Below are 57,671 nucleotides of genomic sequence, written 5' to 3'. Positions count from 1 at the left end.
TGCAGGACATGTTTTTGGAATCGTTATGTACGGTCGCAATCTATTTCTTCTAAACAATCAAATATGATACAACTAACTCAGAAATACCCTAAAATCACAATTTTAATAGTGGCATTATTTGTTTTTATGTTACATCTTGATGTGTTGTATGCAAATATTATGGAAGCCCGTAACTTTGTCACAGCGAGAGAAATGCTTTCTGATGGTAATTGGTTGCTTACAACAATGGATGGTTTACCTCGTTATGAAAAGCCACCTTTACCTACTTGGTTTGCAGCAATTTTCGGGAGTGTTTTTGGAATAGAAAACATAGCTGCACTTCGTTTTCCTTCTGCTTTAATTACTGTTGTACTACTTTTCTTTATGTATACGCTTTCGCGAAAGCTGACAAATCATAAATTACAATCACTTATAACAGCCTTAATCCTCGCAACATCTTTTTATATCATATTTGCAGGTCGAAATGGTACTTGGGATATTTTTGCTCATAGCTTTATGTTAGGAGGTATTTATTATCTATATCAGTTTTTCGAAACTGAGAAACAAATTTATAAAAACGCCATTTTTGCAGGTGTTTTTGTAGGATTATCCTTTATGAGTAAAGGACCCGTTTCTCATTTTGCATTACTACTACCGTTTCTTATTGCGTATGGTGTTATCTATAGATTTAAAGGTTTTAAATCTCGATGGCTACCTTTAGTGCTACTTCTTTTTATTACCATAGTACTTTCTGGTTGGTGGGCGTATTATATTTATCTTTTAGATTCGGATGACGCTACACGTATTGCTCTAAAAGAAACAGATTCTTGGAAGCATCGAAATGTAAAACCCTTCTATTATTATTGGAGTTTCTTTACACAATCAGGTTTGTGGACAATACCTGCATTTATAAGCTTATTATATCCATATTTAAAATCCAAAGTATCAAACCTTAAAGCATATCAATTTGCTATTATATGGACTTTTGCAAGTGTAATATTATTATCGTTTATACCTGAGAAAAAATCTCGTTATTTATTACCTGTTTTAATTCCTCTTGCATTTACTATTTCTTTTTACATTAATTATCTTTTTAATCATTTTAAATCGTTAAAAAGTAGGTGGGAAACAGTCCCAGTATATTTTAATTTTGGTCTTATTGGTGTGATTGGAATAAGCTTTCCAATAGTAGGATATATTTTTCTTAAAGAACGATTAGATGGGTATTATCTTTATTTTATTTGTACCTCTATAAGTTTAGTTTTAATAGGAGGATATATAATTAAGTCTCTTATCAAAAAAGAAATATCAAGAGTGTTTTTTAGTAGTATCTTTTTTATAATGGCGATCATCACTTTTGGATTTCCTCTTGCAAATACTTTTTTAGATAACCCTACTCGTAAATCTCTTACTCTAATTGAAGAAGAGGAGCAAATAACAGGGAGGAAGGTGTACAATTTAAATGGGCTTGCTCCAGAACTCATTTGGGACTATGGAAAAACAACAACGCATATAAAATTACCTGGGGGAAAAACAAAGCTACCTACAGAAAAATCATTTGGAGTTCTTACCCGTTTTAATGACTTAGGTCATTTGAAATCGACATTCCCAAATCATGAGATTATTTTCAAGGATCGCTATGATTACAATGTTGCTGATAGTACCAAAAGAGGTAATAAATCTAGATTAAAAGCAGATTATTATTGGCTTGATAAAAAGGAATAATAGCTCTTTAAAATCATTTTAGCTTTCTAAGAGTTATGTGTAAATTCTTTTAAAGAAAACTCTTAAAGATTTATTCTTAGGCATTAATAGTTGTTGTCAAGTATTGATAATTAAAGCGCTAGCTTTCTCTACGATATATCAATATTTACAACTAAACTTTCTGTTGTTTTCAATAAAAATGCTTTCTTAATCAGAGCATTATAAAATAAGGAATAATACTAAGGTTAATAAGTGCTAGAATGATTGATACTTTAGATTTTCTTTAGATTTTCTTCAAATTCTATTAAGAATTGCCTCACATATTTGTAGTGTCTAATTTAAAAAGCACTGCATACGTAACACATTTACTTTAACCCTAAATATTGTTTAAAATGAATGTCCTATGTAACAAAAAGGCTATTATAACCATAGCCCTTTCATTTCTCTTTTGTGTGCAATTTGTAAAAGCCCAAAATCAAACTATAGAAACTACTGGTGATATAATATTATATTCATTACCCGCAATCGCGCTAGGTTCAACATTAGTTCTAAAAGATTATCAAGGTACTGGACAATTTGCTAAAGGTTTTGCACTGAATCAGGCTGTTACTTTTGGTTTGAAATTAGCTATTAATAAGCCCCGTCCTGATTTAAGCAACAACAACGCTTTCCCTTCTGGTCATACATCTACTACATTTCAAAGTGCTGCTTTTATACAACGTCGTTATGGATGGGAGTACGGCATCCCAGCATATGTACTTGCAGGATTCACAGGCTATAGCCGTATTGAAGCAGATAAGCATGATATACTCGATATTTTGGCAGGTGCTGTTATAGGAATAGGTAGTACATACCTTTTTACTAAACCCTATGAAAAACAAAATATGCAACTTACTCTAACAAGTGGAGACGATGGATTTCTTGTAGGGTTTAATTATCAATTTTAACCCTAAATCGTATTATGAAAAAGCAATTTATTTTCTTTCTATTAATACTTTTTTGCGTATTAACAGTAAAAGCTCAAGACACAGACATAGATTCTCCCGAAGAAATAAGAAGAGAACTTACTATTGAAAAAATGGGAGATATTGGTCAATTTATTCCTGCAGCAGTATCTGCTGCATTAATATTAACTCACAAGGATGGTGAAGGCGGGTGGCAATACCTGAAAGGTTTTGGAGTAAATCTTACAGCTACATATGTACTCAAATATGCTATCGATAAAGATAGGCCTGATGGAGCTACTGACGGACATGCATTCCCTTCAGGTCATACTTCTTTTGCTTTCCAAGGGGCATCTTTCATACAACGTCGTTATGGTTGGGAATATGGGATTCCTGCATATGCAATAGCAGGTTTTGTAGCATATAGCAGAATAGAAGGACTTAATGAACGCCATGATGCATATGATGTTCTGGGAGGGATATTAGTTGGTGTTGGAAGCACTTATTTATTTACTACACCTTATCAAAGAGAACACTATCAACTTTCATTTTCATCAGCCAATCAAGAATACATGATTGGTTTAACTATCAAATTTTAATCTATGGCACTTATAACAGAAATGCAGTCACAAGGAAATTTCTTATTTAAAAACAGAAGTTATTTACCTCTTATTTTTTTATTTACAGGTTTAGCAGTACACCTCTATGGTGAATATTATGAAGTAGATAAACCTGAAAATTTCATTTCAAAATATTTTGAATTCATTTGTTTAGGAATCTGTTTAATTGGGTTTTTTATTCGAGTCCATATTGTAGGTCATACGCCACCAAAGACATCAGGAAGAAATACAAAAGTAGGTCAAGTTGCAGAAGAATTAAATACAACAGGACTATATTCATATGTAAGGCATCCATTATACGTGGGAAACTTTTTTATGTGGTTAGGTATTGCTATGCTCACAGAAAACTTATGGTTTACAATAGCTTTTATTCTTCTATATACAGTATATTATGAACGTATCATGTATGCCGAAGAACAGTTTTTAATTGCCAAGTTTGGTTCTGATTACACAGATTGGTCTAAAACAACCCCGGCATTTATTCCAAACTTTAAGAATTATAAAAAGCCTAAATATCCTTTTAATTTGAAAAAAGTAATTAAAAAAGAAAAAAATGGCTTAGTAGCTATTTTTGTTTTGTTCTGGTTATTTGAATGGGCAAGTGATGTTTTAGAACATGGTATCACACATCTTGAATTAAGTGGTTGGTTTTATGCAGCAATCTTCACAACAATATTGTATTTAATTTTAAAAATAATGAAGAAGCGTAAGATGCTGGATTAATAAAACTCATCATAGCGATTAGATGGTTTAAAATTGTGTGTGCTGATATGACTTTAGAATTCCTTTAGATTTTATTAGTATTATGGATATTTAAAAACCATTTGTTTATAATATCTATATGCCTGTCTAAAATATGATATCAATAAAAAGTATGCGACAGTATTTATTAACTGGGTTAATTTTTATAAGTAGTTTTCTTAATGCTCAAAATGATTCATTGAGTAAGATTAATCATAAAAATCAAAATAAACTACTAAAAAAAGCTGTCGTTCCTACATTGCTTATTGGATCTGCTCTTTTAATAAATCGAAGTGATTTTGAAATTAACTTACAAAGAGATCTTAGAAAAAATATTGATGATGATTTTGAAACAAGTATCGATGATTACACTCGCTTTGTTCCATTAGCACAACTATATGCAGCAGATATTGTAGGAATAGAATCTCGTAGTCATTGGTTTGACCAAACTAAAAATGCAGCAATCGCACTAGTGTTAACAGACCTAGTCACTACACGATTAAAAAGAAGTATATCTAAGACCAGACCGAGTGGAGAAAACGATAATGCTTTCCCATCAGCACATACATCATATGCATTTACTTCAGCTACTATTCTCTATGAAGAATTTAAGGATACAAGTCCTTTTTTAGCATACAGTGGTTACGTTTTTGCAGCCACTACAGCCTATTTGCGTATGGCAAAAAATGCACATTGGTTTTCTGATGTCATTTTAGGGGCAGGCATTGGAATTGCCATTACAAAATTAGTATATCATTTTGATTACTTATATGCCTGGAACCCGTTTAAAAGGTCAGAAAGTACAATAATAGCGCCTAGTATCAGTTCTAATGGAGCAGGAATATATATTGCATACAAGTTCTAGTTTATGAATACACATATAATATTATCAGTAAAAAAACACTGTAAGAAACTCATTAAAGAGAGTCGTTGCAATGAACTTGCTTTTCATAATTGGAAACACACTAAAAATGTTGTTTTAGAAGCATCAAGAATAGGTGCTAAAGAAGGACTTAAATCTGCCGATATCGAGATGCTTGTTATTGCAGCATATTTTCATGATACAGGTAATGCAAAAGCGAACAAAGATCATGAAATGATAAGTTGTTACTACGCAAAAACATTTTTAGATAAAAATAAATATCATGAAAATCGCATTAATACGATTATAAACTTGATTAAGGCTACTCAAATGCCTCAAACCCCAACTACTCTTCTTCAAAAAATTCTTTGTGATGCAGATTTAAGTCACTTAGGTAAGAAAGAGTATATAAAAGCTAACCTTGATTTACGTAATGAATGGTCTACACATTGTAATATGTCATTTACCGATGAACAATGGTTAGACTTAAATATCGCTTTTTTAGAAAATCATAAGTGGCATAGTCAAGCAGCTTTAATGTTTTTTGAAAAACAAAAAGTAGAAAACATTAGAAATATGAAATCTGTATTTGTTTAATTAATTCCTTCCTTTCAACATTAAAATTAATAACAAATGAAAACCTCAAATTTTCAAGCTATTTATCATTTTTTCATTATTAGTATTATTTATTTGGTCATTAACATCTTGTTCTAGTGATGATGGACCAACAGTAGCCATTACAGTTAATGAAGGTCCCTTAGGTAACATCGAAGGAGGTCTTACTGACAATGGAGGAAAATGGATCTCGAACAATTAATTGGTCGATTAACTTAACAACAGCTGATTACAATGCTGATTTCACCTCTGCAACAAATGGAACTTTTCAAATTGTAGTTGCAGATGCTAACGGAACAGTTGTACTTGATAGAAACTTAATAGGAGGAACTGAACCAGATACTATTGATTGTGTTACAAGTGCTGAAGAGCTTGGAATTTGGACCGTTACTATTACATTAACATCATTTAATGCAGATGGGAGTTACTCTTTAAGTGAAGGAGATTAAATAATAGTAATAAGTATTTTGCAACTATGATTTCTAGTAATGTTTTCTGAATTATAGATGAGAAACATTAAGAAAATTTGATGTTTGTAAGAAAAAAAACTACGTTATTGTTCGTGATCTTGGTCTCTATTTCCTTGTGAATGTTGCTGGTTAAGTTGTTGTAATCTACCCTGAGTTCTATTTTGCTTCAGTTCTTGTTCATAGGTGTACTTGCCATCCCGCATGCCTTTTAGGTATTCATTCTCGGTTGTAGTAGTGAGGAAGCAATCCAAAAGTTTAGGTTTATGTTGGGCTAAGAGGTAGGCGTTATTAAAGCCCCTAAGGTAATGTGGATCTACAGTATCTTTCATATTTAGAATGCTTGTTTACTATTTTTCTCCAAATATTCAAGAACTGACTCGTATTTGTAGAGAATAATTTTTCGTTGAGGTTGAGTGTAAGTGATTGCTCCAGTATCTCGTAGGTTTTGAAGTGTTGATTTACTCTTGATATTGAGGAGTTTCATAGCACGTTCGGGTGTGATCCAAATTTCATCATGAGTATTGTTTTTTTCTTTGATACGATCAATAACTTCGTCAATTAAGGTATAAAAAGCTTCGTCGTGTAAACAGATGACTTCCATAGCTTAAAGATATTCTTTTTATTATGAATTCAAAACTTGCTCCAATGCATCGTCCGCTTCCTTGTGAATAAAGTTAGCTTGATACCCGATGGTGGTCTTTAAGTTTGAATGACGATAGAGTTTTTGAAGCATTTGCGGACCAATTTTATCTCCTGCAATATTTCCAAAACTATGACGAGATATATGATTGGATAGATTTTTTTCAATATCACACTGTTGAGCAATTCTTTTTAAGTGCTTATTAAAAAGATCGGTAGCATTTCTCGTCTTCCTGAAAATATCTTCTTTGTTATTAGAGTCAGCCTTTTTTAAAAATGGAAAGATATAATCAGTAATGGAAGACTTGTCTTTTTTATATAAGTTAAGGATTTTGCTTGCTTGCTCTGGGATTTTAAGGCTCACAGGTTTTTCATTCTTATTCATTTCGTAATAAAGACGACCATCAACAAAATCTGACCATTTAAGTTCCATAACATCAGAAATTCGGACTCCTGCGAAGTAATAAGAAAATAAGAATACATTTTTAGTATGCCATATAGAAGTGTTGCTCTCTAGTTTAAGATGTTCAATTTTGGTGATTTCCTCTTTGGTTAATCCAATTTTATTGCCTGAAGTGATGCGTATCTTTTCTTTATCATCAGCAAAAGGATAGTTTTTGTTACTAATAATATTTTCCTTGATAGCAAGATTATAGAGAGTGCGAATAAAAATGAGTTGGTTGGTAATAGTACGTGTTTTGTGATTAAGATATGATGCACAAAAGCTTTTATATTTATTAATAAAAGCAGTGTCTATTTCCTCAAAAGGTAGTTTTTTGATTTTTGAAAAGTAGGTGGCAGCTCCAAGAGTGTCTCGTCCGTTCTTACGATTTTTTGATATGCGTTCCTTACGCCGTTGTTGAATCTCTTTAGTAATAACTTCACGGCTTTTTGATGTGCTGAGATTTATAAACTCTTCAATATTATAAAGAATAGAAAGTTCAGAATGGGCAACCGAAAAAGTGCCAGCGAGATATTTGTTTTTTACACGTTCTGCACCAAGCTTAAAGAATGAGATACTGCTACCACTACGTTTAACTTTCTTTTTAATCTGTTTTGTAGAAAGGTTATTATTACTTGTTTCTGCCTCTAGAACTGTAGCATGTGCTTCACTCAATTTTTTCTGAATAAGATTATTGAGTCGAGTAGAGTTGGGGTGGGATTTTCTTACTGACTTCTCATCCTCATTCCAATGTTTTTGTAGAATATATTCTCCTGTAAAAATATAGCTGGGTTTACGATTTTTTATAATGCGAATGGCAATAGGAAAGGTGCCATCTTTTTTTTGTTTATGCTTTACAAGTACTATCTTTACTGATGCCATTGGGTTTTAGCCTTTTTTCAAAGGTACAAAATAGTGTGCTAAAATAGGTAAAACATAGGTAAAACATTTTACCGTTTTATATGGCTTTATATGGTTTAATATGAAACAATTAAATGTATAAAATATTGATAATTAGATATTTTAATAAATTTGTGAATGAGTAAGATAAGGCTCATAACCCGAAGGTCACAGGTTCGAGTCCTGTTCCCGCTACTAGCCTAAAAGCCTTCACATTTTTGTGAAGGCTTTTTTATGTAAACTATTACCCACAAGCCTCCTCAAATTTCTTCCTTATTTCCTCCAAACACAAATTTCCGATACTTCCTATATGTGTATGCGCTTTTGCAGATGCAGGACTGTAGGTGCCTGCTTGTACATGAGTGCCAATCTCTTGATACGCCTCTCTAAAGGAAAGCCCATCCATGACCAAGGTGTTAATACTATCTACGGTAAATAAATAGTGATACTTCTCATCCTGTAGATCAATATCTTTGATGATAATTTGTTGGATCGCATAGTTGAAAATATCCAAAATCTCCTCCACTTCATAAAAAGCAGTAATACTATGCTCTTTTAATACCTGAAAATCTCTGTGATAACCGCTTGGGAGATTATTGGTAATGAGTAGCATTTCGGTGTGTAACGACTGAATTTTATTACACTTCCCACGGATCAATTCAAATACATCAGGATTCTTTTTATGAGGCATGATACTACTTCCTGTAGTGAGTTGGTCTGGAAAAGAAATGAAACCAAAATTCTGACTCATATACAGGCAGATGTCCATAGCAAATCTACTTAAGGTATTGCATAAGCCTCCTAATGCACTTGCAATGGTTCGTTCATTTTTTCCTCTCCCTAATTGTGCTGCGACAACATTATATTTAAGTGTTTGGAATCCCAATGCTGTAGTTGTAAAATCTCTGTCAATAGGAAACGAACTCCCATAACCCGCTGCCGACCCTAACGGGTTCTGGTCTACTGTTTTTAATGCCGCCTGAAGCATATAGACATCATCTATCAACACCTCTGCATAGGCAGAAAACCAAAGCCCAAAAGAAGACGGCATGGCCACCTGTAAATGTGTGTAACCAGGCATAGTAGTATTTTTGTGAGTTTCTGCTAGTGATAAAAGCGTGTCAAATAAGGTCTTCGTTTTTTTGTGTGCCAGTTGTAAATGATCCTTATAAAACAAGTGTAATGCAACCAAAACTTGATCATTTCTAGAACGAGCCGTATGAATCTTTTTACCCACATCTCCATAGGTTGAAGTAAGTTCATATTCAATTTTAGAATGCACATCTTCAAATTGTGGTTCTATGATAAATGTACCTTTCTCGATACTCGTTGCAATTTCATGCAGTCCCTTTTCAAGAAGTTCTAATTCTTCTGAAGTAATGATCCCGATGGCAGCAAGCATTTTTGCATGTGCTAGAGAAGCCTGTACATCATAACTGGCAATATGAAGGTCAATTTCTCTATCATTTCCTACTGTAAATTTCTCTATTTGTTGATCTATTGTAAATCCTTTGTCCCAAAGTTTCATAATGTTATTTTAGTGTATTGTTCCTACCTATATCGGGTAGATTCTTTCTCGTTTTGATAATTGTTGTATACGCTTTCGCGAAAGCGTACTCCGTACTATTCCTATTTTATGTAATGGCCTTTTCTAATAAAGCACTATATAGTTGAATTGCCTCTTCGACCTCGGCGATGTATATAAACTCATCTGCCGTATGAGAACGCTTGCTCTCTCCTGGACCTAATTTTAAAGAAGGGCACGACAATACCGCCTGATCAGATAATGTAGGAGAACCATAGGTTTTTCTTCCTAATGATATTCCTGCTTTTACAAGCGCGTGTTCTGACGAAATAGACGACGAATTTAATCGTATGCCTCGAGGTGTGATCTGCGTACAAGGACTTTCTTTTTCTAAAATGTTACAGATTTCCTGATTGGAATAAGCATCATTTACACGTACATCAATAACCAAATTTACTTCTGCTGGAACCGCATTATGTTGCACGCCAGCATTGATTTGAGTGACGGTCATTTTTACATCTCCCAATGCTTTTGATGTTTTTTGAAACGTATATTTTTGAAACCAATCTAATACCTCAATAGTATTATAAATCGCATTGTCAGTATTAGGATGCGCTGCGTGACTTGCCGTTCCTTTAACAATAGCATCAAATACAACCAACCCTTTTTCGGCAATGGCGAGTTGCATTCCTGTAGGTTCTCCCACAATAGCGACATCTATTTTAGGAATTTTGTTGAGGATACTATGCAATCCAAGAGGTCCACTGTTTTCTTCTTCAGCCGAAGCAACAAATACAAGATTGTACTGTAGGTCTTTTCGATGATAGAAATACGTAAATGTAGCAAGTAATGAAACAAGTGCACCACCTGCATCATTACTACCTAATCCGTATAGTTTCCCGTCTTCAACAGTAGGTTGAAAAGGATCTCTAGTATATCCTTTGTTGGGTTGTACTGTATCATGGTGTGAATTGAGTAATAAGGTGGGTTTGCTTTCGCGAAAGCTTTCATTAGTAGCCACAATATTATGATCGATTCTTTGGTATGGAATAGCATGAGTCGTAAACCATATTTCAATAAGATGTGCCGTTACATCCTCTTCTCCTGAAAAGGAAGGTGTCTTAATTAAGTCTTTAAGTAAAGCAATTGCTTTTGTGGTGATAGATTCTAATGTCATCATTTTTGTATAGTAGTGTGAATACTTGTTGGGTTGAATATCATATGAGGTAAACCAATACATACTTTGTGTACGTTATGGTTAATGGCATAAAAACAGTTGTCAATTTTTGGAATCATACCTTCTGTGATAATCCCCTCCTGTATAAGAGATGGATACTTGTTTTGATGTATCGTTTGAATCACAGAATCTTCATCTTGGAGAGATTGTAAAACACCTTTCTTCTCAAAACAGTAGTATAATTCGACGGTATAATTTTCTGAAAAAGCAATAGCGAGTTCAGAAGCGATGGTATCTGCATTTGTATTTAATAATTGTCCTTGCTCATCATGAGAGATGGCGCAAAAAACGGGAGTGATATGGTTATGTATAAGAACGTCTAGAATGGATGTATTTACCTGTGTGATATCGCCTACAAAACCAAAATCGATTGCTTCAATAGGCCTCTTTTTAGCAATGATGGTATTTCCGTCGGCTCCTGAAAATCCAATTGCATTACATTGATATGCTTGTAAAGTGGCTACTATATTTTTGTTGATTTTGCCAGCATAGGTCATGGTAATGATATCTAAGGTGTCTGCATCAGTGATACGTCTTCCTTGATGCATTTTTACTTCTATGCCCATCTGTTGTGCCATGGAAGTAGCTAGTTTTCCCCCTCCGTGTACAAGTAATTTAGGTCCTTTTAGCGAAGCAAATTTTTCTAAAAAAGATGGTAGTTTTTTAGTGTCATCAATGATATTGCCTCCTATTTTTATAATCTTAAGTGTTTTCATGACTACAGATGTTCTAACAAGGTTTTTAATACAATTTGCGCCGCAAAGGTTCTGTTGTTTGCTTGCTGTATTACGATAGAATTCTCACTGTCAAGAACAGCGTCTTCGATCACTACATTTCTACGTACAGGAAGGCAATGCATACAGGAAGCACTTCCTATTTTTTCTTGTGTAATCATCCAATTAGGATCTTGATGGAGTACTTGTCCGTATTGGTTATAACTACTCCAGTTTTTTACATATACAATGTCTGCGTTTTTCAAAGCCTCTTCCTGATCGTGAGAAATAGGCGTGTTTTTTGTGATGTCTAGTGATAAGTCATATCCTTCGGGATTTGTAATTGAAAAATCAACATCTAGGGCTTGCATTGTTTTTACAAAAGAGTTTGCGACAGCATGGGGGAGTGCTTTAGGATGTGGCGCCCATGTTAATACTACTTTAGGCCTTTTTTTGGTTGCCGTTTCTGTAATTGTAATGGCATCTGTAAGTGCTTGTAATGGATGTGCGGTAGCACTTTCCATATTTACAATAGGAACTGTGGCATATTTCATAAAACTTTTAAGTACATATTCTGAAGCATCTTCTTCTTTGTTTTTTAAGTTAGGAAATGCTCTTACGGCAATAATATCTGCATATTGAGAAATTACTTGTGCCGCCTCTTTTACATGCTCGGCGGTTTGTAAATTCATGATAGTGCCATCTTTAAACTCCAGATTCCAAGTGTTATTTATATTTAAAATCATCACGTCCATTCCTAATTTTTTCGCTGCTTTTTCTGTGCTTAATCGGGTACGTAAACTGGAATTAAAAAATAATAGAACTAAGGTCTTGTGTTTTCCTAGTGTGTCATATTGAAACGGATTTGCTTTTAATGCAATAGCTTCCTGTATCGTTTTAGACAGGTTTTCTATATCGTGTATGGTTGTGAATTTTTTCATGTCTTTAAATGGTCTTGTTACCCTATTGATTAATGATTTATTAGATAGGTGGGTATTAAAATGAAGATTCTAAATGGCCCATTATGGGCTTTCATAATTCTTTCTGTAAAGCGGCTATCAATTGATCTATATGTTCTTTCTGGATTGTTAATGGAGGAAGAATCCGTAAGAGGTTTGGGTTTTTAGAATTCCCCGTAAATATGTGATGTTTGTAAATAAGTGTTTTGCGTAATTCAGCAACTGGGAAATCAAATTCCAAACCTAACATAAGTCCTCGTCCTTTAACTGTGACAAGTTTTGGGAGTGATTGTGTTTTCTCTATAAAGTAGGTAGCAATATCTTTTGCGTGTGATAGTAATTGTTGTTGCGCTATAACCTCTAATACGGCTATAGCGGCAGCACATGCTAAGTGATTTCCGCCAAATGTGGTTCCTAGCATTCCAAAGGAAGGCTGTATTTCGGGTTGTATAAAAATACCACCTATAGGAAAACCATTTCCCATTCCTTTCGCTATAGAAATGATATCTGGTGTAATACCGTGTTTTTGAAAAGCAAAGAAGTCACCTGTTCTTCCAAAACCAGACTGTACCTCGTCGGCAATTAGGAGTGTATTATACTCTTTACAAAGTTTCGCGACAGCGGTATAAAACGCCGTAGGCATTTCATCAAGTCCTCCAACTCCCTGAATACACTCAATGATCACAGCACAGGTATCTCCTTGTTTTAAAACCGCTTCAACGGCTTGAATATCTCCTAAAGTCACAAAATCTACTTCTTGTTGGGCATTGATCGGAGCAATGATTTTTTTGTTGTCTGTGGCAGCAACAGCAGCAGATGTTCTTCCGTGAAAAGAATTTTTAAACGCTAAAATCTTCTTTTTGCCTGTGTGAAAAGAAGCTAGTTTTAATGCATTCTCATTGGCTTCTGCTCCAGAATTACAAAGGAATAACTGATAATCTTTACAGTCAGACATCGCTTCTAGTTTGTTGGCTAGTGTATGCTGTAGCGGATTTTGTATGGAATTACTATAAAATCCTATGCTATTTAATTGCTTTTGGATAGCTTGTATGTAATGCGGATGTGAATGGCCAATGGAAATAACAGCGTGTCCTCCATACAAATCAAGATATTTTGTGCCATCGGTATCATAAACGAAGACATCTTTCGCGAAAGCGGGTGTGATATCAAATAATGGGTATACATTAAATAAACTCATAATTGCTCCTTTTTTATCGTGTTGATTTTATTAAACGAAGCCACCATCCCTTGAATTAGAGAGGAGCTAAGCCCTTTGTGTTCCATTTCATTTAAGCCTTCGATGGTACATCCTTTAGGAGTGGTTACCTGATCTATTTCTTGTTCTGGATGCTGTTTGTTTGTGATTAATAAACTGGCAGCTCCTTCGCTTGTATACATGGCAAGTTGTTGGGCTTCTTTAGCATCAAATCCTAGTTGGATAGCAGCCTGTGTTGTAGCTCTAATCAAACGCATCCAAAATGCAATCCCACTTGCGCAGACTACGGTTGCTGCTTGCATTTGAGACTCAGGAATTTGTAAGGAATGCCCTAGTTGATTAAAGATAGTTTCTGCGATATGGATATGGGCTGCTGCTTGTTTATTACCGCAAATACATGTCATTGATTTTCCTACGGCAATAGCCGTATTAGGCATGGCCCGGATAATAGATTGTTGTGCTCCAACACAATGTTCTATTTGAGCGATGGAAAATCCTGTGATGGTAGATATAATAAGATGTTTGTCTGTTAATAATGGTTTTGCTTCTGTTAATAATTGTTCGACTTGAGCAGGTTGAACCGCAATGATGAGAATGTCTGAATTTTGAATAGCCACCGCATTATCTTGGGTGACCACTACATTTTTATACTCCTTAAATTCTTTGATTTGATGAGTATTTCTTTTTGTTAAGTAAAGGCTTGTGATTTCTTGATTTGTGAGTAATCCTTTTGCAATAGATTTCCCTAAGTTTCCTGTTCCTATAATGGCTATTTTCATAGTGTATATGTTTTAAAAATGCGATCCTTTTAAGAGCAAACCCTCTGTTTCATGTAGTCCGAAAGCCAAATTCATGTTCTGAATTGCTTGTCCTGAGGCTCCTTTTAGGAGATTGTCAATGACACTTGTGATTAATAATTTATGCTGATGTTTTTCTATATGAAGGATACATTTATTAGTGTTTACGACTTGTTTTAAATGAATGCTTTTATCAGATACGATCGTAAACGGTGCTTCTTGATAGTAGTTTTTATATAATATGATGGCTTCTTCTAATGTTCCTTTGAAATGGGTGTACGCTGTCGCGAAAATGCCTCTTGAGAAATTCCCTCTGTTTGGAATAAAATGAATTTCTGAAGCGAAGTCATCTTGCAACTGATGTACGGTTTGATGAATCTCCCCTAAATGTTGATGATTAAAAGCTTTGTAATGTGAGAAATTATTATCTCTCCATGTAAAATGCGTTGTTTTTGAAAGAGAAACTCCTGCCCCTGTTGCTCCCGTCACGGCATTGATATGGATATCTTTTGTCAAGAGTTTCTTATTTGCTAATGGGGCAATTGCTAGTTGAATAGCCGTGGCAAAACAACCTGGGTTTGCAATGTATTGAGCTTGTTGTATTGCTTTTTTGTTTACTTCTGGTAAGCCATATATAAACTTTTTTTCTTTATATGTTGCTTCCTCAGAAAGCCTAAAATCATTACTTAAATCAATGATCTTCGTGTCTTTTGAAAAGGAATGCTTTTCTAAGAACTCTTTAGATTTTCCATGTCCTAAACACAGAAATACAACAGCTACATTTGGGTTGATGGTATCTGTAAATGACATATCTATAGTGCCTATTACATCCTGATGGATATGGTGTATAGGGTTGCCAGCATTTGAGGTGCTAAAAACAAAATCAATCTGTACTTTAGGATGATGTACTAAGGTTCTTATCAATTCTCCAGCGGTATATCCAGCGCCGCCTATGATTCCTGCTTTTATCATGAGAGTGAATGTATTTGTTGGTATATCTTATTTTGATTTCCATTGATTTTTATAAAGCCTTTGGCCTCTTCTGCAGTCCATTGCGTATTCATTTCGCCATAGCTACCAAATTTTGAACGCATCAAGTCATTCTTTGAAATAATACCTTCTAAGAAAAAATGATAGGGTTGTAAGGTTACGATGACTTCTCCTGAGACTTTCTCTTGGCTATTGGTAAGAAAAGCTTCCATATCTCTCATAACGGGATCTAAATATTGCCCTTCGTGTAAATGCATTCCATAAAAATTAGAGAGGTATTCTTTATGTTGTAATTGCCATTTGGTAAGCGTATGTTTTTCTAATAAATGATGTGCCTTGATAGTAATCAGTGCAGCAGCGGCTTCAAATCCAACACGTCCTTTAATCCCTACAATAGTATCACCTACGTGAATGTCTCTACCGATGGCATAAGGAGCAGCTAGATTTTGTAATAGTTCAATGTTTTTTTCTGGGGCTTGTTGATGTCCATTAATAGCAATGAGTTCTCCTTTTTCAAAAGTTAAAATAACATTCTCTTTGCCTTCTTTTGTGAGTTGAGAAGGGAAAGCTATTTCTGGTAATCCTTTTTCTGAAGTCAGCGTTTCTTCTCCTCCCACACTTGTTCCCCAGAGTCCTTTGTTAATAGAATATTTTGCTTTCTCCCAAGAGATAGCTACATCATGTTGTTGCAAATAGGCAATCTCTTCTTGTCTTGAAAGTTGCTGGTCTCTAATAGGTGTTATAATTTCAATTTCAGGAGCAAGTGTTTGAAAAATCATATCAAATCGTACCTGATCATTACCAGCTCCTGTACTTCCATGCGCTATGTACCTAGCATCGATACTTTTTGCATATTCAATAATTTCAATAGCTTGTATGATACGCTCTGCGCTTACAGATAATGGATAGGTATTATTTTTCAATACATTTCCAAAAATCAAATACTTCACTACTTTTTCATAGAAAGAGGAGATAGCTTCTATATTTTTATAGGTTGTTACTCCTAAACTATATGCCGTTTCCTCTATCGTTTTAATCTCTTTTGAAGTAAAGCCACCGGTATTTACACTAACTGCATGTACTTCAAATCCTTTTTCTTTTGATAGATGTACTGCGCAATATGAGGTGTCTAGTCCTCCGCTATAGGCAAGTACTATTTTTTTTGATGTATTCATTTCTTTTTGTTTTTTAAAAACAATGTTTGTTTGATGCTTTTTAATCTAGTGAAGGCCTTTTTGGTTATCTTCTTTTGGTTCTTTTCAGATTTGGTAGATGGATCGTATAACATTCCAGTGCAAAGGCACATGGTTTGTTGGGTTCGTTTTAGTACATCAAAGTTCTTACACGTTTGACAACCATCCCAAAAAGTTTGGTCTTTTGTGAGTTCAGAAAAAGTAACAGGTGTGTATCCTAGATTGCTATTTAGTTTCATCACTGCAAGCCCTGTAGTGATACTAAATATTTTAGCATTTGGAAATTTTGTTCTTGAATGCTCAAAAACACATTGTTTGATTTTTGTAGCAAGACCTTGTCCTCTATAATCAGGATGAACAATCAAACCAGAGTTTGCAACAAATTTGCCATGACTCCAGGTTTCTATATAACAGAATCCTGCAAATTTATCTTTGTCAAGAGCGATAACAGCATTTCCTTTTTCCATTTTTGAAATGATATATGTTGGCTTTCGTCTAGCGATGCCAGTGCCTCGTGTTTGAGCTGCTTTTTCTATAGTGTCGCATATGATTTGCGCATATGCTATATGTGTATGATCAGCAATAATGATTTCCATCGTTGATGATTTAAAAAAGTTAAAATGTATTGTATTGAATTCTGGAAAGAAGAACCGGACTCACCTAAGTTCCATAAATAGAAGTACACCCTTACGGGCGGCGAAAGAAAAAGGGGCGTACCGATAGTGTGCTATTGTTTAAAATAGCTACTAGGATAAAATATAATTTGAAATTTAAATGGTACACAATAAAAAAATAAAAACATAATAGATATAACTCGTCAGACTAAAAAGAATTAGCGTCGGCGTCGCACGGGGGGTGCAATAGTTATAATACGTGTTTTATTTTTTGAAGTATTCATACTGCAAATGTAGAACTTTTTTGAAATAAACGAGCGTTTGTGATTTTTTTTTAATGAAATAACTGCAATTTTAAATATAGATAACTGTATAGGGTATTTAAATTTTAGAAGACAAGGACTAACTTTTTAAAATAAAAATAGCGATCTGTTCGGGATCGCTATTTTTGGGTAATAAAACATACATTAAGAATGAAGTACCAGTTTTTTCTTATGTATTATTTTAAACTAAACTATATGAAATGTGGCTTGATTCAACAAGAAATTAATCTTCAAGTGTTATCTGAATAACACTTTGCATTCTTACTTTCTTTCCTTCAATTTTTGCTTGTAAGAAGATATCTTCAGCTTTGATCTTGGCAGCTTCTAATTCTACAATTCTATCTCTGTCAGATGCACAAGCATCACTGTGATTATTTTCATACAGAGACATGCGTTTCACTTGGTGAAAGTTTATTTTTTTTGCGATCATTGGCGTAAGAATATCTTGCGCTTCTGATGCTGTAAAATAACCATCTATTAAATTGATCTGTTGTTTGTCTTTTGCTACTTCTGGAGATGATACTAAAGTATTCATAGGTGTTTTTTTAAAACTGAGTTATTATTTTATGGTACAAATGTCTAATTAAATATTTATATATTTTTATTTATATATTTAATGAATAGTATTAATAAAATTTATAATTACTGAATGATATATAAATATAGCGGCATTCCTAAAGTGATATTAAATGGAAAGGTAATCGCTAATGCCATAGGAATATATAAACTAGGATTTGCTTTAGGGGCTGCAAGTTTCATAGCGGCAGGAACAGCAATATAAGATGCGCTGGCTGCAAGTATGGCAAATAAAAGTCTGTTGCCTTCACTTTCTATAAACCAGCCACTTATTACAGCTACAGCACATCCATTAATGATAGGGATGATTATGGCAAATAATAGTGCAAACCATCCTTTTTTGATAAGATCAGATAGTTTTCGACCACTAGTAATTCCCATATCTAATAAGAATACAGCTAAGAATCCTTTAAATATATCTGTAGTGAATGGTTTGATCCCTTCTGCTTGTGCATCACTAGTTAAAAACCCTATGATAAGACTTCCAATGATGAGTAATACACTTCCGTTTGTTAATGCATGGTGTAGTACTTTTTTCATGGGAACGCTGTCTTCTTTTTTGTTTTTTGCAAATAGTGTTATGAGTAATAACCCTACCATAATAGAAGGTGCTTCCATAAGTGCCATCACTGCTACCATATGACCATTAAATGCAATTTGTTCCATTTCTAAGAAGGAAATGGTAGTGACAAATGTAACAGCACTTACAGATCCGTATGCTGCAGCAATTGCTCCAGAATTTTCTAATGAGAATTTCTTTCTTAAAATAAAAAAGGTATAGCATGGAATAACAATTGCGAGGAGCATTCCAAAAAGGAGTGACCATAAGATTTCATTATTAAATGTGCTGTGTGCTAACTCTTGTCCTCCCTTAAATCCAATACATAAGAGTAAATAGAGTGATATGAATTTTGAAGAATTTCCAGGGATGCTTAGATCACTTTTTAATTGTACGGCTATAATACCTAAAAAGAAAAAGAGTAAAGCTGGGTTGGTTAAATTATCAAACAATAAATGTAAATCCATTTTAAATAAGTGTCCTGATATATATATATTATTTATTGTTTTTTTTAAATAGTAATAGCATGCAAATAATGCCAGAAGCTATTAGTATTTCTTTTATAAAAAGCTGATTATTTGTTAGAGATAGCCCTATAAAAAAACCAAATAGCAGTAGTAATGCTATTCTATTTAGGATTGTAAAAGAATGCCTTTTTTTAGAAGTTTTTAAAGCGATCGTTTTTGTTTTGTGTTGGGTGTGATTTTGAAGTTGCATAACTGTTTTTATTTTCATTGGGGCAAAGGTTATTTCTTTATTTCATTTATTTTTATTTATATTTATTATAAAATGCATAATCAATAGTTATGAATTATACACTTCATCAATTAGAAATTTTCCATAAAATAGCTGTACTTAAAAGTGTTACGAAGGCTTCAGAAGAGCTATTTTTAACACAACCAGCAGTATCAATCCAGTTAAAAAAATTTCAAGATCAATTTCAGAGCCCTTTGTTTGAAGTGGTAGGCAGAAAAATTTATATCACTGAATTTGGAGAGGAAATCGCAAAAGCAGCAGCAAATATTTTAGAAGAAGTTCATGCGCTTAATTATAAGGCACTTTCGTTTCAAGGAGAGCTTGCAGGTAAGTTGAAAATTGCTATTGTTTCTACGGCAAAATATGCGATGCCTTATTTCTTGGGTGACTTTATGAAAGAGCATACCGGTGTAGATTTAATAATGGATGTAACGAATAAGGCTGAGGTTGTACGCTCTTTAGAAAATAATGATGTAGATTTTGCGATGGTATCTACGATTCCTAAAAATCTTAAGATAGATCGTGTCCAGCTTATGGAAAATAAACTTCATTTGGTAGGAGGCAAACAATACACACACACTGGAAAAAATTTAAGCCCAAAAATATTTGAACAACTACCTCTTATTTATAGAGAACAAGGTTCTGCTACTCGTAATGCGATGGAACGGTTTATAGCTTCAAATAAAATATCGACTTATAAGAAAATGGAGCTTACATCAAATGAAGCAGTCAAACAAGCAGTAGTTGCAGGCTTAGGGTTTTCTATTATGCCTCTTATTGGTATTAAAAATGAATTAAATAATGGAGATCTTCAGATCATTCCTGTAAAAGACTTACCTATAGTAACTAATTGGAATCTTATATGGTTAAGTTCAAAAAACCTTTCATCTATAGCAAAACATTTTGTAGAACATATTAATGAAAGTAAATCTAAGATCATGCAGACGCACTTTAACTGGTTTAATGACTATTAACTTAATAGACCTTTGTTATTATGTTTTTTCGCTTTAAGCGAAAGAATATACCGTATTAATTCTTAAATGTGAATACTAGTTTTTGCTAGCTATTTAGGAAGTTAGTAATGTTAATGTTTTGGTAAACATAATCAAATTGTTTAATATTTTTTTAATTTAGTTGAACAAAATGAAACTATAACTACCAATCATGAAATTACTTTTACTTAAAATCAGCACGTTAACTCTTTTGTTATTGTTTTCAGTCACATTTAATGAGGCACCCAATGATGTTCAAGAGTTTCAAGGTCAGGCTTATTATTCTTCTAAATCTACCATGGAACTTGGTAATTGGGGAGCAAGGCTTAGTGAAGCTCAGAAAAAACAAGTGCAAGCACGACTTAAGAATAGATTAGAGAAAACGTATGTGCTCAATTTTAATAAAGAAGAATCTTTATTTATTGAAGAAGATAAACTAGATGCTATGTCTGGAGCTACAGATTCTTGGGGGCAAAATTTCACACAGGGGAGACAGTATAAAAACGTTAAGGAAAATGCTTTGGTACAAAGTCAAGAATTTTATGGTAAGCAATTTTTAGTGAAAGATAAATTGCAAGCTATAGATTGGAAGATGGGTACAGAATCTAAACAAATAGGGCAGTATATGTGCTTTAAAGCAACTGCTTCTATTCCAACTGCAGAATTGACTTGGTATGATTTTTCGTGGGGAGAATTAAGGAAATCGCAACCAAAAGAGTCAGATTTAGCCGATGGTGATGCAGAAGAGCTAGAAGTGAATACAACAGAGGTAGAAGCATGGTATACGCCTCAGGTTCCTGTAGGACATGGACCTAGTGAATATTGGGGACTTCCTGGTCTTATTTTAGAAGTAAGCGCAGGGAATACAACTTTACTATGTTCAAAAATTGTAATGAATCCTAAAGAGACCATTAAGATTGAAGCTCCAAGCAAAGGCAAAGTCATTACAAAAAGCGCTTACAAAGAAACTATTACAGAAAAAATGCAAGAAATGCGTAACAATAGAGGCCGAAGAAGAGGTTAATATTGATCTATTTGAAACGACCATAAACTAGCAAGCAACTCATCCATGAAATATATACATAGCATGCTACTACTTTTTGTAGTCAGTATTTCGTATGCTCAAATTGAAGTAAAAGGTGTCGTTACAGATAGCTTGAATGCTCCATTAGAATTAGCTAATGTCATAGCCATAAACCAAGAAACGACAGGCCTAGAGGCTTATGGCATTACAAATGTAAAAGGGGAGTATACATTAGAGTTAAGTGCCAATAATACGTATAAAATTCAAGTAAGTTATATCGGGATGAAGACCTTTGAAGAAGTACTTACGATTGAAGAAAGTAATCTTACCAAAAATTATACATTAGTATTTGATAATTCTTTAGATGAAGTAGAGCTTACCTATGAAATGCCGGTAACCGTAAAAGGAGATACCTTGATATATAATGCAGACTCTTTTAAAAATGGATCAGAGCGAAAATTAGAAGATGTATTAGAAAAACTTCCTGGTGTAGAAATCAATGAAGATGGACAGATAGAAGTAGAGGGGAAGGTAGTAAGCAAGCTAATGGTGAATGGAAAAGATTTTTTTGATGGAGATACCAAATTAGCTACACAAAACATTCCATCAAAAGCTGTAGATAAAGTACAAGTCTTGCGTAATTATTCGGAAGTTAATCAACTAAGAGGTGTTACTAATAATCAAGATAATGTGGCTTTAAACATAAAACTTAAGGAAGGGAAAGAAAATTTCTGGTTTGGTAATGTTACAGCTGGAGCAGGAGTATCTCCAGATAATGAACTCTATCTCCTACAGCCAAAACTATTTTATTACAACCCGAAGTATAGCCTTAATTTTATAGGAGATATCAATAATATAGGTGAAGCTGCATTGACGCGACGGGATATTCGGAATTTTGGAGGCGGCTTTCGATCTCCTAGTAGAAGTAGTGGAACCAATATAAATCTAGGAGATAACAGCCTTAATTTTTTAACGACGCAAGGAAATGCCTTAGAAATTGAAAATAAATTGGCTACAGGAAACTTTAGTTACTCTCCCAATAAAGCGTTAGACTTAAGTGGATTTCTCATATATAACAGCAGCCGTATTCTTTCTAGAGAGACCAGCCTAATACAATATACAGACCCTAGTTTAGGTATTCCAGATGAAGCCACTGAGCAATCAAGTAGAGAACGTTCTAACCAAGGATTATTAAAGCTAAGTGCATCTTACCAACCTAACATTAATAATCAATTAGATTATGATGTATTAGCTCGGGTATCTAACGATACTCAGAATCAAAATGCTTTTTCTTCAGTGATTGGAACTACAAATCAATTAGATGAGGTAACGCCATATAGCATCAATCAAAATCTAAATTATTACTATACGCTTAATGAAACCAATATATTTTCATTTGAAGCACAGCATTTAATTAAAAATGAAGATCCATTTTATAATGCTATTCTAACAAATGATCCTAATGGGGAGGATGCGTTTGATACTACAGCAGAGGCTTTAGGATTAGATACATCTCTTGCTACTTATGACTTAGGACAAAATAGACGTATTAAATCGAATCAAGTAGATGCCAAACTAGATTATTTTAATATCCTTAATGCTAAGAGTAATTTGAATGTGACTTTAGGTACGATCTTAAGTCGTCAACAGTTTGATTCTTCAATTTTTCAATTTTTAGGAGACGGATCTCAACTTAACCCAACGCCAACATTCAATGACGGCCGTATAGTAAACGATACGGAATATAATTTTAGTGATATATACGTAGGATTGCATTACAGACTAAAAACAGGCAAGTTTACCATTACACCTGGATTTTCTGTACATGCCTATGGAAATAAGAATACGCAGTTTGGAGAAACTTTTGAAGATAACTTTTTTAGACTATTACCAGATTTTGAAACCCGAATTCAATTTAAGAAAAGTGAAGCATTAACATTGCGATATGATATGCGTAATCAATTTACGGATGTCACACGACTGGCAGAAGGGTTGGTGCTAAATAATTTTAATAGCATTCAATTTGGAGAATCCGACTTACAAAATGCTTTATCTCATAATGTGAGTTTATTTTATAGTAGTTTCAATCTCTTTAATTATACCAATGTTTTTGCAAGAGCCTCCTATTCAAATAATATAGATCAGATACGTAGCTTAACCAATTTTGAAAATGTAATTAGAACGAGTACTTTTTTTAATTCAAATTTTGCAGATGAAACTGCCAATGTTTTTGGTAGAGTACAGCGTACATTTGGAAAGATCAGAGCGACTTTAAATGCAAGTTTTAATTACAGTAAAATCAATCAGTTTATTCAAGGACAGCAATCACTTAATGAAGGCTACACACAAACCTATACACCCGGTATTCGAACCAATTATAAAGTAGCGCCTAATGTAAGTTTGAGATATCGTTATAGCGTAACAGATAATATTCAAGGAGGACGTAAAACAACATTTACAACAAACTCTCCATCTATTGAGGTAGATGCCTATATCTGGAAGTCAGTCACCTTTCGTACCAATTATAGCTATACCAATCAAGATCTAGGTAATGGAGATTCTCAGTCATTCCAAAATTGGGATGCTACACTTTCATATAGAAAAAATAGAGATGCCAAATGGGAATACGAAATCAAGGCAACCAATATACTAGATATAGATTCCCAAGTACGAAATAGTGCGAATAACCTGTCTGTATTTTCGTCAGAAACATTTATACAGCCGCGATTTATAACTTTTAGGTTTGTGTATACGTTATAAAGTATAGCTTTAGAAAAATACCTTATTTAAGGTTTTTCCATGCCGTTTTTCCATTTTGTTTTATTTGTAATACTGCATACAGAATTACTACTCCCATAAATCCAATAATTGACGGTCCTACCCCAAGTCCAATAGATATATTAATTAAGAAGGTTATCAAACCAGTTCCTACATATGCCCAGAAAGTCCATTTTCTCATTTGTACTAGCATTAGTATAAAAATAATAAGGTTTAGAATTCCAAGAAGAACTAAAGCATATCGCATTGAATCTTGGATTGGTTCAGATAAAAACTGAGATAACATGTCATCTATAAATAAATACGATAGCGTAGAATAAGAGTTGCCTATTATCATAAAAATGAGCCAGGCTGTTACGCACCCATGTCTTTGTTTTGATTCCATGTAATCAGTTTTGATAATTTTACAGTCATAAATCTAATTGATTTTTAATAGTGTACAAACATTTACAACAAACTTCATATACTTTAGTAGAAGTATTTTTTGAAAGATGACTTTTGTCATCTTTTCTGCGCCTATCATATCATAGTTTTGAGGTGTAATTAAAAAACACTTACAACTATGAGCACACTATATGCAAAAATCAGTACAGATTGGCAAGAGAATTTTTTACTATACGCAGCTTCTGCAATTATTCTTTGTACTTGTTTAGGAGGAATTACCGTATTATCCATTTTTCAAAACGGTAGCGGATTATTACAAATGATTCAACTATTTGTAGTTGTGGTATTATGTAATGCTGTTTTAGCGTCGATACTCACAGTTCAAAAGCCAGAAATTGTTTTTAAAGCATCTATAGCTAGTCTTTCTATATGTTCTTTAATAGCTACTATTAATTTTATTCTCTAAATATTGTGTGTACACTTATTTCCAAATATAATGTAGCAGGACCAAGATACACAAGCTATCCTACAGTGCCATATTGGGATACATACCACTTTTCTTTAAAAGCATGGAGGGGGACGCTGCAGGATAGCTTTCGCGAAAGCAATACAAACGAGGGAATTAGTGTGTATATACACTTACCTTTTTGTGAAAGTATGTGTACGTTTTGCGGTTGTAATAAACGCATTACAAAAAATCATGATGTTGAAGTACCTTATATCAAGTCGGTTATTAAAGAATTCTCGATGTATCGAGAGCTATTTAATGAAAAACCTATTATTAAACAGCTTCATCTAGGAGGTGGTACGCCTACTTTTTTTTCTCCAGAGCATCTGGACAGGTTACTATCAGGTATTTTTAGTATTGGAAGAAAAGCAGAAAACTGCGAATTGAGTTTTGAAGGACATCCTAACAATACCACAAAACAACACTTAGCAACACTTGCTAGTCATAATTTTACACGTGTTTGTTACGGAGTACAAGATTATAATGAAGGAGTGCAAAAAGCCATTAATAGGGTGCAGCCATTTGAAAAGGTATACAGTGCTACTTTTCAAGCAAGAAAAGAAGGGTATACATCGGTAGGACATGATATTATTTATGGACTTCCATTTCAAACCCAAGATGATGTGATAAATACGATTACTAAAACTATCGAATTGCTACCCGATCGTATAGCATTTTATAGCTATGCCCATGTGCCTTGGATGAAAGGAAATGGACAACGAGGTTTCAAAGAACAAGATTTACCTTCTCCAAAGCAAAAGCGTAAGCAATATGAAATAGGTAAACGTATGCTTACCAAGGCTGGTTATGTAGAGATAGGAATGGATCATTTTGCCTTAAAAACAGATCCATTATATGAAGCACAGCAAAAAGGAACGATTCATAGAAATTTTATGGGATATAATGCTAGTAAAACCCAAGTAATGATAGGGCTAGGCGTATCTGCTATAAGTGATAGTTGGTATAGCTTTGCTCAAAATGTAAAAAACATAGAAGAGTATCAAAAGCTTGTGGATGATGGGATTTTACCTGTTTTCAGAGGGCATATTTTAACAGGAGAAGATCTCATTGTACGCAAGCATATTCTTAATTTAATGTGTGATTTTGAAACTTCCTGGGAGGATCCTTCCCTATATTTTCCAGAACTTCCAGATGTACTTATTAAATTAAAAGAACTTAGCAATGATGGATTATTAGAAATCCATTCTAAAAAAATAAAGGTAACTAGAAAAGGACGTCCTTTTGTACGCAACATTTGTTTGCCCTTTGATATGCGCCTTCAACGTAAAAAACCAGAGACTCAATTGTTTTCCATGACAGTGTAGTACGTACGGTTTGATGTTTATAGTGGAAAGAAAGGAAAGCAACACGCTTTCCTTTCTTATGGGTATTCTTTTCTATGGTATGCTTTCGCGAAAGCGTACAAAGGCAGTATATTATTTTTTAAGAGAATTGTAATTTTTACATCAATTTTCACGTTGATTTTTTTCTGTTTTTTTATCACCAGTAGCTAGATTGTATACAACCAAAGCCATTACAATACAAACAATAGCAAAGATGCCTATAACGATAGCACCCATGACCCAATTAACTAAGGGGAAGATTAGATATTTCATATAATTTAGATATTAGATAAACCCGTTGTGCATTTGATTATATTTCTACCATTTTTTCCTTTCTCTAAAGGGCGAATAGTAGAAATCTTCATTTCATCCTTTAGGATTTGAGGAAAAGAATGAAGATGTAGTCTCACAATACTATCTATTTTGTCTAAATGCATAACGGAGTTAGATTATTTATTAGTGACATTGATGATGTGCGGTAACCTCTTGAACAGTTACCATTTCAGAAGGAGAGATGTAAGGAATTCCTAATCCTAATCCTCTTAGTATAAAAAGCATTCCTATAATCACCACTACAATAGGAATTGCTTTTACAATACGTTGTTTTGCGCTCCCTTTTAAAAAATTTCCTAGGTATATAGCAGTGGTCATTAAGGGAATGGTACCTAATCCAAAAACAGTCATATAAAGACTTCCTTGTAATGCATTTCCAGTGGCTAATGCACCAAAAATGGCCATATATACAAGGCCACATGGTAATAGCCCGTTTAGATATCCTAAGGTGAAAAAAGTATGAGGGTTTTTCTTTTTGAGTTCTGCTCCCATAGCACTCTTGATCTTGCTTACTCCCTTGTATATAGGTCTAGAAAAATTATAGCGATTAAAAATAGTGACAGGGAGAAGAATACTTACAATCATAAGAACACCTACGCCTATAGATAGGTACTGTTGTATTCCAAATACGTTGAGCCCTTTCCCTACAATTCCAAATGCCATTCCTAAGATTGCATACATAAAAATACGTCCTCCGTGATAGCTTATTAACTGTAAGATTCTTCTAGAACGATTTGTCCGGTCTAAAGGCAATAAAAAAGCAATAGGACCGCACATTCCGACACAGTGAAAACTTCCTAATAAACCCAATATGAGAGCAGCGTAGATCATTAGTAAACAATTGGTTTTTTATACAAATACGAGGTGTTGTCGTACTCAAATTCGATGGTAATGTTCCAGCGACCGCCTATCAAATGTTTGTCAGGTATGAGCAAATTTGATCCGGAAAGGACTAAAGGAAAGTCAAAATCCAGTTGTTGATTAGACGGTCTATATAGGAACACGTTTCCTGTTATTTTAGCAGGGTCTAACTCTGAAGGAAATGATAGCAGCCATCCCGCTGTTGTCTTTTTACCTCGTATCTTTTCTTTGAGTGTATTTGTGTTGGTTTCGGCATCAATCTCGGTTTGATATGCCATTTCTTTGGCATAATATTCTTCCGTTACGAGATCATGACTATATTTCTTATCTGTGCTCATTGTAATGACCATATAGAGTATAAAACTCATGAATGCGATCATACCTACTACAAGGCTTTTTCCCCAGTTCCATTTCATAATACATGTGCCCGCGTAGGCGGGTATCTTTTTAATTAGACTTTTGTTTTCATTTCTTTAGTGCTCTCTAGTTGCACTAACATCTGTTTTGCTTTGCAGATTGCATTCTGACCTGGCTGGCCTTTTTTGCAACCTTGACAACATGTTTTCTTTTTAGCTAGCTCATTCATTTTTTTTATGATTTTGGGCGTGACCTTCTTCCTTCACTACGTTCAGGATTCAGGTCGGGCTTTTCGTTTTTACTCCTCGCACTTCCTTCGTCAGGCTGAGGGGTAACCACTACAATCCCTCACGCATGATACAAGTGTTTTTATAGTGTTTATCTACTTTTCAAACGTTGATAATTTTTGTATGCCATTTTATACTTCGACTTCGCTCAGTATAAACTCCAGCAAATAATTATTTATAACTTCTCGGTCCTAAAAAAGCCGTAGTGGTGGTTTCTATTAAAATATCATCACTATAAATTCCTATCTCAAGCCGATCTTTATCACCACTTAATGCACTCGCATTGATCTCTATAAACAAAGTACCTTCTGCTAAGCCTTGTCCGTCAATATCAAGCATGTTGTTTGAGACAAGCTTGATGGTTCCTTTATGTGACAATAACTTAAACTGTACATGGTGAATATCATCTATAGTTTTATTAACTAACTTAAATGTGTATACATTACTTATGATATTATCTGCTTTACGTTCATAGAGTTGTCCAGGTAAACGGAGTATACGAGCCTCTATATCATTACGTAAAAAAAGCATTCCTATAAGTAAAGCGATTAAGATTCCTAATACGGCAGTATATCCTTTTAAACGTGGTGAATATGTAAATTTTTTCTTTTTTTCAATGTTTTCTTCACTTGCATAGCGTATCAATCCTTTGGGAAGGTTTACACTTTCCATCATATGGTCACAAGCATCAATACAGGCTGTACAATTCACACATTCTAGCTGTGTGCCATTACGAATATCAATACCCGTAGGGCATACGTGTACACATTGAAAACAATCTATACAATCTCCTTTTCCAGTAGTAGGTCTATCTTCATTTTTCTTATACTTAGCACGCCCTGCTTCTTTTTCTCCTCGTTTATGGTCATATGCCACTACAATAGATTTATTATCTAGTAAAACGCCTTGTAGTCTTCCATAGGGACAAGCGATAATACATACTTGCTCTCTAAACCATGCATAAATAAAATAGAAGACACCTGTAAATATTAAAAGGGATATAAGTGTGCTTGTATGTTTAAATGGACCATCTATGATATAGCGTAGTAATTGATCACTTCCTATGAGATAGGCTAGAAATACATTGGCAATGAGGAAGGAAATGATAAAGAAAATAAACCATTTCAAGATTCTCTTTTTGATCTTTTCAGCATTCCAAGGCATTTTAGATAATCGTATTTGTTTACCTCGATCACCATCTATCCAATATTCAATACGCCGAAATACCATTTCCATAAATATGGTTTGAGGACAAATCCAACCACAGAATAATCGTCCAAAGGCAACAGTAAAAAGAATCACAAAAACTACTCCTATAAGCATCATAATGACAAACAGATGAAAGTCTTGTGGCCAAAAAGGAAATCCAAAAATATTAAAACGACGTTCTAATACATTGAACATCAAAAACTGATTGCCTTGTATTTTTATAAATGGCGCAGAAAATAGAAAAGCTAATAATCCATAGCTTACATACTTGCGGTAGTCATACCACTTGCCATCTGGCTTTTTAGGAAATACCCAAGCACGCTTCCCTTCTTCGTTTAGCGTGCCTATGGTGTCTCTAAAATTATCTTGCCCTTGTTCTGCCATTGTATGTGTTTTATACGCTTTCGTACTTCGATAAATTCAGTATAAATTTTTGCTTCATTTCATTTCGCGAAAGCATATACTTATTGATTATTCATCGTAATTTTTTGTGCTGTAGAATCTGTGATCACTTCTTGAACTTCAGGAGTAATTTCTGCAGGCGCATCTGGATCTATCCAAATATCACCTTCTGGCGCTTTGGGCTCAGCGGGTATCGTCCCTTGAAGGCTTAATACATAGCTAGCTACTTGCGCCATTTCGGCAGGTTTTAATTCTGACTTCCAAGAAATCATTCCTTTGCCATCACGCCCACCTTCAGAGATGGTTTTAAATACATTTTTAATCCCTCCTCCCAGAATCCAGTTCTGATCAGTTAAGTTAGGGCCTATCCCGCCGCCACCATCTGATTTGTGACAAGCCACACAGTTATTATTAAAAATAGCTTGACCAGCTTTCAGATCAGATGCATCTGTAAGTAGGGTTACGGTATTTATATCTACGAGATCTTTGGCAGTTTTTTTCCATTCCTCAATTTCTAATTTGGCTTCCGCCACAGCAACTTCATATTCTTCTGCTTGGTTGTAATCATTAAAGATTTCAAATCGCACTAAATAAATTACAGCAAATAAGATGGTACCATAGAACATATATACCCACCATGGTGGTAAGTTATTATCCAGTTCTTTGATGCCGTCATAATTGTGATCTAGTATAATCTCATGTTCTTCTTCAATAGCCTTGCTACCCAATGATTGTTTGTACTTTTCTTTAAACCATTTAAATTGCTTTTCTTTTGCTTCTAGTTCTCTTTGATCGTAACTAGCTTTTGCTTCAGGAGATAAGGTTTTATAAAGAATCCCTTTAAGCGCAGCAGCACAAATTTCTCCTGCGATATAAAAAAGCATGATGGTTCCAAAAAGAATCCACATCCATGGTTTCTCTATGAAAATAGAGGTCTCTCCAGTGGTTCCAACATAATCTAGAAAGAAGTAGCCAAAAATTGAAAACCCGAGTATTCTTAAAAATGATGCTGTTGTTCTCATAGTTGTATTTCTTTTTGAGTGATGGTACTATCTTCTAATGGGATATTACTTACAGCTTTAATATGTGCTTTTTTTGCAGTAAATACCCACCAAAACAGCGCTGTAAAGAAGATGAAGAATATTAATAATGAAATGATAGGGTATACCTCTACACCTTCTATGTTTTCTAAGTTTCCTTTTATAAATTTTAGCATGATATTATTCGTTTATATGAAGGGTGGTGTCATCACCATTTTTTACTTTGATATCTGTTCCTAATCTTTGTAAGTAAGCTATTAAAGCTACTACCTCTCGATCTCTCATTTCTATAAATTCCTCTCCATTTTCTAAAGCATATTTTTTATCTGCTTCATAGGTTTTTGCAAAGTCAGGATCGTTATACAGGTTTTTTTCTATTTGTGTAGCCTGTTCATCCATCCATGTATAAGCACGTTCTATGTCTTCTTTGGTATAAGGAACTCCTAGAGAAAGCATGGCTTCCATTTTGTCTTGTGTACTCCCTCTGTCAAGTTTGTTTTTGATAATCCATTTGTAAGATGGCATTATAGAACCTGATGAGGTACTTTGTGGATCATAAAAATGATTCAAGTGCCAGTTGTCACTGTACTTTCCACCTATACGCATAAGGTCAGGGCCGGTACGTTTACTTCCCCATAAGAAGGGATGGTCATACACATACTCTCCAGCTTTGGAGTATTCTCCATACCGTTCTACTTCACTTCTAAAAGGCCGTATCATTTGAGAGTGACAAGAGACACAACTCTCTCGTATATATATATCACGGCCTTCTAATTCTAAGGGAGTGTATGGTTTTACACTTGTGATTACAGGCACATAATCATCTACCATTAATGAAGGGATGATTTGAACCATACCTCCTATAAGAATAGCAATGGTAGCAAAAATGGTAAGCTTTACGGGACGTCTTTCTAACCAAGTATGATATCCTTCTTTTGCGGTACGTTTTTTTGTGACTCTTTGTAATGGAGCAGCTTCAGCAAGCTCATCTGTTACTTTTTGTCCAGCGCGCGCTGTCATAATAATATTATAGACGCCAATTAATGCTCCTATGATAAACATTGTTCCTCCTATAGCACGCATCCAGTACATTGGAATGATTTCACTTACTGTTTCTAAGAAATTACCGTAGGTTAATGTTCCATCTGGATTAAATTGTTTCCACATAGATGCTTGTACAAAGCCAGCAACATACATAGGTAATGCATATAAGATGATACCTAGTGTTCCTACCCAGAAATGTGCGTTTGCAAGTTTGGTAGACCAAAGCTTAGTTTTAAATAGTTTAGGAATTAACCAGTAAATCATTCCGAAGGTTAAAAATCCATTCCATGCTAAAGCTCCTACATGTACGTGTGCAATCACCCAATCGCTAAAGTGTGCGATCGCATTTACATTTTTAAGAGATAACATTGGACCTTCAAAAGTGGCCATCCCATATCCTGTAATCGCCACTACCATAAATTTTAGCACTGGGTCTGTACGCACTTTATCCCAAGCACCACGCAGGGTGAGTAAGCCATTAATCATCCCACCCCATGAGGGTGCTATAAGCATTATAGAAAAGGCAACACCTAAGTTTTGTGCCCAATCTGGTAATGCAGAGTATAATAAGTGATGGGGTCCTGCCCAGATATAAATAAATATTAATGACCAGAAGTGCACAATAGAAAGCCTATAAGAATACACAGGTCTATTTGCTGCTTTAGGAACGAAGTAATACATCAAACCTAAAAAGGGAGTAGTCAAGAAAAATGCGACTGCATTATGCCCATACCACCATTGTACAAGTGCATCTTGCACTCCTGCATACATAGAATAACTCTTTAATGCACTTACGGGCACTTCCATACTATTTACAATATGTAATACAGCAACGGTTACAAAGGTTCCTAAGTAAAACCATATAGCAACATATAAGTGACGCTGGCGACGTTTTAAAATAGTCCCAATTAAGTTGGCGCCAAAAGCAACCCATATCAATGCAATGGCAATATCAAATGGCCATTCTAATTCTGCATATTCTTTTGAAGTAGTAAATCCTAATGGAAGCGTGATAGCAGCACCTACAATAATAGCTTGCCATCCCCAGAAATTAAGATTACTTAACCAGTCTTTCCACATACGAGCTTTGAGCAATCGTTGTGTAGAGTAGTATACTCCAGCAAAGATGGCATTCCCTACAAAGGCAAAAATAACAGCATTGGTGTGTAAAGGGCGTAAACGTCCAAAACTCAACCAAGAGATTCCGTCTGTTAGGTTTGGGAATAAAAACATAAAGGCAAGGAGTAGTCCTACACTCATCCCTATGACTCCCCAAAAGAGTGTTGCGACAATGAATTTGCGTACGATCTTATTATCGTAATAAAATTGTTGTACTTCCATAGTTACTTAAGTTGATCTTTTAATGTGATTGGTTTTTTTGTTGTTTTTGTCTTTGAGGATTTTGATGTGTCTTTAATGATTTCATCTTCAAAAAGCATCCTCACCGAAGGCGTATAGGTGTCATCGTATTGCCCTTTTTTTACAGAAAAAATAAATGCTGCAAAAAAAATAAGAGCGACCACGACACTAATTGCCAAAAGCATATAAATAATACTCATACCTACCTGAATTATGATGTAAAACTAGGGTTGATAGACTTCAAAAAAGATGACATTTGTCAGCTTTCGGAAATATATTTTGAGTACGCTTTCGCGAAAGCGTACCTCGCCTAATTTTTAGTGAGCTTCTTTCCTAATACATGAGTGGCGATAGTTGTAAAAATGACAATACTAATAGAACTTAAGGGCATTAAAATAGCCGCTACTACTGGTGCTAAGTTTCCAGTAACAGCAAAACCTAAGCCTATTAAATTGTAGAATAATGAAAAAACAAAAGCATATTTAATTACCTGGATTCCTTTTTTAGAAATGGATAGGAAACGAGGAATATTCCTAAACTTTGAGGCATCCAAAATTCCATCGCAAGCAGGTGAAAATATATTTACATTTTCCGAAATAGAAATCCCTACATCACTTTGTGCTAATGCTCCTGCATCATTAAGACCATCTCCAACCATCAGTACATTCCTGCCTGCATTTTGATAGTGTTTGATAAAGTTGAGTTTATCCTCTGGTTTTTGATTAAAAAGTATGGTGGTGTTCTTAGGGAGAAGCGATGTTAGATATTCTTTTTCTCCATCATTATCTCCAGAGAGAATCACAATTTTTGTTGTTTTCTTTAATTGATCAAATACTTCTTTTACTCCGTTTCTATATTCATTGTAAAAGATATAACAGCCTTTGTATTGATTATCCGTACTGATATGTACCGCTGTTTGATGATGTGCTTTTTCTTCTTTTTTATGAGATGTATTTACAAAACCAAAGGCTCCTATTTTAATATTGTGATTATTAATCTCACCTATAATTCCTTGGCCAGTTTCTTCTTTGAAGTCATCTAAGGTCTGTATGTTGTTTTTATCTAAAATACTATATAAAGAGCGACTTAAAGGGTGATTGGAAGCTCTTAGGGTACTGGTGAGTAATGAAGTTTCTTCTGTAGTTAAAGCAATACCTTCATAGGTGATTGTATCTCTTGTACTCGTAGTTAAGGTGCCAGTTTTATCAAAGACAACGGTATCAATATGCGCCATTCTTTCAATAACTGAGCTATCTTTTATATATAATTGATGACGTCCAAAAATGCGCACTAAATTCCCTAGAGTAAAGGGAGCAGCAAGGGCAATAGCACAAGGACAGGCGACAATAAGTACCGCTGTAAATACATGTAAGGCTATAGCCGGATTTATATATAACCATACGATTGTTGCAATAATAGCAATGATAAGAAGACTTACCGTAAATCGTTTGCTAATCTGGTCTGTAAGTGACTCAAATAGGTGCTGTTTATTTTTAGAGAATATTTCATTAGACCATAATTGAGTTAAGTAGCTCTGTTCTATAGGTTTTAAAACTTCTACTTCTATAGGTGCTGCTTGCTGACGTCCTCCTGCATACAAATAATCTCCCGATTGTTTAGATACAGGAGCAGCTTCACCCGTTACAAAACTATAATCTATTAAGGCTTGTCCTTTTATAAGTATAGCGTCTACAGGTAATAATTCGTTATTTCTGATAAGGATGCGATCTCCTTTTTTAAGATCATATACCTGTGTTTGTTCTTCTGTTTTTGCTTTTGTACTTCGACTGTGCTCAGTATAAACTCCAGCGTACTCAGAACCAACTTTAGTAGTATCTGCATTTTCAATTAATCGAGTAACGGCAATCGGGAAGTAGGATTTATAATCTCTTTCAAAAGAGAGAAAGGCATAGGTTTTTTGTTGGAAAAATTTTCCCAAGAGTAAAAAGAAAATTAATCCAGCCATACTATCAAAAAAACCTGTGCCCGAATCTGTAGCAATTTCTATAGTAGAACGTATAAAAAGTACAGCGATTCCTATAGCAATAGGGACATCTATATTTAATATTCTAGATCGAAGGCCTTTGTAAGCAGCTATAAAGTAATCTGCGCCAGCATAAAATGCGGCAGGTATTGCAAATACAAACATGAGCCATCGGAATACATATTTATATTTTTCTAACCAAAACTCACTTACTTCAAAGTATTCTGGAAAAGAAAGAAACATAATATTTCCAAAGGCAAAACCAGCAACTCCTAGTTTGTAAAGTAAACTTCTATCTGTATATGATTTTTTTTCTGAGGTATCTTCTAGCGATATATAGGGTTCATATCCTATTTTAGATAACAATATCACAAGATTTTTAAGGGTAATATGCTCAGGAGAAAATGTAATATTTACTGTTTTTTTTGAAAAATTTACCTGCGCTGTTTGTATACCTATATTGATTTTGTTTAGATTTTCAAGAATCCAAATACAAGAACTACAATGAATAGATGGGATGAGTAATCTCACAATCTGAATACCTTGCTCATTAAATTCTAGAAGCTGTGATACAATTTGTTCATTATCTAAAAAGTCATACTTTCCTTCTAAAATATTTGGGGTTGTACCAGGAGTTTGTTCTAAGTCATAGTAATAGGAGAGATCATTATCATTCAGAATATCAAAAACTGTTTTACAGCCCTGACAACAAAACGATTTGTCTTTATATACAATGTGAGTAGTATTACAAAGATCACCACAATGGAAACATGTAGACATACGTTACTAAATTTGCTCAGACTCTTTTACAGAATCTATTATACCTATCGCAAATTTGATAAAAAGGCGTTTCTTAAAAGATGACATTTATCATCTTATGCTAGATACATTTATTTTGTTTTAAAGAAAGATATAGAGCGTATACTATATAAAAATCTTGCCTTTGATTTTTACTTCCAGTATCTTTATAATATTATACTAAAGGGATGAGTGAACATCAAGATGGGAGGTGCGAAAACTGTATTATACGGCAGTTAAATGCATTAAAAACATTAAGCAAAGAAGAACTCAAGAAGATATCGGATAGTAAAATCACTAAGTCTGTAAAGAAAGGAGATGCTCTTTTTGAAGAAGGAGAAAAATTGAATGGAGTTTTTTGTGTGCGTAATGGTGTTTCTAAGCTTTCTAAGATGAGTGATAATGGGAAGGACCAGATTGTAAAGATTGCTACAAAAGGAGAGGTATTAGGACAACGTTCTGTAATTACAGAAGAGAAAACTAATTTAAGTGCTATTGCTCTTAATGATATGGAAGTGTGTTATATTCCTAAAAATCATCTTACCGATTCTATTAGTAACAATATTGCTTTTACTAAAGCCATCTTAGTACACATGGCAAATGACTTAAAGTTTGCAGATGATGTGATTGTTAATATGGCTCAGAAAACAGTACGTCAGCGTATTGCAGAAACGCTGCGATATTTGGATAAAAACTTTGGTGTTGATCAAGATGGATATATTGCGATGACACTTACCCGAGAAGATATTGCCAATGTAGTGGGTACTGCTAAAGAAGCGTGCATACGGACCCTTACTTCCTTTAAAAAAGAAGGATGGATTACCACAGATGGTAAGCGTATTAAGATAGAAGATGATAAAGCCCTCTACCGATTGATAGAAGGCTTATAATGCTGAGTATGCTTTCGCGAAAGCGTATGCCTACATTTTAAAAGTAATAACGGGTAGTTCTGAATGATTGACAATGTCTTCACTAATACTTCCTGAGAAGAAATGAGCTAATCCTCTGCGACCATGAGTAGGAATTCCTATGACACCTGCATTTACTTTTTTAGCATAATTGAAAATTCCTTGTTCTACAGAATAATCTGCATAAATCGTTACGTCTTCTGGTAAGATGGTATCTTCTTTATCAAGGTGTACCAAGAAATCTACGATTTGTTGTTCTATCTGTTTTGTACTCTTATAATTCTCTCCTGGAAGATTTATATAGACCAGTTTTGTATGAATGTCTAACAAGTTAAAAAGTAACATTGCTTTTTTGAATACTTCAAGACTTTCTAATTTGTAGTCACACGCAAATACAGCGGTTGAGCCTGTAGATTCATAATCATTTTTGATAACTAGCACGGGAACACTTGCTGTTCTAACTACTTTTTCTGTATTAGAACCTACAAATACTTCTTGCAAACCACTACTGCCATGAGATCCCATTACAATAAGATCTGCTTCATGTTCTTTTGCAACATCATCTAACTCACTGAATATTTTATAATTTTTGACGGTTTGTTGAACTGTGATCCCTTCCAAGTAGTCTTTGTCTAAAAATTCTGAAAATCGTTTTTGCGTAAGCTTTAGATAAAACATGCCCTCCATACTATTATCTTCTTTGATGAGGTTTGCATCGCTTAATCCCATCATATGTACAGCGATAATAGTTGCATGTTGTTTTTTAGCAATTTGTGCAGCTACTTTTAATGCATTTTCAGAATATATTGAAAAATCTACAGGAACTATAATTGTTTTCATACAATGTGTTTTAAGATGTTTATATGCCAAAAGTACTGGTAACATCTTTTTTAAAAGATGATAAAAATCATCTATTCGCTCATTCACATAATATAAGTTTACGACTTAAAATGTATCTATCATGAGAACAACAGTGACCATAAAGAATTTGCGATGTGATCGTTGTAAAAATGCGGTTGCCATACAACTAAATAAGGTTTCAGGGATTTCTAATATATGTATTGATATAACAAAAGGTCTTGTGAGTTTTGATTATAAAACGCACAATACATTGGAAGGATTACGTATGAACCTCAAAGAGATAGGTTTTCCAATTACAAATGACCCTAATAGGATAACGTAGTGGATGTAGTTATTTTTATTGTTATACGCTTTCGCGAAAGCGTACTTAGTCTGTCTTAAATTGATATTCAGGATGTCCTGTTTGTTGAAAGGCAAAGGCAATAATATTTGCGTATCGTTCAAATGTTTTAATTTTAGTATTGTCTATTCCATGTCCAGAATCTGAATCTACAAGTAATAATTTTGGATTATTAGAAACATCATATGCTTGTAGTTTAGCCATAAACTTTGCAGAGAACCATGCGGGAACTCTAGGATCGTTTAGACCAGCAGTGAGCAAAACAGCTGGATATTTTTCATTTTTTTTCAAGTGGTGATAGGCATCCATTTCCAGTAATGCTTTAAACTCTTCAGGATCTTTTACGGTGCCAAATTCTTTAGTGTTATTGGCGCCATTATTATGGGTTTCAAAGCGTAACATATTTATAGTGCCAAATTCAATAATTGCGGATGCAAATAGATCTGGTCGTTCTGTAAGAGCACGACCTATTAATATACCGCCAGCACTTCCACTCAAAATGGATAGTTTTTTTGGGGATGTGTATTGATTTGAAATAAGGTGTTCTGCACAAGAAATAAAATCTTTCCAAGTATTAGGTTTTGTTTTTTTATAGCCTCCTTTATGCCATGCTTCTCCTTTTTCTCCACCACCACGCACATGAGCAACTGCATAAACTCCTCCTTCTAGAATCCATAGAGTTCTATGAATAAGCATAGCAGGTTTCATAGCGATTCCATAGGAACCATATCCGTCCATGAGTACTGGATTTTTTCCATTTTTTACCATATCCTTATGATAAAAGATAGATAAAGGTATTTTTTGACCATCGTGTCCTGTAACTTCTATTTCTTCAATAATAATATTGTCTAGTATATTTGAATTTGATGTATTGTCTATATTTTTAGGAGTAAGTACATTATTTACATACTCATGTCGTTCACTATTAGTGGTCCAACCTTTTGATGTAATCCAAAGTTTTGGGTATGACTGCCCATGTGATGAAATTTCTATAGTTCCATATATTTTAGGAAGTTTGATTTCTTCATCTTGTTGAGATGTGTGTCTGAATAGCTTTGCTTGGACACTATTTTTACTGGTTACATAATACAATCCTTCTGAGGTTACTGCAAAATCTGTAAGTATATGATCTTTGTTTTCTGGCACAAGAATTCTAGCTGTTTTGAAGTTTGGATTTTGTATTGATGTGATACCAATTTTAAAGTTTGGGGCGTTATAAGATGTTTTGAATATGATAGAGTCTCCTATAATTGTGTAATCCTTGATTAATTCTTTTTTTGAAAATAATGGTTCCCAATCAGTAGCACCTATTTTGTTTATTGGTAAATAATAAGCATTATAATATGCGTTTGCCCCAGTAGTTTTTCCTATTAGATATTTGTTAGATCGACTTTCTATGTTTGTAGTAGGAAAATCTTCTTCTTTAATATCTAAGTTTTTACAAAATTCTTTTGAAAATATCGTTGTGTCTTTTTCTTGGAGCTCTCCAATTTTATGTAAAGCAGAATTTGTATTAAGAAGAAAGTTTTGAGAATTTGTTGTTGCATTTGGGAAGTGTACATAAATAAATCCTGAATTATCAGGTAGCCACTGAAGGCCTCCTACATCTGATGGCCAAGTGTTTTGTAAAACTTCTGGAAAAATTTGATTTGTATGTATATCTAGAATTATTATTTGAGAAATCTCTTTTCCTTTTTCTGTGAGTCCAATAGCGATTTTTGAATTTACCCAATCAGGTTGAAAATAGTTAATGATATAGTTTTTATTTTCTAAAGGTTTAAATGAAATAGGATCATATAATAGATGTTCTTCCCCTTCAAAAGATGTTCTGTAATATAGTTTTGCTACATTTTCGGTAGGAAGTCTTTTTAAGTAATAGTGATATTCGTCATGAGTCACTTTAAGTTTTGATATGACAAATTCATTTTTTGTATCAAGTTCTATTTGCTTATCAATTAGAAATTGTTTTTTTTCAATGCTATTTAAAAAGGATTGCGCTATCTCACTCTGAGATTCAATCCATTCCTTTACTTCTGGATTAGATAAGTTCTCTAAATGCCTATATGGGTCTTCAATATTTTGATTGTGGTATTGATCAATTGCAATTTCAGGAGTTAATATAGTACTGTTTTGGGCATTGATAGATATAACGATACTATTTAAAATCATTGTAAGTAGGTAGAAATTCCGCATGATATTTTCTTTTTTTTAAAAGGGAGAATTCTAACTTATTCTCCCTTTAATTAGTTATGACTTAAAATTCATTGTTTTGAAAATTACCCGCCTATGGTGTTAGTTGTTGTCCATATAGTTGTTGTGTTTTCTTCTTTTTCTTCTTCTTCTTCCTCTACATTTGGATTATTAGCTCTTCCGCCTATAATACTATGTAAGTTGTTCAGTTTAGAAATTTGAAATTTTTCAAGAGTAAGTTTGTTTGTTTTTCGAATAGTTTTCATTGTTATAATTTTTACGATTAATGACAGTGCTAAACTACTGGAGATCATCTGTATAGAAGGTATGTTTTTGTGAGTGTCAACTTGTTTTCAGGAATACAGGTGTCTGTTTTCAGGAAAACAGACATTTAAAATGCTGAATATCAATTAATTATGTGTTGTTGTAAAAATGAAGTTTAAAAGCTTTAGAAAATATGAATTCAAGGGTTTATACATTTTTTAAAGAAAATAAACGTATATGAATTCTTTATTTAGAGTATAATTTTAGTGTATATAAGCTTTTTGATAGTAGCTTATTCATTTATTTTTAATGGGTAAGTCCTAAAGATATATAGATGTGATTACTTATATACTTTTATAATAAACCCATTTTAAAATTTAGATAGAATTGCTTGTGCCTATTTATAAATGTTTTCTTCTTAATGACATGAAAAGATGTTTACATTAGAGAGAAGTCATATTATTTATATAGTGACTAATGGAGTGAGGTATTAATTTGAAGTTTCTTGTTTTTCAAGTTGTTTCATGAAGAAAGAAGGATATATACCTGTTGTTTTGTAAAAAGATTTAGAAAAGGCTTCTGTAGTATTAAAACCTATTTCATTTGCAATAGCTCTTATGGTATACCTTCTAAACTTAGTATTGACCTTAAGCTCTTCTACTACATAATTTATTCGTAATTCATTTACATAATTACTAAAGCTTTTATTCTTATGTATATTAATAACCTTAGATAGATATTTTGAATTGGTTTTAAATCGTTTTGATAAACTTGCCACAGAGATATTTGATTGAAGGAAATCGTTGTTTTCTTCAAATTTTTCTAAATTCTTGAGAATATCATTTACAATCATTTCCGAAATACCGATATCCTTAGGTTGCTTTTCTGAACTATTTTTGACTTCTTGTTCTTTAGCAAATGATGTTGTTTTTGCATTTTTGCTATCTAGTAATTCTTGGAAACGCTTCTTATAGATATTTTGCTTTTTATTATTTCTAATGATAATAAGTATGATTAGTATAGAAAATATAGCAACTACTATTATTATTTTATAAATATTCTTTTTCTCAAGAGATTCTATAATTTGTTGTCTCTCTAAAATGAGATTGGGTTTAGAATATTCCTCATTTATTTGTCTTGATAGATATTTAACATCTTTATCTAGGATACTATCTACTACTAATAATCTATTGATGTAAAATAATTGTTGTTCAGTATCCTTTTTGTTTTTATAATATTGAATTAATAATTCATAATTTTCTCTTATTGAGGGGAAAAAGAAGTCATTTTCAAATGCTAAAGAATCTACTTTTAAAAGATAATTTAATGAAGAGTCTATTTTTTTCTGTTTATATAATATTCTTCCTAAGAAAAAGTTTATCCTAGTTTTTGCTCTAGGATCGATTTTTTTATCGGCATTAAGTTTCTGTGATTTCTTAATACTGTCAAGACTAGACTGATATTCTTCTTTATTATAATGAACAGCAGCAGAGGAAAGAAGTAATCTATCATAGTAACTACTATCTTTAGTTTTTAGGCTTAAACGAATTGCTTTATCATTAATTCTTTGCACAGAGTCATAAATCTCTAAAGTATTAAAAGCAAGACCATAAGCATATAAAGACTTTATATATTCATTTTCATATTTTTTATCTTCTTTATATTTCGTTTCATAATAGTTGACAACACTTTTGAAAATTTTCAGACTTTCTTGATTTTCCCCTAGATTATTTTTTAAACTAGCGATGAAATATTTTATTTGATATTGTTGATCTACATTTTCATTAGCGTTAGCATATTTATTAGCTTCTGCTAATTCATTCATGGACTCCTGAAAGTTACTTTGAGATCCTAAAATACTTGCTTTTAGTAAATGTGCTTTTGCAGGATAATTATAATCGTTTTCATCTTTTGTAATTGCGATAATAGAATCTGAATAAACAATTGCTCTTTCGTACCTAGAAGTTTTAGTAAATAAACTGGCAAGCATATAATATCCTTCTGCTTTCTTAATAGTATTATTTTCATTTTTACCTTTTAGTAAAAATGCATTTGCATAGGTGAGAGATAATGAAGTGTTATTTTTAGATTGGTATGAAAGAAAAGCTTCAGATAGATCTTCATAGCTTTTTTCTACAAGAAGTTGAAGGTTATCATTACCGTTACTTTGGGCATACATTGATTTGAAACCAATTGTGATTAGTAAGAAAGTTATAATGATTTTAAATCTTATCATTCTATAGTATGAATATTTTGGAGTACACTCTTTGTTATATAACATTATTTAACCTTTGCTAGTAATAATGTGTACATAAGAAAAAGTGATAAGGCATTTTTAAAATATATTAATGTTAATTTCTATGCGTAATATGCATTATAAAAACTTTCTAAAGTTATAGTTTTTATATAAATGTGCACCATGTTTATACTCTTTTTATATAAATTTTACAATAAAAATCAGATAGTTACATTTTTTCAAAGATATAATATAGATTATTTAATGTTTTAATATTCTCATTATATTTTATTATGTATTCTCGATAATAGGATCAAAATAGTTGTCTTTTGTTACCCATTAATTTTCTTACAATTCCAGTATTTAAAAAAGACTTTTTTTATGCGTGTTTTTATAGCCTATTTTTTTATTCAAATCCAACTCATATAGATCGTTTTCCTTGTATGCATTTTGTATGAAATATGGTAAAAGTTGTCGGAATCACGATCTTTTCCATCTACAGGTTTTTTTGAAGACGATTACAAGTTTTTTTATTAGTTTATTTTTTAAATAATTGATAATAAGTGAGTTGATGTTATTTTGAAATGTCTGTTTTCCGCGAAATACGGGTGAATTTTCCTGAAAACGGACAGTGTTCTCTTTTATGAGATACTGTTTTGATATATGTTTGTATCAAATAATAAATGATGCAAATTGTTGCACACTTATTATAAACTGTTGAAATTTTGAACCTGGATTGAATGATTATTAATAAATAATCGGAAATCAACTCTCAACATATTTACAAAGAGAGTTTCTGTATCAAACTATACGATACAATAAAGATCAGTTTCTTTTAAACATATTTTCCTTTTAAGAATGAACGTGATGTGAGTCAAGGAAGCGAAGCTATGGTTTTTTTTAAGATTCTTTTTCTAAGCTATTATTTTAAATATCAAATATATACTCACTAATACATAGTAATTGTATATCTAAAACTAACAATTATGGGAAATCTTTTAAAAACAGGATGGTATATTCTTTATGTAAAGTCACGCCATGAACGAAAAGTAGATAATTTATTAAGAGAAGTCGGTTTAGAATCATTTTTGCCATTAGTAAAAACCATTCGTGTTTGGAGTGATCGTAAAAAGATGATTGAAATGCCACTTTTCCCATCATATGTATTTGTAAAGATAGAGACAGCCAAAGATTTTCATAAAGCTTTCTCTATAAATGGTGCTTGCACTTTTGTGAAATGTGGTCAATCATATTCAACGATAAGAGAAAGCGAGATCCAGAAGATTAAATTTTTATTGAATACAGAAGATATTGTAGATGTCGAGAAAACTACAGATTCCTTAGAACAAGGTGAGATCGCTTTAATTCAATATGGAGCATTTTCTGGTTTAGAATGTGAGGTTCTAAAAGTGAATAACAGCAGTAAGGTTGTTGTTCGCATGGATTCTATAAATCAAAATATAACAGCGACTCTTCCTAGTCACTACTTGTCTAAATTATCAAAAGCAGTCTGATGAAAAATAATGTCACAAACGTACAGAAGTATATCTGGCTAGATCAGATGCTTGAAAGTGAATCTCCAAGATATAATATTGGAGGTTACGCATCTATAAATGGGAGTATTGATGTTGAACGCTTCAAACTTGCACTAACTATATTGGCTAAGGAGAATGATATTTTTTCTTTTGTTTTTGAAGAAAAAAGCGGATTTCCATCTTATACCATTCAAGAAGCAGTCCCAGGCTTAGGGTTGGTTTATATAGAAGAATCAGATGAATCGAAAGCAATACACGCTATTAAAGAAGATTTTATCATTCCATTTGATTTTAAAAATGATCAAAGACTATATAAAATGTGGCTTTTGCAAATAAGCCCAACATCATATATCTGGTATTGCAAACTTCATCATATTGTATCTGATGGGTTTTCATTTCAATTACTGTTTAATAAATTAAATAGAATATACAAGCAGTTAGAAACAAACACTGTATATGATGATACTCTTATAGAAAAGAATACCTATTCTTATGAAAACTTCATTACTTCAGAAGAAACCTATAGAGCTTCAGAAGAGTTTTCTAAAGATAGAGACTTCTGGATAGACCGTTATACAGATTTACCTTCATTAGTCTATGCTGGAACAAATAAAACGAATAGTCATTGTAATGTATCGCTGGTTTTATCTAAAGAAGAAAGTGAATCTTTATGGGCTTTTTCAAAAACTGAAAGATTAGGTGTATTTCATCTATTACTAGGTTGCTGGTCAATAATGATGTCAAAATATTACAATACAAGTGATGTAAATTTAGGGATGCCTATTCTTAACAGAAAGAATGCTGTAGAAAAAAGAACCCTTGGACCATTTATAAGTTTATTGCCATTAAAACTCTCTATAGACACAAGCATAACAGTACGTGATTTTATAAAAGAAATTAAAAGCACACTATTCATGTGCTTTAGACATCAGCGTTTTCAGCAAGTAGATATATTAAGAAATTTATCACAAGAAGTTTCAAAATTGTATGATGTAAGAATGTCTTACCAACGTATGCAATATGAAACTGAATTTTCGGGAAACCAGTCAGAGATATATCCATTATCAAATGATGGTGAGGAAGATCCTATCTCCATACATATTTATGAAGCGCTAGACGGGCAGATTAGTTTTAGATTTGATATTAATGAAAAATATGTGTCTAGGGATGAATTAGATCAATTAATAATATCATTTAAAAATGTACTTACCCAATTAGAAGAAATTAAAAACCTTCAAATTGCAGCCGTTGAAATTGCTAGTAAAGAACAATTAGAAGAAATACAGAAGATTTCTAATGGGCCTATTATAGAAAGACCAGAAGAAACATTTATAGATCTTTGGAACACTATACTACATAACCATACTTCCAAAACTGCTGTTACATACCAGGCTACTTCATTAACCTATGAAACTCTGGAAGCACATGCAAATACAATAGCTTCATATCTCCAGGTTAAAGGAGTGAAAAAAGGAAGTAAAGTTGGGGTAATGGTATCTCGATCAGAAAAAAGTATTATTGGAGCTCTTGCAGCATTAAAAGCAGGGGCTGTTTATGTACCTATAGATGACACCTATCCTGTAGAAAGAAAACAATACATTATAGAAGATGCACAACTGGAGTTTATTTTGACAGATTCATCTTCTCAGACTATTGTAGAAGAAAGAGAGTGTAATATAGATACCATTATAGAATCCTATACAGGATTAGAAAAGTTTACACCTGTTCCATTAGAAGCTCAAGATGAAGCTTATATTATTTATACTTCTGGATCTACTGGAAAACCAAAAGGTGTCGTTATTAATCATGCATCTTTATATGATTATATAGTAACATTTAGAGAGTATTTTAATCTTAATGATCAGGACGTTGTATTACAACAAGCTTCAACATCTTTTGATACTTCTATTGAAGAGATTTTTCCGATCCTATCGATTGGTGGGAATTTAGTCATAGCAAACGATACAAAAGATTTTAATGAACTACTTAAAGAGTGTGAATACCATAAGGTGACATTATTGAGCACAAATCCTTTTGTGTTACAATACCTAAATGATAATTATACGAAGTATGATTTTGATTTTAAAACGCTTATAAGTGGTGGAGATGTCTTAAAGCCTCATCAGATAGATCAACTTATAGATACTTATAATGTATACAATACCTATGGACCTACAGAAAGCACTGTTTGTGCAACATATCATAAAGTAGCAAAAACAGATACAATACTTCCTATTGGGAAACCTATTACAAATAGAGGCGTTTATCTTTTAGATGGTACAAAAATATTACCTAAAGGGGCTATCGGTGAGATAGGTCTTTCTGGTATAGGACTGGCAGTTTCTTATCTAAATAAAAAAGAACTGACAGATCAAGCTTTCTTGAATATCAATGGAAAACGAATTTATAAAACAGGAGATTTAGGAAAATGGGATGCCAACAATAATCTCATTTTCTATGGTAGAAAAGATAACCAAATAAGTTATAAAGGATACAGAATAGAGGTAGGTGAAATAGAACAAGCTATTCAACAAGCAAATGTATATGTAATAGACAGTTATGTATGTATAAAAGAAGTAAAAGGAATGCCTATTCTTGTTGCTTATTTAGTAGCAAATGAGTCTTTTGTAAATATAGCTACACTGGTTAAAGATCTAAAAGGATACTTGCCAGAATTTATGATTCCAACACATTTTGTAATCATAGAAGCTATTCCGTTATTACCTAATGGTAAAATAGATATCAAAAGTTTGCCTGAAGCTGTTACTGTAAATACAAATAAAGCAGTAGTACTTCCATCTACAGAAGAAGAAAAAGAAATTGCTGCAATCTGGGAAGAGTTATTAAAACTTGATGAGGTTGATGTTACTGTAAGCTTTTTTGAATTAGGAGGTCATTCTTTATTAGCAAATCAGTTTATTAGCAATTTAAGAGATCAAAAGGGGATAGAACTTTCACTTAAAGATTTCTATAAGTCACCTACTATAAAAGAAATCAGTGAGTTAGTTCCTTCTTTAGATAAGAAAGAAATTCAAAATATTATAGCTCCACAGCAAGAATTGTATCCATTGTCTTATGCTCAAGATAGACTATGGTTTTTAAATCAATTAGATACTGAAGATACATCGTACCATGTGTCAAGAGCTATTAAATTAACAGGGCAAGTAGCTGTAGATATATTAGAAAATACATTTTCTAAACTTATAGAAAAACATGAGATTTTAAGGACCGTATTTGTAAATAATGAAGGAGAACCTTATCAAAAAATATTATCTCCATTTGCATTTCATATTCCAGTTAAGGATTGTACAGATATTAGAGATGAAGCAAAAGAGAAGGTGATTTCTGAAAGCCTAGAGCAATTAGAAAGTATTTCTTTTGAGATAGAAGAAGGACCTCTATTTAGAGTAGAATTACTTAAATTTTCAGAAAAAGAAAGTGTTCTTTTATTCTGTGAGCATCACTTGATTTTGGATGGATGGACACAAGGTATCTTATTTAGAGATTTTGTAGATATTTATAATGAGTTAAAAAGAAACCCTGAGTTTGAGGTAAAGAAACCTGAAGTTACGTTTAAAGATTACGCATACTGGGAAAAAGAAAGCTTTCGCGAAAGCGTACTCAACAAGAAATTAGAATTTTGGGAAGAAAAATTTGATGGCTTCTCAAATGAACAATTACTACCACTAGATTATAATAGACCCATTACTTCTAGTAAAAATGGAGGAACAATCTCTCATGTATTTTCGCTAGAATTTTCAGAAAAGCTAAGAAGGTTTTCAGAAAAACAACATGTCTCATTGTTTATTACAATGATGACAGCTTTCAAAATTGCATTATATAAATTTAGTGATCAGACAGATATCTGTATAGGAACTGCAGTAGCAAATAGACGCTATAAAGAATTTCAAGAAGTTTTAGGAATGATTGTAAATACAATTGCTCTGAGAACAACATTTAATAGTGATCATACACTTATGGATGTACTTCATAAAGTGAAAGAAACATGCCTGGATGCTTATACACATGATGATACTCCTTTTGGGAAAGTAGTAGAAAGAATAAATCCAGAAAGAGGATTAAATACGCATCCGTTGTTTCAATATATGTTCAGTTTTGTGAATGTGCCTATACAAAGTATGTCATTACTGGATGCTGAGATAGAAATTATAAAGGGACATAATAAAGCCTCACAATTTGATATAAGTGTTGTAGTAAATACCATATATGAGCAAATAAGTGATACTGTAAATGATCAATTGGACAGAAGAATTTCTGTAGAATGGGATTATAATTCAGATATCTTTATGCACACTACAATGGAGCGTATCCTAATGGCATATCTAAATATTTTAGAAGCTCTTATTGTAAACCCTACACAATCACTAACCACTTTAAATTATATTCCTGAATCAGAAAAAGAGATGTTATTGCAGGATTTTAATGCGACAAGCGTTACCTATCCATCTCATCATACCATTGTTGATTTGTTAGTGAGTCAGGTTGAGAACACACCTAATGCAATAGCATTAGAATTTAATGATAAAAAATTCACGTATAGAGAATTAGATATATTGTCAAATCAATTGGCAAATTATTTATTGACTCGTTTTGAGATTGAGATAGAAGATCTTATTACAGTAAAATTAGAACGTAGCGAGTGGTTATATATAGCATTAGTAGCTATATTAAAAACAGGAGGAGCATATGTTCCAATAGATCCTAATTACCCACAACAACGTATTGATTTTATAGAAGAAGATACTAAAAGTAAAGTAACTATACATGAAGAGTTGATTCTTGATTTTCTTACAAAACAAGAAAGTTATAGTGCTCAATTACCTGTTGTTTCTTTAGATGCAAAAAACCTTGCTTATATTATTTATACGTCAGGTTCTACTGGAAACCCTAAAGGGGTAATGATTGAGCACAAGAGTTTAGTAAATTATATTACAGATCAAAGCAAAGCATTTGATTTTAATACTTCTGAACGTGTATTGCAGTTTTCAAACCCTGCTTTTGATGCATCCATGGAACAAATATTCTTGGCCTTATTAAATGGGGCAACTTTAGTAGGTGTGTCTAAAGATCGTATCATGGATCCAGTAGGTTTCACGAAAGTGCTAAAAGAGTATGCGATCACACATATTCATGCTACACCTAGTTATTTAGAACATGTACAAGGCCTAGATTCGTGTAAACATTTACGCCGAATCATTGCTGGAGGAGAAGCGTGTTCTAAGAGTTTGGCAAAAAGACTATGCGCTGTTGCAAACTTTTATAATGAGTACGGTCCAACAGAGACTACGATTAGTTCTACCATGTGTAAAGTACAAGAAAACCATTTAGAAAGAGACATTATCTCTATTGGGACACCTGTAGCGAATACACAAACGTATATTCTTTCGGATGATTTATCATTAAAACCTATAGGTGTTTTTGGTGAGTTATGTATTTCTGGAGATGGGCTTTCTAGAGGATATTTACATAGAGAAGATTTAACCTCAGAAAAGTTTGTCGCACATCCATTTATTGAAGGAGAGCGCTTATATAAAACAGGTGATATCGCTAGATGGCTATCTGATGGAACGATCGAGTTCTTAGGCCGTAAAGACGATCAGGTGAAAGTAAGAGGATATCGTATCGAATTAGGAGAAATAGAACATGCTATACAATTACAAGATAATATTAACCAATGTGTTGTTGTTGTAAAAGAAGTAGACGGAGATCAAGCAATTGTAGCATATATTGTAAGTGACACGGCGATAGATAAGCAGGAGTTGCGTATGGCATTGAGTAATCAATTGCCAGATTATATGTTGCCCAATTATTATGTAGAGATCGCAGAAATTCCACTTACTTCTAATGGTAAAATGGATAAGAAATCACTTCCGTCTATCGCATCAAATGATAGAATTAAAAATACGTATATAGCGCCTAGTACTACATTAGAAAAGCAATTAGTTGCTATATGGGAAGAAGTGTTAGGAGTATCAAAAATTGGGCTTACCGATAATTTCTTTGAGTTAGGAGGTCATAGTCTTAAAATGACTTTAGTTGTAAATAAAATCAAAAATAGATTAGGGTATGATCTCACTATAAAAGAGATGTTCTTGAATCCTACGATAGCTTCTATAGTTCCTAAATTAGGAGATAGAACATTTGATACGATTCCAAAAGCAGCACTTCAAGCAGATTATCCGCTTACATCTTCACAACATAGACTATGGATTTTAAGTCAATTTGAAGGGGGGAATAAAGCGTATAATATTCCAGGTTCTTTTGAACTGGAAGGAGTTTTGGATGTAGAGAAGCTAAAAGAAGCATTTAATAGTATTATTGCTAGACATGAAGTTTTAAGAACATTTTTTAAGCGTAATGATGAAGGAGAAGTACGTCAATGTGTTGTAGATGCTTTAGGAATTGATTTTGAAATGGAATGCTATGATTATAGTGAAGCTGAAGATCAAGAAAATGCCTTAGAAAAAAGAGTCGCTAATAGCTATAAATACCAGTTTGATTTAGAAGAAGCGCCTTTAGTACGCTTACACCTTATAAGATTATCAGAAGATAGACATGTATTACTTTTTAATATGCATCATATCATTAGTGATGGATGGTCTATGGAAGTGTTGAGTAAAGAACTCATTACAATTTATGATCATTTAGTTCAAGCTAAAGAGATCAATTTACCTGAGCTTTCGATACAATATAAAGATTATGCTTCTTGGATAGGAAGTGAAGCTCAAAAGGCTAAGTTAGAAATGGCTGAAGCATATTGGTTACATACTTTTAGTGGAGAGTTACCTGTATTGGAACTTCCTACACATAAGATGAGACCTAAAATTAAGACGTATGTTGGAGATTCAATTACATATGATTTCTCAAAAGAAACAAGTACACGTTTGAAATTATTTTCACAAGAAAATAATATGAGTCTTTTTATGGTCTTAATGACAGGAGTGAATGGAATACTCTCTAGATATACAAATACAAATGATATTATAGTAGGTACTCCAATAGCAGGAAGAGATCATACCGATTTAGAAAATCAAATAGGGTTATACTTAAATACATTGGCTATTCGAACACAATTCGAAAAAGATGCCACATTTGAAGAACTATTAGCTACCCAAAAAGAAACCTTATTAAATGCCTATGAACATCAGGACTATCCTCTTGATAACCTGGTGGAAGAGTTAGGCCTTGGGAGAGATACTAGTAGATCAGGTTTATTTGATGTACTTGTCGTTTTACAAAACCAACAAGATTTATTTGGATCAGGTGGTTTAGAAATGAATGGTTTGACCTTAAAACCATATACAGGATATCAAAGAAAAGTAAGTCAGTTTGATATCAGTTTCCTCTTTTCAGAGAAAGAAGGGCAATTGTCATTACAGATAGAATACAATACAGATATTTATGAGTCAGATTTTATAGAACGCTTAGGATATCATTTAAATAATTTCCTACAAGAGGGAATGAATACACCTACTCATAGTGTAGCAAATCTGAACTATTTAGGATCTTCTGAAGAATCTCAACTGTTGTATGATTTTAATGATACACAAGTGGAGTATCCATCAACTACGATCGTAGATTTATTTGTAGCACAAGTATCAAAAACACCAAATCATACGGCGCTTATTATTGGAAATAAGCAGTTTACCTATAAAGAACTTGATGAGGTTTCCAATGAGTTGGCACATTACTTACTGTCTAACTACGAGTTAAGCGTAGAAGATTTAGTGGGTGTAAAACTAGAAAGAAATGAATGGTTGTTAATCTCACTACTTGCTGTTTTAAAAGCGGGTTGTGCGTATGTGCCATTAGACACTAATTACCCTGCACAACGTATTGCATATATTGAGCAAGATAGTCAGTGTAAAGTAACCATAGATCAAGATATGATCGAGGTTTTTGTGAAAGCAGCACCTATTTCTACAGCATTGCCTAAAGTTACATTTGATGCAGCAAGTTTAGCATATGTTATTTATACTTCTGGATCTACTGGAAAACCGAAAGGGGTGATGATTACGCATGATAATGCTAGTACAATGCTCCAGTGGTCAATAAGTGAATTTGAAGATACTGATATTGAAATCATGTATGCAGTAACATCGCATTGCTTTGATCTGTCAGTATATGAGTTTTTCTATCCTTTAAGTATAGGAAAGCCCATACGTTTATTAGAAAATGGATTAGCTATTAGTGATTATGCGGCTACAGATAGTAACATTTTGATTAATACAGTTCCATCAGTAATTCAAACGCTTATAGAGAAGGAAATGGATTTTTCTAATGTAGTTGGAATTAACTTGGCAGGAGAGCCATTTCCACCAAGTATAACATCATATTTCAAAGATTCAGGAATTGCATTACGTAATTTATATGGCCCTTCTGAAGATACTACATATAGCAGTATTTACCATGTAGAAAAAGTGTATAACCGCTCAGTTCCTATTGGTAAAGGAATTGATAATACTCAATTTTATATTTTATCTGATAGTCTGGCATTACAGCCGGTAGGTGTGGTAGGAGAGATTTGTATTTCGGGCGATGGATTGTCACGAGGATATCTGAATCAACCAGAATTAACAAAAGAGAAATTTGTTTTTAACCGCTTTCGCGAAAGCGGACTCCTATATAAAACAGGAGATTTAGGGAAGTGGTTGCCAAATGGGACGATAGAGTATGTGGGCAGAAAAGATAGTCAAGTAAAGATACGCGGTCATCGTATAGAATTAGGAGAGATCGAGCATGTGTTGCTCTCTCAGAATGAGATTGATCAATGCGTTGTTATGACATCAAAAATACAGGATGAACTAGCTATTGTTAGTTATTTAGTAAGTGAAAGTCCTGTTGATAAACAGCTTTTACGTCTGTCATTAACCAAAGAGTTACCCGAATATATGTTACCAAGTTATTATGTGTTTCTAGATGAAATGCCACTAACACCTAATGGTAAAATAGATAAGAAAGCATTACCAGAAGTGAGTTCCAATGATGTTATTCAACGCGAATACACCGCTCCAAGTAATGAAATTGAAGAAGGACTAGTAGCCATATGGAAAGATGTACTAGGTGTAGAAGGAATTGGGGTGACAGATAACTTCTTTGAATTAGGAGGAAATAGCCTAAAAGCTACTGTTTTAGTAAATAGAATTAATAAAGCGTATAATACACGCTTCTCCATTCAAGATCTATATGAAACCCAAGAGATTATGGGGGTTTCCAAAAAATTAGAATTTATTGTTTTTCAAAGTCAGTTAGAAGTAGATAGTGTAGATGAACTAACTATATAGATAGACTTGAAAAGATCGTATACCGATACCCTAATCCATTTTTTACAAACCGTTTTAACTTGTCGTAAGTTCTTATATAATAGGACTTATGGGTATTCATGCATTTCAAATTAACTTTTAAAAACTTATATCGTGATAGAAAATTTAATACAGACATTACAGTCATCAAAGATTGGACTTAAAGTCGTGAACGGAAGTCTTAAAATTAATGCACCTAAAGATGCCTTAACGCCAGAAATTATAGGAGATATTAAAGCCCACAAAAGTGAGTTAATCGCATTGTTATCTTCTTCGGAAGCAATTCCAAAAGCAGCAGAGAAAGAATACTATGCACTTACCTCTTCTCAACAACAATTATGGACGTTGAGTCAGTTTGATGCAGGAAATTCGGCATATAATATATTTGAAGCATTTACATTTAATGGAGTGTTAGATATTGATAAACTATCACTAGCTTTTAATCAGTTGGTGGCACGTCATGAAAGCCTTCGCACTGTTTTTAAAGAAGATGAAAATGGAGTGCTGTCACAATATATCATACCTGCAGAAAAATACACAAGTATTTTACAGTTTGTAGATATGAGTACTGCAACAAATGATGAGTTAAAAGCATATTCTGATGCTATTCAAAGACACTCTTTTGATTTAGAAAAAGGGCCTTTGTTTATCGGTGAGATTGTAAAAGAAGCTTCAGACAAGCATATTTTAATGCTCAATATGCACCACATCATCGGTGATGGATGGTCTATGGGAGTATTAAGTAAAGAGTTTATGGCTATTTATAATGGACTTTTTGAGGGGGAAGAAGTTATCTTGCCAGATTTGCCTATTCAATATAAGGATTATTCAGAATGGCAAAATAGTGAGCCTAGACAAGCCATACTAGAAAAAGCAAAGACATATTGGTTGGATACTTTTAGTGATGATATACCTATTTTAGAATTACCATCTAATAAGGTACGACCAAAGCTTAAAACGTACAATGGCTCTAGTATAGATTATGATTTTTCTAAAGAATTTACATCAGTACTTAACGAATATGCCCAACAAAATGGAATGACGTTATTTATGATCCTGATGGCTAGTATTAATGGACTACTATCTAGATATGCAAATACGAGAGATATTGTTTTAGGAACACCTATTGCAGGAAGAGATCATAGTGATTTAGAAAACCAAGTAGGATTATATCTAAATACACTAGCCATTAGAACGGCATTTGAAAAAGAAGTGACTTTTGAAGAGTTACTAGCTATTCAAAAAGAAACCTTATTAAATGCATATTCTCACCAAGAATACCCTTTTAGTAGTCTGGTGCAAGAGCTAGATTTAAAAAGAGATTTGAGTAGATCTGTATTGTTTGATGCTTTAGTGGTATTCCAAAACCAACAAGGATTATTAGTATCTGGAGGATTGAATCTAAATGGGGTGAAAATTTCACCGTATCAAAATATGGAAAAGTCATTCAGTAAGTATGACTTAAGTTTTATCTTCTCAGAAGAAAAAGGAGTTCTTTCATTACACATAGAGTACAATACAGATATTTACGAATTAGATTTTGTACAACTATTAAGTGTCCATTTTGAAAACTTTTTAGCGAAAGCGATAGAAAATTCAAAAGAAAAAGTAGCGACTATAAATTACTTGACACCTTCAGAAGAGTCTCAATTATTAGTAGACTTTAATGACACAACAGTTGAGTATCCATCTACTACTATTGTAGATTTATTTGCAACACAAGTCGCAAAGACTCCAAAAGCTACAGCTTTGATTTTTGGAGACACACAAATGACATACAAAGAATTGGATGAGGCTTCTAACGAACTTGCACATTACTTATTATCTACCTATGATTTAGGGGTAGAAGATTTAGTAGGTGTTAAGTTAGAAAGAGATGAATGGTTATTAATTTCACTACTAGCAGTTTTAAAAGCGGGTTGTGCATATGTGCCATTAGATACCAATTATCCTGCACAACGTATTGCATATATCGAGCAAGATAGTCAGTGTAAAGTAACTATAGATCAGGAATTGATCGCTTCGTTTAAAGCAGCAACACCTATTTCTAAGAAGTTACCTAAAGTAAACTTTAGCCCAGAAAACCTAGCATATATCATATACACCTCTGGATCTACAGGGAAGCCTAAAGGAGTGATGATTACACATCATAATGCCTGTTCAATGCTTCAATGGTCGGCAAGAGAGTTTAGTGATACAGCATATGGAATCATGTATGCCGTTACGTCTCATTGCTTTGATTTATCTGTATATGAGTTTTTCTATCCATTAAGTATAGGAAAGCCAATTCGTTTATTAGCAAATGGATTATCTATAAGTGATTATACAACCATAGATAGTAACATATTAATCAATACAGTTCCGTCAGTAATACAAACACTTATAGATAAGGATACCGATTTTTCAAATGTAGTTGGAATCAACTTGGCTGGAGAACCTTTTCCAACCAGTGTAGCTTCTTATTTTAAAGATGCTGGGATTGCATTACGTAATCTATATGGCCCTTCAGAAGATACTACCTATAGTAGTTACTATCGTGTAGAAAAAGAATATGACCGTTCGGTTCCAATAGGTAAAGGGATAGACAATACACAGTTTTATATTCTTTCGGATGATTTAGCATTACAACCAGTAGGCGTTATCGGAGAGATTTGTATTTCAGGAGATGGATTGTCACGAGGATATCTGAACCAACCAGAATTAACAAAAGAGAAGTTTGTAGAAAACCGCTTTCGCGAAAGCGGACTCCTATATAAGACCGGCGATTTAGGAAAATGGTTGCCTAATGGAGAGATAGAATATGTAGGTAGAAAAGATAGCCAAGTAAAGATACGTGGCCACCGTATAGAGTTAGGAGAGATCGAGCATGTACTACAATCTCAAGAAGAGATTGATCAATGTGTTGTGGTTGTTTCAAAAGTTCAGGACGAATTAGTTATCGTAAGCTACCTGGTGAGTGAGCATCCTGTAGATAAGCAACAATTGCGCCTGTCATTAGGAGAGCAATTACCTGAATATATGTTGCCAAGTTATTATGTGTTTCTAGAAGAAATGCCTTTAACACCTAATGGCAAAATAGATAAGAAAGCATTACCATCAGTGAGCTCTAATGACCTTATTCAAAGAGAATATGTAGCTCCCACTAATGAAATAGAAGAAAACCTTGCTACATTATGGCAAGAAGTATTAGGCGTAGAGAAAATAGGAACGACCGATAACTTTTTTGAATTAGGAGGAAATAGCTTGAAAGCTACAGTACTAATTAATACCATTAATAAAGCGTATAATACACGTTTTTCAATTCAAGACTTATATGAAACCCAAGAAATTATGGGGGTTTCCAAAAAATTAGAATTTATTGTTTTTCAAAATCAATTAGAGCAAGAAACTGCCGATAATTTTGATGAAATAACAATATAAAGAGACTCTTTTTTTCATAGAGATTCATTGTTTTTTAGGCATGGCTATGTACATATGTAGCCATGCTTTTTCAGCGCTATTTTAACGTGTCATCATAACAGTAAGTATGGTTAATGATGATGTCGTATTCACCTATACCATCCCTGTATTTCAAATTAACTTGAAAAAATAATATTGTGATAGAGAATTTAATACATACGTTACAATCATTAAAAGTTGGACTTAAAGTCGTAAACGGAAGCCTTAAAATTAATGCTCCTAAAGGAACCTTAACTCCAGAGATTATTGATGAGATAAAGAAACACAAGAACGGATTAATCGCATTACTTTCTACTTCAGATTCTATTCCTGTATCAGCAGAGAAGGAGTGTTATGTTTTAACGTCATCACAGCGCAGGTTGTGGACGTTGAGTCAGTTTGATAAGGGAAGTGTTGCGTATACTATTTTTAATGCTTTTGAATTTAAAGGAGCATTGGACATTGATTCTTTATCACGAGCTTATATACAATTAGTTGA

At 33.4% G+C, this 57,671-nt stretch carries 48 protein-coding genes (1 of these 48 running past the window's edge); 19 read left to right on the top strand and 29 right to left on the bottom strand.

What is annotated here, in order from left to right:
• The 8 genes from CHB80_RS00235 to CHB80_RS00200 all read left to right on the top strand — a co-directional run.
• Nucleotides 1–67 carry the 3' end of a lipid-A-disaccharide synthase N-terminal domain-containing protein gene (locus CHB80_RS00235; protein ID WP_089369431.1) on the top strand. It extends 554 nt beyond the left edge of the window, so only the last 67 of its 621 coding nucleotides appear in the window; its start codon lies beyond the left edge, outside the window; the stop codon is at nt 65–67.
• Nucleotides 64–1,704, top strand: coding sequence for an ArnT family glycosyltransferase (locus tag CHB80_RS00230; RefSeq protein ID WP_089369430.1), 1,641 nt, complete (start codon nt 64–66; stop codon nt 1,702–1,704). The genes CHB80_RS00235 and CHB80_RS00230 overlap by 4 nt, the downstream gene beginning before the upstream one ends.
• Before the next feature lie 371 nt (nt 1,705–2,075).
• Complete coding sequence (locus CHB80_RS00225; RefSeq protein WP_089369429.1) at nt 2,076–2,630, top strand: phosphatase PAP2 family protein; 555 nt, start codon at nt 2,076–2,078, stop codon at nt 2,628–2,630.
• A gap of 14 nt (nt 2,631–2,644) precedes the next feature.
• Nucleotides 2,645–3,226, top strand: coding sequence for a phosphatase PAP2 family protein (locus CHB80_RS00220; protein ID WP_089369428.1), 582 nt, complete (start codon nt 2,645–2,647; stop codon nt 3,224–3,226).
• A 3-nt stretch (nt 3,227–3,229) separates the two neighbouring features.
• Entirely contained in the window at nt 3,230–3,970 is a 741-nt protein-coding gene (locus CHB80_RS00215) for a methyltransferase family protein (protein ID WP_089369427.1), read from the top strand.
• A 151-nt stretch (nt 3,971–4,121) separates the two neighbouring features.
• A complete protein-coding gene (locus tag CHB80_RS00210) occupies nt 4,122–4,853 on the top strand; it encodes a phosphatase PAP2 family protein (protein WP_188476184.1) in 732 nt (243 codons plus the stop codon).
• Between the two features lie 3 nt (nt 4,854–4,856).
• Nucleotides 4,857–5,447 carry an HD domain-containing protein gene (locus CHB80_RS00205; protein ID WP_089369425.1) on the top strand — a complete coding sequence of 197 codons (591 nt, stop codon included), beginning with the start codon at nt 4,857–4,859 and terminating at the stop codon, nt 5,445–5,447.
• A gap of 191 nt (nt 5,448–5,638) precedes the next feature.
• Nucleotides 5,639–5,914, top strand: a complete 276-nt coding sequence (locus tag CHB80_RS00200) for a hypothetical protein (RefSeq protein WP_143337016.1) — start codon at nt 5,639–5,641, stop codon at nt 5,912–5,914.
• Nucleotides 5,915–6,018: 104 nt separating this feature from the next.
• Here CHB80_RS00200 and CHB80_RS24490 read toward each other — a convergent pair whose 3' ends face one another.
• From CHB80_RS24490 to CHB80_RS00125, 15 genes are all read right to left on the bottom strand, one after another.
• Nucleotides 6,019–6,186 (bottom strand): hypothetical protein, encoded by a 168-nt coding sequence (locus CHB80_RS24490; protein WP_179218048.1) that lies wholly within the window; start codon nt 6,184–6,186, stop codon nt 6,019–6,021.
• 80 nt (nt 6,187–6,266) lie between these two features.
• On the bottom strand, nt 6,267–6,536 hold the full coding sequence (locus CHB80_RS00190) for a helix-turn-helix domain-containing protein (protein WP_089369423.1): 270 nt from the start codon (nt 6,534–6,536) through the stop codon (nt 6,267–6,269).
• Nucleotides 6,537–6,557: 21 nt separating this feature from the next.
• A complete protein-coding gene (locus tag CHB80_RS00185; RefSeq protein WP_089369422.1) occupies nt 6,558–7,898 on the bottom strand; it encodes a site-specific integrase in 1,341 nt (446 codons plus the stop codon).
• Between the two features lie 262 nt (nt 7,899–8,160).
• Complete coding sequence (argH, locus tag CHB80_RS00180) at nt 8,161–9,444, bottom strand: argininosuccinate lyase (RefSeq protein WP_089369421.1); 1,284 nt, start codon at nt 9,442–9,444, stop codon at nt 8,161–8,163.
• A 106-nt stretch (nt 9,445–9,550) separates the two neighbouring features.
• On the bottom strand, nt 9,551–10,618 hold the full coding sequence (locus CHB80_RS00175; protein WP_089369420.1) for a M20/M25/M40 family metallo-hydrolase: 1,068 nt from the start codon (nt 10,616–10,618) through the stop codon (nt 9,551–9,553).
• Complete coding sequence (gene argB / locus CHB80_RS00170; protein ID WP_089369419.1) at nt 10,618–11,394, bottom strand: acetylglutamate kinase; 777 nt, start codon at nt 11,392–11,394, stop codon at nt 10,618–10,620. The genes CHB80_RS00175 and argB overlap by 1 nt, the downstream gene beginning before the upstream one ends.
• 2 nt (nt 11,395–11,396) lie before the next feature.
• Nucleotides 11,397–12,332: a Rossmann-fold NAD(P)-binding domain-containing protein gene (locus CHB80_RS00165; protein WP_089369418.1), complete on the bottom strand. Its 936-nt coding sequence runs from the start codon at nt 12,330–12,332 to the stop codon at nt 11,397–11,399.
• Between the two features lie 91 nt (nt 12,333–12,423).
• Nucleotides 12,424–13,548, bottom strand: coding sequence for an aspartate aminotransferase family protein (locus CHB80_RS00160; RefSeq protein ID WP_089369417.1), 1,125 nt, complete (start codon nt 13,546–13,548; stop codon nt 12,424–12,426).
• Nucleotides 13,545–14,345 (bottom strand): pyrroline-5-carboxylate reductase, encoded by an 801-nt coding sequence (gene proC / locus CHB80_RS00155; RefSeq protein ID WP_089369416.1) that lies wholly within the window; start codon nt 14,343–14,345, stop codon nt 13,545–13,547. The genes CHB80_RS00160 and proC overlap by 4 nt, the downstream gene beginning before the upstream one ends.
• A 12-nt stretch (nt 14,346–14,357) precedes the next feature.
• Complete coding sequence (gene argC / locus CHB80_RS00150; protein ID WP_089369415.1) at nt 14,358–15,335, bottom strand: N-acetyl-gamma-glutamyl-phosphate reductase; 978 nt, start codon at nt 15,333–15,335, stop codon at nt 14,358–14,360.
• On the bottom strand, nt 15,332–16,528 hold the full coding sequence (locus CHB80_RS00145) for an argininosuccinate synthase (protein ID WP_089369414.1): 1,197 nt from the start codon (nt 16,526–16,528) through the stop codon (nt 15,332–15,334). Before CHB80_RS00145 ends, argC begins: the two co-directional genes overlap by 4 nt.
• On the bottom strand, nt 16,525–17,142 hold the full coding sequence (locus CHB80_RS00140) for a GNAT family N-acetyltransferase (RefSeq protein WP_089369413.1): 618 nt from the start codon (nt 17,140–17,142) through the stop codon (nt 16,525–16,527). The genes CHB80_RS00145 and CHB80_RS00140 overlap by 4 nt, the downstream gene beginning before the upstream one ends.
• 564 nt (nt 17,143–17,706) lie before the next feature.
• A complete protein-coding gene (locus tag CHB80_RS00135; protein ID WP_089369412.1) occupies nt 17,707–18,018 on the bottom strand; it encodes a hypothetical protein in 312 nt (103 codons plus the stop codon).
• 107 nt (nt 18,019–18,125) lie between these two features.
• Nucleotides 18,126–19,085 (bottom strand): sodium-dependent bicarbonate transport family permease, encoded by a 960-nt coding sequence (locus CHB80_RS00130; protein ID WP_089369411.1) that lies wholly within the window; start codon nt 19,083–19,085, stop codon nt 18,126–18,128.
• Nucleotides 19,086–19,113: 28 nt separating this feature from the next.
• Nucleotides 19,114–19,353: a hypothetical protein gene (locus CHB80_RS00125; protein ID WP_089369410.1), complete on the bottom strand. Its 240-nt coding sequence runs from the start codon at nt 19,351–19,353 to the stop codon at nt 19,114–19,116.
• 71 nt (nt 19,354–19,424) lie between these two features.
• Between CHB80_RS00125 and CHB80_RS00120 the strand changes: the two genes are divergently transcribed.
• From CHB80_RS00120 to CHB80_RS00110, 3 genes are all read left to right on the top strand, one after another.
• Nucleotides 19,425–20,348, top strand: coding sequence for a LysR family transcriptional regulator (locus tag CHB80_RS00120; RefSeq protein WP_089369409.1), 924 nt, complete (start codon nt 19,425–19,427; stop codon nt 20,346–20,348).
• Between the two features lie 190 nt (nt 20,349–20,538).
• Nucleotides 20,539–21,390: a GLPGLI family protein gene (locus CHB80_RS00115; RefSeq protein ID WP_089369408.1), complete on the top strand. Its 852-nt coding sequence runs from the start codon at nt 20,539–20,541 to the stop codon at nt 21,388–21,390.
• A gap of 45 nt (nt 21,391–21,435) precedes the next feature.
• Complete coding sequence (locus tag CHB80_RS00110) at nt 21,436–24,150, top strand: TonB-dependent receptor (protein WP_089369407.1); 2,715 nt, start codon at nt 21,436–21,438, stop codon at nt 24,148–24,150.
• Nucleotides 24,151–24,172: 22 nt separating this feature from the next.
• Here CHB80_RS00110 and CHB80_RS00105 read toward each other — a convergent pair whose 3' ends face one another.
• Nucleotides 24,173–24,553, bottom strand: a complete 381-nt coding sequence (locus CHB80_RS00105) for a hypothetical protein (protein ID WP_089369406.1) — start codon at nt 24,551–24,553, stop codon at nt 24,173–24,175.
• A gap of 177 nt (nt 24,554–24,730) precedes the next feature.
• Here CHB80_RS00105 and CHB80_RS00100 point away from each other — a divergent pair, with 177 nt between their 5' ends.
• Both CHB80_RS00100 and hemN read left to right on the top strand, forming a co-directional pair.
• Nucleotides 24,731–25,018, top strand: a complete 288-nt coding sequence (locus tag CHB80_RS00100) for a hypothetical protein (protein WP_089369405.1) — start codon at nt 24,731–24,733, stop codon at nt 25,016–25,018.
• Between the two features lie 5 nt (nt 25,019–25,023).
• The gene (gene hemN, locus CHB80_RS00095) at nt 25,024–26,385 is read left to right on the top strand and encodes an oxygen-independent coproporphyrinogen III oxidase (protein ID WP_089369404.1); all 1,362 of its coding nucleotides are present in this window, start codon (nt 25,024–25,026) and stop codon (nt 26,383–26,385) included.
• A 141-nt stretch (nt 26,386–26,526) separates the two neighbouring features.
• Here the strand turns inward: hemN and CHB80_RS24485 are convergent, their stop codons facing one another.
• The 9 genes from CHB80_RS24485 to CHB80_RS00055 all read right to left on the bottom strand — a co-directional run bounded on the left by CHB80_RS24485 (nt 26,527) and on the right by CHB80_RS00055 (nt 36,059).
• A complete protein-coding gene (locus tag CHB80_RS24485; RefSeq protein ID WP_179218047.1) occupies nt 26,527–26,676 on the bottom strand; it encodes a hypothetical protein in 150 nt (49 codons plus the stop codon).
• Between the two features lie 183 nt (nt 26,677–26,859).
• Nucleotides 26,860–27,567 (bottom strand): sulfite exporter TauE/SafE family protein, encoded by a 708-nt coding sequence (locus CHB80_RS00090; RefSeq protein WP_089369403.1) that lies wholly within the window; start codon nt 27,565–27,567, stop codon nt 26,860–26,862.
• On the bottom strand, nt 27,567–28,013 hold the full coding sequence (locus tag CHB80_RS00085) for a FixH family protein (RefSeq protein WP_089369402.1): 447 nt from the start codon (nt 28,011–28,013) through the stop codon (nt 27,567–27,569). The genes CHB80_RS00090 and CHB80_RS00085 overlap by 1 nt, the downstream gene beginning before the upstream one ends.
• 399 nt (nt 28,014–28,412) lie before the next feature.
• Nucleotides 28,413–29,834 (bottom strand): cytochrome c oxidase accessory protein CcoG, encoded by a 1,422-nt coding sequence (ccoG, locus tag CHB80_RS00080; RefSeq protein WP_089369401.1) that lies wholly within the window; start codon nt 29,832–29,834, stop codon nt 28,413–28,415.
• A gap of 80 nt (nt 29,835–29,914) precedes the next feature.
• Nucleotides 29,915–30,874, bottom strand: a complete 960-nt coding sequence (locus CHB80_RS00075) for a cbb3-type cytochrome c oxidase N-terminal domain-containing protein (protein WP_089369400.1) — start codon at nt 30,872–30,874, stop codon at nt 29,915–29,917.
• On the bottom strand, nt 30,871–31,068 hold the full coding sequence (locus tag CHB80_RS00070; RefSeq protein ID WP_089369399.1) for a CcoQ/FixQ family Cbb3-type cytochrome c oxidase assembly chaperone: 198 nt from the start codon (nt 31,066–31,068) through the stop codon (nt 30,871–30,873). The genes CHB80_RS00075 and CHB80_RS00070 overlap by 4 nt, the downstream gene beginning before the upstream one ends.
• Nucleotides 31,069–31,072: 4 nt before the next feature.
• A complete protein-coding gene (ccoN, locus tag CHB80_RS00065; RefSeq protein ID WP_089369398.1) occupies nt 31,073–33,277 on the bottom strand; it encodes a cytochrome-c oxidase, cbb3-type subunit I in 2,205 nt (734 codons plus the stop codon).
• Between the two features lie 2 nt (nt 33,278–33,279).
• Entirely contained in the window at nt 33,280–33,495 is a 216-nt protein-coding gene (ccoS, locus tag CHB80_RS00060; RefSeq protein ID WP_089369397.1) for a cbb3-type cytochrome oxidase assembly protein CcoS, read from the bottom strand.
• 110 nt (nt 33,496–33,605) lie between these two features.
• Entirely contained in the window at nt 33,606–36,059 is a 2,454-nt protein-coding gene (locus CHB80_RS00055; RefSeq protein WP_089369396.1) for a heavy metal translocating P-type ATPase, read from the bottom strand.
• Between the two features lie 206 nt (nt 36,060–36,265).
• Here CHB80_RS00055 and CHB80_RS00050 point away from each other — a divergent pair, with 206 nt between their 5' ends.
• A complete protein-coding gene (locus tag CHB80_RS00050; RefSeq protein ID WP_089369395.1) occupies nt 36,266–36,967 on the top strand; it encodes a Crp/Fnr family transcriptional regulator in 702 nt (233 codons plus the stop codon).
• 30 nt (nt 36,968–36,997) lie between these two features.
• On the opposite strand, the gene CHB80_RS00045 is transcribed toward CHB80_RS00050, so the two are convergent.
• The gene (locus CHB80_RS00045; RefSeq protein ID WP_089369394.1) at nt 36,998–37,825 is read right to left on the bottom strand and encodes a universal stress protein; all 828 of its coding nucleotides are present in this window, start codon (nt 37,823–37,825) and stop codon (nt 36,998–37,000) included.
• Nucleotides 37,826–37,946: 121 nt separating this feature from the next.
• Here CHB80_RS00045 and CHB80_RS00040 point away from each other — a divergent pair, with 121 nt between their 5' ends.
• Complete coding sequence (locus CHB80_RS00040) at nt 37,947–38,168, top strand: heavy-metal-associated domain-containing protein (protein ID WP_089369393.1); 222 nt, start codon at nt 37,947–37,949, stop codon at nt 38,166–38,168.
• A 45-nt stretch (nt 38,169–38,213) separates the two neighbouring features.
• Here the strand turns inward: CHB80_RS00040 and CHB80_RS00035 are convergent, their stop codons facing one another.
• The 3 genes from CHB80_RS00035 to CHB80_RS00025 all read right to left on the bottom strand — a co-directional run bounded on the left by CHB80_RS00035 (nt 38,214) and on the right by CHB80_RS00025 (nt 42,876).
• Nucleotides 38,214–40,379, bottom strand: a complete 2,166-nt coding sequence (locus CHB80_RS00035) for a prolyl oligopeptidase family serine peptidase (RefSeq protein ID WP_089369392.1) — start codon at nt 40,377–40,379, stop codon at nt 38,214–38,216.
• A gap of 83 nt (nt 40,380–40,462) precedes the next feature.
• On the bottom strand, nt 40,463–40,642 hold the full coding sequence (locus CHB80_RS00030) for a hypothetical protein (RefSeq protein ID WP_089369391.1): 180 nt from the start codon (nt 40,640–40,642) through the stop codon (nt 40,463–40,465).
• Nucleotides 40,643–41,130: 488 nt separating this feature from the next.
• Nucleotides 41,131–42,876, bottom strand: a complete 1,746-nt coding sequence (locus CHB80_RS00025; protein WP_179218046.1) for a helix-turn-helix domain-containing protein — start codon at nt 42,874–42,876, stop codon at nt 41,131–41,133.
• A gap of 986 nt (nt 42,877–43,862) precedes the next feature.
• Between CHB80_RS00025 and CHB80_RS00020 the strand changes: the two genes are divergently transcribed.
• The 4 genes from CHB80_RS00020 to CHB80_RS00005 form a co-directional block, all read left to right on the top strand.
• A complete protein-coding gene (locus tag CHB80_RS00020) occupies nt 43,863–44,390 on the top strand; it encodes a UpxY family transcription antiterminator (protein WP_089369389.1) in 528 nt (175 codons plus the stop codon).
• Nucleotides 44,390–53,716, top strand: a complete 9,327-nt coding sequence (locus tag CHB80_RS00015) for a non-ribosomal peptide synthetase (protein WP_089369388.1) — start codon at nt 44,390–44,392, stop codon at nt 53,714–53,716. The genes CHB80_RS00020 and CHB80_RS00015 overlap by 1 nt, the downstream gene beginning before the upstream one ends.
• Before the next feature lie 132 nt (nt 53,717–53,848).
• Nucleotides 53,849–57,154, top strand: coding sequence for a non-ribosomal peptide synthetase (locus tag CHB80_RS00010; RefSeq protein ID WP_089369387.1), 3,306 nt, complete (start codon nt 53,849–53,851; stop codon nt 57,152–57,154).
• A gap of 176 nt (nt 57,155–57,330) precedes the next feature.
• Nucleotides 57,331–57,671: TubC N-terminal docking domain-related protein (locus tag CHB80_RS00005; protein WP_449503648.1), on the top strand; the 341-nt coding region annotated here is incomplete at its 3' end.

The sequence above is a fragment of the Dokdonia pacifica genome, assembly GCF_900188275.1.
Lineage (GTDB): Bacteria > Bacteroidota > Bacteroidia > Flavobacteriales > Flavobacteriaceae > Dokdonia > Dokdonia pacifica.
Note: the sequence above shows the minus strand (reverse complement) of the source record. Positions and strands in the feature narration are given on the sequence as shown.

Coding starts and splice junctions, on each gene's coding strand:
- argC (WP_089369415.1), bottom strand. CDS start 15,335: ATGATAAAAGCAGGAATCATAGGCGGCGCTGGATATACCGCTGGAGAA.
- CHB80_RS00215 (WP_089369427.1), top strand. CDS start 3,230: ATGGCACTTATAACAGAAATGCAGTCACAAGGAAATTTCTTATTTAAA.
- CHB80_RS00145 (WP_089369414.1), bottom strand. CDS start 16,528: ATGAATACATCAAAAAAAATAGTACTTGCCTATAGCGGAGGACTAGAC.
- CHB80_RS00075 (WP_089369400.1), bottom strand. CDS start 30,874: ATGAGAACAACAGCATCATTTTTAAGAATACTCGGGTTTTCAATTTTT.
- CHB80_RS00040 (WP_089369393.1), top strand. CDS start 37,947: ATGAGAACAACAGTGACCATAAAGAATTTGCGATGTGATCGTTGTAAA.
- CHB80_RS00035 (WP_089369392.1), bottom strand. CDS start 40,379: ATGCGGAATTTCTACCTACTTACAATGATTTTAAATAGTATCGTTATA.
- ccoS (WP_089369397.1), bottom strand. CDS start 33,495: ATGAGTATTATTTATATGCTTTTGGCAATTAGTGTCGTGGTCGCTCTT.
- CHB80_RS00115 (WP_089369408.1), top strand. CDS start 20,539: ATGAAATTACTTTTACTTAAAATCAGCACGTTAACTCTTTTGTTATTG.
- CHB80_RS00045 (WP_089369394.1), bottom strand. CDS start 37,825: ATGAAAACAATTATAGTTCCTGTAGATTTTTCAATATATTCTGAAAAT.
- CHB80_RS00025 (WP_179218046.1), bottom strand. CDS start 42,876: ATGATAAGATTTAAAATCATTATAACTTTCTTACTAATCACAATTGGT.
- CHB80_RS00190 (WP_089369423.1), bottom strand. CDS start 6,536: ATGGAAGTCATCTGTTTACACGACGAAGCTTTTTATACCTTAATTGAC.
- CHB80_RS00175 (WP_089369420.1), bottom strand. CDS start 10,618: ATGACATTAGAATCTATCACCACAAAAGCAATTGCTTTACTTAAAGAC.
- CHB80_RS00085 (WP_089369402.1), bottom strand. CDS start 28,013: ATGAAATGGAACTGGGGAAAAAGCCTTGTAGTAGGTATGATCGCATTC.
- CHB80_RS00220 (WP_089369428.1), top strand. CDS start 2,645: ATGAAAAAGCAATTTATTTTCTTTCTATTAATACTTTTTTGCGTATTA.
- argH (WP_089369421.1), bottom strand. CDS start 9,444: ATGAAACTTTGGGACAAAGGATTTACAATAGATCAACAAATAGAGAAA.
- CHB80_RS00130 (WP_089369411.1), bottom strand. CDS start 19,085: ATGGATTTACATTTATTGTTTGATAATTTAACCAACCCAGCTTTACTC.
- CHB80_RS00055 (WP_089369396.1), bottom strand. CDS start 36,059: ATGTCTACATGTTTCCATTGTGGTGATCTTTGTAATACTACTCACATT.
- CHB80_RS00200 (WP_143337016.1), top strand. CDS start 5,639: ATGGAGGAAAATGGATCTCGAACAATTAATTGGTCGATTAACTTAACA.
- CHB80_RS00230 (WP_089369430.1), top strand. CDS start 64: ATGATACAACTAACTCAGAAATACCCTAAAATCACAATTTTAATAGTG.
- CHB80_RS00210 (WP_188476184.1), top strand. CDS start 4,122: ATGCGACAGTATTTATTAACTGGGTTAATTTTTATAAGTAGTTTTCTT.
- CHB80_RS00165 (WP_089369418.1), bottom strand. CDS start 12,332: ATGAAAAAATTCACAACCATACACGATATAGAAAACCTGTCTAAAACG.
- CHB80_RS00100 (WP_089369405.1), top strand. CDS start 24,731: ATGAGCACACTATATGCAAAAATCAGTACAGATTGGCAAGAGAATTTT.
- CHB80_RS00205 (WP_089369425.1), top strand. CDS start 4,857: ATGAATACACATATAATATTATCAGTAAAAAAACACTGTAAGAAACTC.
- ccoN (WP_089369398.1), bottom strand. CDS start 33,277: ATGGAAGTACAACAATTTTATTACGATAATAAGATCGTACGCAAATTC.
- CHB80_RS00050 (WP_089369395.1), top strand. CDS start 36,266: ATGAGTGAACATCAAGATGGGAGGTGCGAAAACTGTATTATACGGCAG.
- CHB80_RS00140 (WP_089369413.1), bottom strand. CDS start 17,142: ATGGAAATCATTATTGCTGATCATACACATATAGCATATGCGCAAATC.
- CHB80_RS00070 (WP_089369399.1), bottom strand. CDS start 31,068: ATGCTAAAATTTATAAAAGGAAACTTAGAAAACATAGAAGGTGTAGAG.
- CHB80_RS00125 (WP_089369410.1), bottom strand. CDS start 19,353: ATGAAAATAAAAACAGTTATGCAACTTCAAAATCACACCCAACACAAA.
- CHB80_RS00160 (WP_089369417.1), bottom strand. CDS start 13,548: ATGAGTTTATTTAATGTATACCCATTATTTGATATCACACCCGCTTTC.
- ccoG (WP_089369401.1), bottom strand. CDS start 29,834: ATGGCAGAACAAGGGCAAGATAATTTTAGAGACACCATAGGCACGCTA.
- CHB80_RS00020 (WP_089369389.1), top strand. CDS start 43,863: ATGGGAAATCTTTTAAAAACAGGATGGTATATTCTTTATGTAAAGTCA.
- CHB80_RS00030 (WP_089369391.1), bottom strand. CDS start 40,642: ATGAAAACTATTCGAAAAACAAACAAACTTACTCTTGAAAAATTTCAA.
- proC (WP_089369416.1), bottom strand. CDS start 14,345: ATGAAAATAGCCATTATAGGAACAGGAAACTTAGGGAAATCTATTGCA.
- CHB80_RS00105 (WP_089369406.1), bottom strand. CDS start 24,553: ATGGAATCAAAACAAAGACATGGGTGCGTAACAGCCTGGCTCATTTTT.
- CHB80_RS00120 (WP_089369409.1), top strand. CDS start 19,425: ATGAATTATACACTTCATCAATTAGAAATTTTCCATAAAATAGCTGTA.
- CHB80_RS00225 (WP_089369429.1), top strand. CDS start 2,076: ATGAATGTCCTATGTAACAAAAAGGCTATTATAACCATAGCCCTTTCA.
- CHB80_RS00110 (WP_089369407.1), top strand. CDS start 21,436: ATGAAATATATACATAGCATGCTACTACTTTTTGTAGTCAGTATTTCG.
- CHB80_RS24485 (WP_179218047.1), bottom strand. CDS start 26,676: ATGAAATATCTAATCTTCCCCTTAGTTAATTGGGTCATGGGTGCTATC.
- CHB80_RS00185 (WP_089369422.1), bottom strand. CDS start 7,898: ATGGCATCAGTAAAGATAGTACTTGTAAAGCATAAACAAAAAAAAGAT.
- CHB80_RS00135 (WP_089369412.1), bottom strand. CDS start 18,018: ATGAATACTTTAGTATCATCTCCAGAAGTAGCAAAAGACAAACAACAG.
- CHB80_RS00090 (WP_089369403.1), bottom strand. CDS start 27,567: ATGATCTACGCTGCTCTCATATTGGGTTTATTAGGAAGTTTTCACTGT.
- CHB80_RS00015 (WP_089369388.1), top strand. CDS start 44,390: ATGAAAAATAATGTCACAAACGTACAGAAGTATATCTGGCTAGATCAG.
- argB (WP_089369419.1), bottom strand. CDS start 11,394: ATGAAAACACTTAAGATTATAAAAATAGGAGGCAATATCATTGATGAC.